The sequence below is a fragment of the candidate division WOR-3 bacterium genome (genome assembly GCA_016926475.1).
Classification (GTDB): Bacteria; SDB-A; SDB-A; order SDB-A; family SDB-A; genus JAFGIG01.
On the sequence record JAFGON010000010.1, the window covers coordinates 1 to 47,778 of the forward strand.

The window sequence follows — 47,778 nt, forward strand, 5'->3', positions numbered from 1 at the left end:
ATTTCATATAAATTTTATAGTTTAGCCCTGAAAAAAAAATCCACTCCGAGGCATGAACTGATTCCTTATTCACGCATCATTCTTTTAGCCTACGCGATTTTGATTTTAATACCGTTTTTGTTTTTGTTTTTTCAGGAATACACATGGAACGACGAGTTGTCTTTTACCGAAAAAATCTATTCTTCTTTTTTCCAGTCAGTGACTCCTCGAACAGCAGGATTTAACACCATTGACCTGAATATACTTTCAAACACATCTCTAATAGTGATTATAGTTCTTATGTTCATCGGAACAGGCTCAGGCAGCACCGGCGGGGGCGTAAAAATATCCACGGTGACGATAGCTCTATCAACACTGATAGCCACCCTTCAGGGCAGGGAGAAGATTTCAGTCATGAAAAGGAACATTCCATACACCCAGGTATTTCGAGCTTTCTCTCTTATAACCCTTTCGATTTTGTGGATTTTCGTGATCTTTGTCTTGATTCAACTGTCTGGTCAAAGGATCACAACAGAGAGAATCCTGTATAAATTGATTTTCGAAATCGTCTCGGCTTTCGGAACGGTCGGCCTTTCTCTGGGGTCATTGAACAGCCCTACCTGCTCGTTTTCTGCGGATCTTCCAACGGCCGGTAAATTTCTTCTTATCGCCACGATGATAATGGGCAGGCTCGGACCGTTGACTTTCGGAGCCGCTCTCGTCAAGAGAACTAAATCAAAAAGGATCAACTACGTAAAAGGCTTCATGCCGATAGGATAAATTGAGACAAAACGCCATTAATTTTGTGTTGAAATTGACAATTTGTATGGTTAGAATCAAAATATGAATGATGTGGCGAATTATAAGTATTTCGGAATAATAGGTGTCGGTAGATTCGGTTTTTCCATCGCTGAGAGTCTTGTGAGAAACGGGTCGAGAGTGCTTGCCCTTGACAAGAATGAAGACTCTCTCGCACCTCTTCAAAACCTGGTTGAATCCGTGGTAATAGGAGATTCAACAGACCAGCAAACACTGATGGACAGCGGTTTTCAATACACCGACATTGTCATAATCAGTTTCTCCCAGGAACTCGCGACCAGTATTCTGACCACGATGCTTTTAAAGGAAATTGGAGTGAAAAGGATCATTGCAAAAGCGAGAAATTTTACCCATGAAAAAATACTCAGAAAGATTGGGGCAGACGAAGTCGTCCTTCCTGAAATAGATTCAGGCAGAAGATTGGCCAACAAGTTGTCATCTCCCGGATTTCAGGAAATTATTGAATTCACTCCCGGTTATTCTATTGTTGACGTTCAGGCTCCCAAATCTTTCATCGGAAAGACAATCCGAGAGCTTCAACTGAGAAACAATTACAACGTCAACGTACTTGCTGTAAAAAAGGAAGATAACACGACCAATATATCTCCGAACCCTGATACTGTCTTCGAGAAAAAGGACACCGTTACTCTCCTGGGCAAAGACGAAGACCTTAAAAGTTTTATGAGGATATAGTGCCACTAAACAACAGAGTTTTGGTTGTTGACGACGAAGAAACCCTCGCCACTTTTTTGTCAAAAATCATCGAAAACGACCCTGGTTTGAACTGCCAGGTAAAAACCGCTTTTACTGGCGAAGAAGCCCTTGAAATTATTAAATCTTTCAGGCCGGACATAGTTGTATGCGACATAAAGTTGCCAAAAATGAACGGTATTGAAGTGCTCGCAAAAGCCAAAACAATAGACCCTGAGATATATTTCGTCATGATGACCGGCTTCACATCGATAGATTCGGCTATAGCTTCGCTCAGGGAAGGCGCTTACGATTACATCAACAAACCTTTCGATACAAACGAGATGAAAGTAGTCGTGAAAAACGCTCTGTCGCAAAAAAAGTTTAAAGCCGAAAAAGAACTCCTGCTCAAAGAACTTAAAGAGAGAAATGAAACACTCGAAAAACAAAAGCTGCTGCTCGAGACAAACCTCAATGTCAGGATAGCGGAACTGAACAAGTTGCAAAAGCTTTCAAATCTTCTAAGTGAAAGTTTCGGAATATCTTCCTTGATAAAAGTCATACCTCAGGTTTTAGCCATGGCTCTCGACGCCGACGGCTCATTTCTCGCATGGTTCAACGAATACGAGAATAAATTGACCGTGAGAAACGCCTTTCAGGCAGACGATATGTTCCCCAAAGGCATGAATCTCGATTTATCTTCTCCCCCGTTCAACGAAATACTGAAAGAAAAAAAATCCCCCACAGTCGTCAACAATTATCGCTCTACATCAGGCACAACCATACCTTCTTTGGTTTTAGCGCAGCTCCTTGGAGCGGACAGACCTTTCGGCCTCGTCGGAATTTTCTACAAAAACCAACCGATCGACACAGACATAAAATACACTTCTCTCGTCTCAACCGCGGCGAGCATAATATCCCTTTCAATTAAAAACTCGCAGTTTTTTGAGACCATCAAGAAAAAAGATCTGGAAATAATCTCTTTTGTTCTCTCTTTGACAGAAACCTTCGGCCTGAGCAAGAACATACAGCAAAACATTGCCAACATCTCGGTGGATTTAGGCAAGAAATTCAACATTGAAGAAAAAAAATTAAGACAACTCCGCTACGCCACTCTTTTTATGCTTTTTGGAATATCAATCCCCGGGCTTTCGCATATAGAACAAGTTATAGACAAACTCATAGGATTGATTACCAACATGGATTTTCTCTCAGAATCCCTGTCTTACATCGTATTCTGTCAGGAAAATTTTGACGGTTCCGGAAAAAACCAAATCATCGGCGAATCCATTCCGCACACCAGCAGAATACTTCGAATAGTGTCTGATTTCGTTCTATATATGAAAAGATACACCATGGACAAATCCCTTTCGGCTGTGAGGAATGGATCAGGAACTCTTTATGATCCCAGAATAGTCGAAGCCTTCATTGGAGAGGTTTCCGAAAAAAAACTTTCAGACCGTCTTTATGCCTGATAAAGTCCGAAAACCATCGGCTTCAGGCCAATTCTACCCCTCTGAAAAAAATTCTCTTAACGAAATTCTCTCCACTCTTTTTGCCGGAAGCGGCGACTCGAATGGAAAATACACCGCAAAAGGGCTCATTTTACCACACGCGGGGTATATTTTCTCCGGAAAGACCACGGCTAAAGCGGTTGAGAAAATAGACACAAATAAACACAAAAAACCTACGCTGATAATTTTTGGTCCCTGTCACAGGTTTCCCTCAAAAGGAGCTTCCGTTTTCAAATCGGGATTTTGGGAAACTCCCCTCGGATCCGTTGAAATTGACAAAGACATATCCGAAGCTCTTATCCAACATAGTTCGCTTTTCGATGATGAGGAGCTTCCACATATGCAGGAGCACAGCATCGAAGTTCAACTGCCGTTTTTCCAATACGTTTTCAAAAACAATTTCAAAATAGTCCCTATAGCTATCGGAAACCAGGCGTCCGATTTCTGCCTCGAAGCTGGCGAAAAGCTGAAACCTTTCATCAACAGCGAATTGATACTTGTCGCCAGCAGCGACCTATACCATGGATATTCAGTTTCGGATTGCAAAAAAAACGATTCCGAAGTCATTGAGACAATAAAAAAATACGACTTGAACTCGTTGTCCAGAATAGCCGACCACGGCACCGAATCATCCCAACACGCCGGATGCGGAATAGGACCCATCATTACCGTCATGAAAGCTCTCGAAGATTCTAAAAAAGAGATCCTGCTTTGTAATCGCACAAATTCATCGGAATCGCCTTATTCCTCCGGCGGTTACGTCGTTGGATACGCTTCATTCTTCATAAGATGAAAGACGACAGCAGGGAGTTTCTCGATGAAAAGGAAAAATCAACCCTTCTGCGATCAGCGAGACAGACGCTGATCGCCTCAGCTAAAGGCGACAAAAGACCCCAACCATCAGAGCCTTTCGGAAAGTTAACCCAAAAAAGAGGTATATTCGTAACTCTCCACAAAAGAGAAGAGCTAAGGGGATGCATAGGGTTTTTGACGGGTGTCAAACCATTGTTTCAAGCAGTGGTGGAAATGGCCTGGGCTGCCTCCCGCGAAGATCCGAGATTCTTTCCCGTTTCGGAGACCGAAATCAAAGAAATTGAAATTGAAATATCCGTTCTGACTCCTTTGGAAAAAATCAGCGATATTGAAAACATCACAGTCGGAGAAGATGGATTGATAGTAAAAAAGGGTTTTTGGCAAGGACTCCTGCTCCCCCAAGTCGCTACAGAATGGGGCTGGGACAGAGAAACTTTTCTAGATCATACTTGCGTAAAAGCTGGACTATCCAAGGGATGCTGGAAATCCCCGGATGTAGAAATATTCAGTTTCAAAGCCCAGGTTTTCAGCGAATCAGATCTTTGAAAAGCATTTTCAAAAAGCCCCGTAATCAGAAATCCGGCGGATTGGCATCGGATCTGAAAAGAGTAACCCGAAAAAAACTGAACCGATGCCGCTGACAAACACCGTGTCGGCAACCGCCTTGAAACCACTCACGAAAACTTAATCGGCTGCTCCATCATCTTATTTCAAAAGAAACAGATATGCTGGAATATACGCTGACCTGTCCCGGAGCCACCGGACTGATATCCGAGTTCGTGTCCTCTCCGTAATAAGCGTAGTTCGTTGAATTTGACGCCCAATTCATCCCCCATGAATAAGCAGTGTTCCAAGTCCAAAAACTCGACTGATTTTCATATACGTAAACGGCTTCTCCTATCTGACAACCAAGTTCTCTTGCTAAGAGTTCAGCCTTTTCTTTCGCCGCCTTCAAAGCTTGTACCCTTGCTTCATTTTTCAATTCGAGCAATCTGGAGGTATGGAAATCTATACCATGGATGTAATTCACGTCGGCTTCAAGCGCCAATCCGATTAATTCGTCGAGTTTTGACATATCCCTAATGGTTACCACAATTGTCTTTCGGAAGTAGTAACCCAGCAAAGTCTGAGTTTCGTAATAGTCGTACATGGGTTCAACGCTGAAATAGTTTGCTTGAATGTCTCTCTGTTGGACACCGTAATTTTCAAGGACATCAATCAAATTCTTTAATATCAAATCATTTTGATTCTTGGCAGATCTCAGATTCTCCCCTTCAGTCTCAATTCCGAATGTTATTATCGCCTCGTCCGGAGCGACGTCAATCTGAGAATTGCCCGTTACGGTTATAGTCCTCTGGTTTTGAACATCCTGTGAATAGAGAAACGAGGCCAAAGTCAAAACTAAAATTCCGGCTGTGATGGTTTTCATCTTCTCTCCTTTTTAAAAGCTGTTTTGATTCTTTCCAAAGCCGTTTCCAATATCATTTTTGTAAGACCAAAGTTCAATCTTTTAAATTCAGCGCAGTTTGGGCTGAATTTTATTCCCTGCTCAAGAGCCACTCCTGCTTGTTTGACAAGTAAAAAATCCAACTCTTCCTCTGAAAAACCCGTGCCTTCAAAATCAATCCATGCCAGATAAGTCGCTTCCGGAGGATGCATCGAAACGCCTTCAATTTCAGAATCGAAAAATTCTATCACCTTTTTTCTGTTTTCAGACAGATAGATCATAAGATTTTCGTACCATTCATCCCCTTGAGAATAAACTGATCGAAACGTCAAAGCTCCAAAAGCGTTTGAAGTATAGAGTCCAAGAGAAAATATCTGAGAAGCGATTCTATCTCTGAGGGATTTGTTCTCTGTCATGATCGCAGACTCATGAAGACCCGCTACGTTGAAAGTTTTCGCCGGCGACAGCATGGTCAGAGAATTCATAGAGAAATCTTTGGATAGAGCAGCAAAAGGAATATGCTTGAAACCTTCATATACGAGATCTCCGTGTATCTCGTCGGACAAGACCAAAACCCCGTTCTCCAGGCAAATCTGACCCATCTCTTGCAGCTCTTTTGAGGTCCATACTCTTCCCACTGGATTGTGAGGGCTACACAAGATAAAGATTTTTGCTCCGCTTCTACAAAGTTTACTGAAACCTTCAATGTCGGGTGTGTATCTGCCACTTTGATCCCTGACAAGATGGTTGAGAAGAGTTTTCCTGCGGTTCAACTGTATTACATCAAAAAAAGGCTTGTATACCGGAGGCTGAATTATGACGCCGTCACCTAATTCGGAAAATTCCCTTATGCAAAGTCCCAAAGACGTCAAAACAGAGGGACTGTGAATATAGCAGTCTTCAGATACATCAAGTCCGTGCCTTTTTCTCATCCACTTTTGAATTGATCTAAAGTGATTTTCGGGCCTGAGTGTATATCCGTAAATCGGATGGGAGGCTCTCTCTTTTAAAGAGATGACAATATCCTGGCAACATGTCAAGTCCATATCCGCCACCCACAAAGGCAGGAGGTCAGGTTCTCCAAAAAATTTTTCAGCAAAATCCCATTTGTAGGAGAGGGTGCCTCTTCTTTCTATGATACCGTCGAAATCGATCACTTGATCTCTATTCCATCCAGTTTTTCATCGTAAAACATTACGGAATCACTATCTGTGAAGTATTTCTCCAGGTCAAATCTGTAAATGGATAAAGCCTGTCCCAGGTCCAAGACGCTGAAAGACCTGCTCCCAGGGTTTATCACCACTTCGGTTTCGAGCCAGTTTTCCTCTCCGGCTTTTTTTGCGGCGTAAACCATCGCCTCTTCCATTCCTCCGATTTCATCCGCCAGGCCTATTTCAACAGCGTCGTGCCCCGACCAGACTCTTCCCCTCGCTATCGCGTTGATCGAATCGTATGAAATGCCTCTCTCGTCCGCGACTTTCATGACGAAGCTCTCGTAAAAATCCAGCACCTCTTCTCTGTGGAGTATTTTCTGTTCTTCAGTCATGGGAAACACACCCGACCACATGAAGGTGTTTTCCGAAGTCGAAATCGTGTCAAATGTCAGACCGACATTTTCGAGCAAGCCTGAAAACGCCATTTTCGCGCTGACAACTCCTATCGACCCAGTCAAAGTTCCCGGATCACAAAATATTCTGTCCGCCCCGCATGAAATATAATATCCTCCGCTGCCTGCCACTCCTCCCATCGATATTATAAACGGTTTCTCCTGGGCGCAAAGGGTAACTTCTCTCCAGATGAGATCCGAAGCGAGCGCGTCTCCTCCCGGTGAATTGACCCTCATCACCACAGCTACGATTTCATCGTCCTCTCTCGCTGATTTTATTATTCTGACGAGGGTTTCAGACCCCATGACTTTACCCCCCAAAAAAGGCAGAGGATTTATGCCACTTTCGCCAGTGTTTATTGATCCTTCAGCGACAATTAGGGCAATTTTCGGTTTTCGCTCCCAGACGTCTTGTCGATAATTTATTTCGGAAATATACGTGGCTTCCTTAAATCTTCTCCCGTAGTTATCCTTTACGTAATTTTCAAATTCATCTTCATACATCAAGCCGTCTACAAGTCCTGCCGAGAGGGCTCTTCTCGCGCTGAACGAGCCTCTGTTGATAAGCGACGTGACGGAGTCAGACAACAGATTTCTCGAATCGACGATTGAACTCCTGTAACAATCCCAGTTGTCGTTTATAATTTCTGCGAATTGTTCTCTGCAGGGATCCGACATGCTGTCGTTGACAAAAATTTCACCCGCCGACTTGTATTCTCCAATATACTGCACATCTGCAACAATTCCATATTTATCAAACCCTCTCGCCAAAAAAGGCAAAGCGACGCCGAATCCGTTTACCTGCATGTATCCTTCAGGGTATATGTATATCTTGTCAGCCGCGCAAGCCATGTAATAGCTTAGATCGTCGAAATTCCTCGCGTAGGCGATAACTTGTGTTCCTCGATTTTTATACATACTTACCAATTCAATGATTTCCTGGGTTTGGGCGATGTCGAGGGTATAGCCGTCTAAATGGAGAACCATGCATGAAGGTGGCTGAATTTCGAGCCCTTTTCTAAGGGATTCGACCAAAGTCCAGAACCTCTGTTTTTTTGGAGAGAAGAAGAATAGAGACATCGGGTCTTCAGGATATTCTCTCCCCAAATCGAGGATCAGATTCGGCCTTGGTTCCGGAACGAGGGAATATTGGTGCCTCGAATCGAGCCTTATGAAGGAAATACCAGAATGGATTCTATTTTCATCGTCGAGCATCTGAGCGGTTCCGAACGTTGTCTTTCCGAAAGAAGTCTCTATGCCCAGTGATATTCTTTCATCCCTGTCTATGGAAGCCGAGACGCGAAGTCCTTTCACAGGTTCGACCATCACACCCGCCGAATACGGCAAACTGTCGAAATCAGCGTCTTTTTCATAGACAACACCGCCCGAAAGCGTAAACCTTTCGTTTCCGCCGAAGGGTCTAATGGCTCCGCCTAATAAATAGCGGGTATCATATTGTCTTTGAGTCGAAAATACATCCTCCAATTTTATTCCGAGCGATATCCATTTTAAAGGGCGCGACAAAAAGCCGACATCCAGATGGTTTTCTCCGTTATGGTGCCTGAAAGTGGTGCCTGCCATAAGAGTGTTGCCTTTAAAAACATCATTTCCAAAAGAAATATGATAAGCGTCTCCGATTTCTCCCCAAGAGCATCCTGCTGAAAAATTTCCCGCTCTCAAGTAGAAATCACCGTAAAATTTAACAGCAGAATCAGTGTTCACGATGTCAAACCGCAAAGACGTCCCGTGTTGAACAGAAAGACCGGCGGGATTTATAAGACCCGCGTCAGGACCGTCGGGTACCGCCGTAAAAGGAATATAGTAGTTTTCACCAAAAAGAGAAAACGCGACAAGCAACAAATTAAAAATCATACTTTCCCCTCCGCTGGTTCTTTATGCACCGACCCATGACAATTTAATTTTCCCCAGTGTTTTTCGTGAAGCTTTTTAGCTTCTTCCATTTCGTATTCGGAATTTCCGTGCCTGCAAATATGACAACAAATTTTTTCGCTGATCTTTTCAACTCTGATGTTGAATATTTCAAAAACTTCTTTTCTCATGTAAAACACTCCAAGCGTTTTGAAAAGACCATTGAAAATGTCGTCTCCGGCTATGATAAGTTTGTCTCCCCTTTTCAGGTTGAAATGAACAGTGTCTAGGGCTTTGAGGACAGACTTCACAAATGATTTAATCTCTTTGAATTTATCGTCTTGAATGTTCCTGTCTGATTCAAGGCTTTTCAGTATCTCGATGAGTAAGGACAGTTCATCCCCCGAAAACTCGATATCCTTTTCCTTCAGCTCTACTTTTATCGGCATTTAAGTCTTTTCCTTTCGCCTTTATTTTTATCTAATTTTTATCATCTTAGAAGTCTCTGAAAAATATCCGCCAGCGTTCAACCTGTAAAAATAAAGGCCTTGAGGCAGCATTTCTCCGTTGTACCTGACCGTATGAAAACCCGGGGATAAATTGTAGTTCAATTTCATCTCGTCAACTTTTTGCCCCGCGGAATTGAATATCTCGACAGTCATGGATGATTCATGGGGCAGGGAAAAAGCGAAGTGGGTTTCAAAGACAAAAGGATCCGGAAAATTCTGATAGACCATGAAGCCATTTGACGTTACGGGGGGATTTTCATCCACACCGGTTGCGCCTTCGCCCGTCGAGAAACAGAATACGCTCCCGTCGTCGAGGCCTACGAGAATTTCATCTCCGGTAATTCCGTCAATGGAACCGATATTTTCCACAGTGTAGATCCTGTTTCCGAGATCTGAATAGTATATTAGAGAATCCCCGCCTCCGGAATAGATGTAGAGCATACCCGATTGATCCCCTGCAACCGCTTCCTCGATGCCGTCACCGTCTATGTCGCTTACAGGGACAACCCCGTAACTCCTGTAATCCTGGGTTGGCATAAACCATAGAGTTGAACCGTCCTTTCCCTCTAAACAGAATATCCCTGAAAGTGATGAGAAGTTCGCCACTATTACATCGTCGTATCCGTTCTGATTCACATCGCTGATGATGTGCATCTGTATAATTCCGGAATATCCGCTGCCTATCGAAGCATGCCAAACCATAGAACCGGTTTCGCCGTCTATCCTGTATATGTCTTCCCAGTAGTTCGCCGCTATGACGTCCGAAGTGCTGTCCTCAATTTGCAGTTCAAGAAGTTCCTTGGCTCCGGATGTCGTTCCGTCGAACTGCCAGAGGAATGAGCCGTCTGAACCGTCAAGACCCCTGACGAATTGAGTCGTACCGTCCCCTCCGAACCCCGCGGCTACGTCAGGCGTGCTGTCGCCTGTCACGTCTCCGAGCGAAACCACCGAATAACCTGATGATAGCCCGGAAACGCCGACATAGTAACGCCACAGGCTGTCTCCCGTCGCTCCGTTGAACAGGAAAACGGATTTATACCCGTTCCCATCCTGGTTTGAACTAGATATCGCAACTACATCCACGGTCCCGTCTCCGTTGAAATCCCTCCGGGCGTCCACCGCACCAAATCCGCCCATGTATGGATTGTAATCGTCTCCATAAGACCAAATAACTTCTCCGTCGATTCCGGACAGAGCATACACGTGTTCATTGCCGCCGTCAGTGCAAATAACCACATCGTCCACACCGTCACCGTTGAGGTCCTCTGCCGGCTGAACGGCTTTTTGAGCGGAAAACATCCCGTTTAGGCAAATAGATCCAGTGTTGTTGTCGTCAACGCCGGTGTTGAAAGTCCAGAATGTGTCGGCGTAGCCTGAGCTCGCGCCGTTAATGCAAATAGTCCAGTAGTTTTCCGTGCAGATTACAAGATCCGATATTCCGTCTCCGTTGACATCGCCGATCTTTTTCAATCCTTCCACTTTTTTATCGTTATAGCTTGTGTAGGGGTTGTCCGGGACCAAGTATTGCCAGAACATATACCCGAGAGAGTAATTTCCTGAAAAACCCTCTCCGTTTAAAACTACACCAGATATTGGAATTGAAGGGTCGTCCGAATAAATCTCGAGGGTGTCCCAATAGTTGCCCGTTGCTTGGGGATTGAACCAAACCCTGACTGTCGAGTTGCTGTCCGGAAGGATTTCAAGAGGTAAGCTTCCGGACTGAACCGAAAATGGAGGCGAAATGGAAAAAGAATCAATGTTCAGACCGATAATTCCCCTGTTGTAGAGGCATAAATTCCAGCCTGTCAGACCTTCTCCTCCCACCCACACAGTGCCAAAAGCATGGGATTGAGCCGAAAGCTCAATGTGTTGTTGCCCGTAGAGCCCGGCACCGGAAAACTCCAATTCTATTAAGGTGTCAACCGGATCGTTTGAATGTATATAGCCGATTTGCTGGTAATGACCGTATGAATCGGGAGAAAAGAAAAATTCCACAGCGGAGTTCTGCAGGGGCAATACTGAAACGGGCAAAGAAGTTATAACGCCGAAAGCATCGCCTTGTATCTGTATGTTATCTATAATCAACTCCGCTGTGCCGTTGTTGAATACACTCACGGTAGAGTAAGAAGTATCAGAAAGGACTGTTTGGGAAAATTCAATTGAACTGTCGCCGAGTGCGATGTCGGGAGTTCCTCCTGAAAGATCGATTTTGTAAATAAGCCCAGAGTTGTATCCTATCAACCACAGATATTGCCCGTCGAAAGCCAAACCGTATGGATACTGTGGAGCGTTGATAGTCTTTACCACCCCTCTGCCCAAGTCAAAGTTTAAAAAAAGTGAAAACATGAAAACAAAAAACAATTTTGCCTCCTTGCTTTAATGTCTAAAATACTATAAACATTTTACAACATCGTCAGGTATTTTCAAAATGGTGCAAAACAAGTTAAAAATTCTCGCTTCTCGTACGGACGGATTAGGGGACCTCATACTGACCTTACCGGCTATCGAGGTTTTAAAAAAACAGGCGCCTCAATCCAGTCTCGATTTTGTAGTGAGAAATGATCTCACTGCTGTGACCGAAAAATCACCTTTCATAGACAGGACTTTTGGAACAGATATTTTAAAAAATCCCGCCTTGAAAGATGAAAAATACGACTTGTCAATCATGTTCAACTTTGAAAAGAACACAGCTTTCCTCATCAGAAAAACAGCGAAAATAAGATGCGGAAGATTTTCAAAGCCTTTATCTTTTGTTCTTTTAAACAGAGGCTTGAGACAAAAAAGGTCCAGAGCAGAAAAAAATGAAGCCCAATACAACATAGATCTGGTCAGACACGCTTTTGGAGAGGACATTGAGGAAGAACCTAGACCCAGAGTATTTTTCGATCTAAAGCAAATTCAGATACCTTTTGACGATTTTATCGTAATCTCACCGCAGATGAAAGGAAGCGCTAAAAATTTCGACGGCAGAGTATGGAAAACTATTGCGAAATTATCGGCGAATTCTAATCAAAACGTAGTTTTGACAGGTGAGAATACTGACAAAACTATTTTGGACATCAAATCTGTTCTCGGCGGCAAATGCCATGATTTAACAGGTAAAACATCTTTGAAAGAGCTCGGTTACGTTCTGTCAAAAGCGAATCTGGTCATCGCCCCCAGCACGGGGACTCTCCATTTGGCAAACGCTCTCGGCTCGAAAATATTCTCAATATTCCCCGGGTCGGGCTCCACTTCATTTGCCAGATGGCATCCCTGGAAGTACCGGGGTCAAATTCTCATAAGCGAAGAAAACGGCGCGGGATTTCTCAGGGTTGAAGACGAAAGGATATCAAAAGCATTTTCCGAGCTGATATAAAAAAAGCCGCTCAAAGAGCGGCTTTTTCTTAGACATCATATTTTTTCAGTCAGCCTGCCAGAGAATCAAAACGTGTTTGTGTTTGCCGGGGTCTTCCCATGTAATCGGCTTACCGTCTTCTCCGAAAGCAATAATACAGTATTTCGGAGGGAGGACATATACCTGTATGTCGCCAGGATTAGAAGTTCTTCCGGCTATCCAGGATGTGTCGCTGTCATCGTCTTTGTCTATGAAAGACGGTTTGAAACTGTTTTGAGAATATTCGTAGTATGAATACGAGATGAAAGGTTTTTCTACTTCCACACTGTCTCTCGGATCTGGTTTTCTCTGACCTCTTCGAGTTTCAAGTTCAGGAGGATCCGGCCAAACATAATTAATTTTTATGGCTCCAATCGACTCGAAATTGGACGGCAGTTGGGGACGGTTCGATACGAGATAATCAGCTATCGTAAAGTTGAAAAGCCAGCCCGAAAATTCATCTTGGGATTCAGGAGGTATGGTGTCGAGATAAAAAATGCTCCTGTCCGCGGAGAGTGAAAGCGAGAGAGAAGGTGTTTTATCGCCTCCCTCCCAGGCATCGTATCTGACCCTTTGCGTTGAAGGGTCTATTGATATAATTATTGAATCATCGAGAACTTTCGGCATGTTCTGCTCATTGCCGGCTTGCCGCCAGAGGGACAAAACCTCTTCGGAAGGATCGTAGACCCACTGCCCTCCGTCAGCGGTGTCCCACCTGACAGGCAGGGGTTGTCTTGTTTCGACCAGAGATGATTCCGCTTTGATCAGTTGTATTTCAGCTGTCCTCTGAGAAAAAGGGTTTGATAAGGAAGGCGAAATAAAAGAAATAATATCGTCTTTGCTTTCCGGAAGTTGAGAAGAATATACCCAGCTGCCTTTGGTCTCATCCCAGTATGATTCGGATTTCTCGTACATGAACTTCTCTATAGCTTTTCTGACAGTATAGAGATTCGTCCTCGCTTCGCGGAATTTCATTTCAGCCCTGAGGGCTTTTTGCTGAGGAAACACCAGAACAAATACGAGTAAAATTCCTAGAATAACTATGGTTATGTCGAGTAAAATTTTATAAGCTTTTCCCATTTTCCCTCCATTTCTCAGACATATCAGCTTATACCTAAACGACTTTTCCCAATACAAATATCAGTTAAGTTTTATAACACTTAAGCGCAAAAAAATCCACAAAACATATCATTCCGCAAAATTTATCGGAATCACTGTCTGAGATTGCACAGGAACTCCGTCTTCGGTCGCCGGTTGAAATTTCGCTCCCATAGCGGCGCTTTGAGCTTCTGCGTCAGCAATGGGGTTGCCGGAAGAGCCGACGACCTCCGCCGAAGTAACTGTTCCGTCCGATCCTATGGTCACCCTGACGAAAGCTCTGGTCAGGCCCATGCCTTGAACCGACGTCGGCAATGACGCCACGGGAAGCCTTATCGGAGTTGGATTCGTCCGGACGACTTCCACTGCCGGCTGAGTGTCGACTGGAGCGGTCACCGATGATGCTGTGTCGGTTTCAGGCTCTTCAATCAACGCTCCGGTGACAGTTGTGACTGTTATTACCGTGTCTTCTGCGATTTCTGTCTCGGTGGTCTCAGGAGGGGTTTCTTCAACTGCCACCGTGTCGAGAAGAGGAGTTTCTTCTTCACCGGTAGTCACGGCCTCCTCAAGAGCTTCTCCCGTGGCTTCAAGCTCAATTATACCAGAATCTCCAGCAGAGCCTAAAGACGCCAAAGCGCCGCTGTCAGAAAGTGTCAAAACTCCGGCGATCGCCTCTCCGCCGGGGAAATACATGTCTTGTATTGATAGAGCGGCAATCTTTTCCCCGGTTTCGACTCCAGCCAGGCTGTTTTCCATTACATTGAGTTCGTACGGAGTGAAAAGAAGCGTGTAGGGCTGTTCGTCATATACTATTTTCTGAAACCTGTCCCAAGCTTTTTTTGTCTGTCTTCTGTCCAGAAGGGATGTGGCTTCATTCAGAAGAGAATCCACTTCAGTCGAATTGAAAGAAGCAAAATTTATCGAGCCCTCCCTGCCGAAAGCTTCTTTTGGATGTATGACGCCTTCGTTTACAAAAGCGTAGTCGAGAATATACCCGTGATATCCTCCGAATTGAAGCTGAGTTTTTACGTATTTTTGAGTGTACGACAACTGTATACCAGTGGTCACATAAACTGAACAGACGAGTCCTACTTCTCCCAAGTCTTCGGCAACCCTCTGTAAAATCGCTTTGCCCGAATTGTCAAAAGCCATGAGCTTTATCACGAGAATTTTCCCGTCGTATTTTCTCGCGTGGATTGAATCGTTGGGTAAATTCTGTATCTCTCTTCTTCCGGGTCTAATTTCTACTTCGGTCTGGGCGTAAGACGTATAGACCCATTCTCTCTCTTTGAGCCCGAGTGAATCGAGAATCATGTTTGAAAGATTAACATCGTAAGGTATTGGATCGAGTTCGGAGTTAACCGCCCAAAATTCTGTCGAAAGCGGTGTTGTAGGTATTCTTCCCTGTCCTCCGAGAAATTCTTTTATTATGTTTTCCCTGTTTATCGCCGCCGTCAAAGCGTATCTGAAACGAGGCAGAGTGTAAGGCTCTAACGTGTTGGTCCAGCCAATCGCGTAATACCTTTTTCCCGCCTGGTCGGTTTGAAGAGAAAGCCCCTCGTAACCGCTGAGAATGGAAGCGTAAGACGGGAAGATGTTCATAGCTATGTCGATATCCCCTCTTTCAAACGATCTAACCATGTCTCCGGAATTTCTGAAAAAATAAAAATATACCGAATCAAAGGCGGGTCTTCCCCTGTAGTAATCTTCGTAATAAGCCAATACTATGCCTTTGCCGGGGGATTTACTCGACAATTTGAAAGGCCCGTTGGTGACCGTGGCTTCCGGATCGATACCGAACCCCGTCGCCAAAAACTCATCCCAAGTCGTCACTCCCGTGAAAACATGAGACGGGAGGGGATAAATGTCGCTGTCAATTAATTCGTTGGCGTACGGTTTTATAAAATTGACTTTTACGGCGTATTTTCCGAGTATTTCCACAGAAGATATGTTTTCCAGGAATACTCTGTAAGGAGTCTCTATGTATGGGTTTTCTGAGATTAAATCGTAGGTGAATTTGACGTCCAAAGCCGTGACTTCGACTCCATCCGACCATTTTACGCCTTTTCTGAGATAGTAAACTATTGCTCCGAGATCTTCTGAGAATTCCCACTTTTCAGCGAGTATCGGGGCAATTTTTCCTTCTGCTGTTCTAGAAATAAGAGGAAGGAAGAGCTGTTCCGAAACAGGATTTTTTCCCGTAAACATAGGGTGCAGCGGTTGATTTGACCTCGGAATGTCGCTGCCGGTCAACCCGACTTTCAGAACTCCGCCTTTGTCTCCAGTCAGCTCTATCACCGAACTTCTCGTGCAACCTGCGGACAGAGCAAATAGCGCAATAACGGCGACGCAAAATAATGGGAAAAATGATTTGAAAATTTTCATGCCTCCCCCCTGAAAGCGTTATGATTTTTTACTTTTAGAAGCGTATTTTTTCATAAATCTTTCAACTCTGCCGGCTGTATCGACAAATTTCTGTTTGCCAGTAAAATAAGGGTGACACGCGGAACAGATTTCCACATTAAAGGAAGGTCTCGTGGAATAGGTCTCGATTATGTTCCCGCAAGCGCAAGTTATAGTGCATTTCTGGTATTTAGGGTGAATTCCCTTTTTCATCTCTCCTCCTGATACTTATACTACACTTATTCTAAACCTTTTATTCCAAACATTCTTTGCATTTGTCTGTGGACATGATTCTAAGATTATACCTTTTCTTCGGATAAATCAAACTACAAAATTACCCGTTCATCGCTCCGAGAAATTCGTCGTTTGTCTTGGTCTTCCTTATTTCTTTTATCAACGTCTCCATAGCTTCAACAGATGTCAAATCGTTGAGAAATTTCCTTAAAATCCATACTCTTTTAAGTTCTTTTTCGGACAGGAGAAGCTCTTCCTTTCTGGTGCCTGATTTATTCAGGTCTACAGCGGGGAATATTCTTTTGTCAGCAATTTTCCTGTCCAAGACTATTTCCATATTTCCAGTTCCTTTGAACTCTTCAAAAATCACTTCGTCCATCCTGCTTCCGGTATCGATAAGGGCAGTAGCAAGAATTGTCAAACTGCCTCCCTCTTCGACGTTTCTCGCGGCTCCGAAGAACCTTTTGGGCTTGTGAAGAGCGAGAGAATCTACTCCGCCGGACAGGGTTTTACCGGAATGAGGAATGACCGCGTTATGCGCTCTGGCAAGCCTTGTTATCGAATCGAGCAGTATAACCACATCGTACTTCATCTCGACCAGTCTTCTCGCCTTTTCAAGCACAATATTCGCGACCTGGGTGTGGTGTTCGGAGGGTTCATCGAAAGTTGAACTAATAACCTCTGCGTTTACTGATCTTTTCATGTCCGTTACTTCCTCAGGCCTTTCGTCTATAAGTAGAACTATCAGAATGCACTCAGGCTGGTTCAGCAGGATAGAATTCGCTATCTGCTGCAAAAAAATTGTCTTTCCCGCCTTGGGAGGGGAAACAATAAGCCCTCTTTGCCCTTTTCCTATAGGAGCGAGAAGATCAACTATCCTCATGGAAATATTGTCCTCTGAATCGTTGTTTCTTTCGAGGATTAACCTCTGCGTGGGATACAATGGCGTTAAATCGTCAAAAATAATTCTATCTCGTGCTGTAGCCGGGTCTTTGTAGTTTACCAACTCCACAGAAACCAAAGCGTCATTCTTTTCGTTCGTCCTCGGAGGCCTGGCGTATCCGAGTACCGTATCCCCGATTTTCAAATTGTATTTATCGATTATGTTTCTCGTGACGTATACGTCGTAGGGGCTTAGAGTATAGTTGTACCTTGAAAACCTTACAAAGCCGTATCCGTTTATGACATCGAGAACCCCTTCAACCTTTCTCAATGTTTCCTTGAAAACCATTCTCGGCTTTTCTTTCTGGTATTCAACTGCCGGTTCGTTTTCTTGTTTTGGGGGCGTCTGGGTCACTGATTCATTCCGGACGTTTTCTACCTCTCCCACGGGAACAGCGTCTGCGTTTTCAACATCTGGCAAAGGATCTACGACAGCAATTTTCTGAGGCTCGTCTTCCTGCTGATTTAGCTCCGAATCTGCTGTTTCACTGATGGTCTCTTCCTTGGTTTCATCAACCTTCTCTTCATTGGGAATCTGGGTTTTTTTGGAGGTTTTTGTCTTTCTTTTTTTAATTTTTGTCTCTTCTTTGACTGCCGTGTCGGCTATTTCATGAATGATTTCAACTTTATCCATGATTTTGCGTTTTCTCCTTTTTTGTGAAAATTCAAATACTCTTCTAAAAGAAAATGAATTCGAGATGGGGTGAAAAGTCTGATGTTTCATTTTTCACCATATTTCATATCTTGTCAACTTTTTTTTAAGGAAGAATCAGAAAATCAATGCTCAAGGGATTCGATTATTCTCGACGCCATCCCTGATATCGTCGATAGTTCAGTGAAATAAGGGGATCCACGGTCAAATTCCCTTTGCAGTGACTCTGCGTGCTTTTTGATGAAAGAGATTTTTTCAACTACATCTATTTTACCTGAAAATGATTCATTTCGTTTTTTTATTCCGTATATTTCTTCCTCCGGCAGAAGGAATACACTCTCGATTTTCTCTGATTTTTTGTTTTCTTTTAAGAATTCCTGGACTCTCGCTGTTTTTCCCTTGTCACCCTTCAGGAAAAATGGTGGGTCTTTGCCTGAAAATATTATGTCATAGTCCATCGATGTTATCTTTTCTCTTCTCAACAAATAGAGAACCTGGTAGAAAAATGACATGGTCTGAAGCATTGATTTATCTTCGGTTTTCTTGTCGAGCAAGATCAACGCCGAGGGTGAATTCGGCTTATCCCCCAGAAGGAAAAAACAAAGGGGTTGTTTTTCGAAAAAATATACCCCTTCGCAGATTTTCGATGAAAGCTCTGTCAGAGATTCACTGGGAGTGAGCTCTTTGGGTATCTCGTCGGTATTTGTTTTGCAGAGCACGAGAGTGTTGTTCAATGTCCTAAGATAGACTCCGAATTTATCACTCGAAACAGTTGAGAGAATTTTTGAAAAATGGGTATTTGCCATAAACGGTTTTTGTTCAATTTCATCAAAGCATTTTAAAACAATATCGAGGTAGTTCAAAATTCCCTTTCTTTGATCTCTCTTCTCTTATATTATTTATATCTATAATATCGAGATGTCAAGGTAGCGCTTTTTCAGAAGGAGGAGAGATGAGTGATCTCGGAAATACAATAAGAAATGCCGGCGACTGGTTGGCAAAACACGTACCCGGATTCGCCGGCTATGTAAAAAGAGAGGAGCGGAGGGCCGCCGACAAACTCTATAGAGATTATTTGGCTTCCCTTCTCACTCAGAGCAGGGCTCATCTTTCAAGGGCTACTGTAACGCTCACCGACCAGCAGGACTTCGACTCTCTTAAAAAGCTTTCCAGAATAGACGGTAAGCTCGAAACAAACACAGACAGAATCAAGTTAGCCGACTATGGATACACCGGATGGTTTGACGTCGTTCAGATAGACCAGGAACAGCTTGCCAAGATATATGAATACGACGTCAATTTAGCAAGGTTCGTCGACGAGATTTCTGAACACTGCAAAAGATTAGAAACAGCTTCCCATGAAGAAATCGGATCTATTCTCACCCAGCTCAGCCTTTCTATCGATTCTCTTGAAGCAAAACTCAAAGAGAGGGACAACCTTTTTTCAACCGGCATTAACAGAGGAGAATAATAATGGCATTCGGCAATTTGAAACTGATGGACCTCATCGAGTACCATGACTCTACAGGAGACATTATGGTGCACAGGGTCCCGGAGCAGGGTTCCGCTGAGACAAAATTGGGAAGTCAACTCATAGTCAGAGAAGACCAAAAAGCCGTCTTTTTCAGAGATGGACAAGCCCTCGACGTATTCGGTCCCGGAAGGCATACTCTGACCGCCGCAAACCTCCCCATCTTGTCAGGTCTCTTAGGAAAATTATTCGACGGAAGAAGCCCGTTCAGAACCGAAGTGGTCTTTGTCAACACCAAAACTTTCACAAATGCCAAATGGGGAACGCCTGAACCTTTGCCTTTCAGGGATAAAGACCTCAAGTTTGTCAGAATAAGAGCTTTCGGCGCATATTCCATGAGGATTATCGAGCCTCAGCTTTTCGTGAACAAAGTCGTCGGGTCCCAGGGAAGATATTCAAGAGAACAGATAGAGGATTTTCTGAGAAACCTAATCATCGCGAGGTTCGCCGACTTCCTCGGAGAAGTAGCTTCAAAAGGCGTATCAATATTTGATTTGGCAAGCAACTATGATGAAGTCGCAATAGGTGCCAAATCCAGAGTTCAGGGGGACTTTGAGAAATACGGACTTGAACTGACTGATTTTATGATAAACGCCGTAAGCCTTCCCGAAGCGGTTCAAAAGATGATAGACGAAAGAGCTTCGGTGGAAGCCATGGGCGGACTTGGCGGATTCACGCAGTATCAAGCCGCGAGCGCTTTGAGAGACGCGGCAAAGAACGAAGGCGGAGGAGCCGGAGCCGGAGTCGGTATGGGAGCCGGACTTGGCATGGGTTTGATGATGCCCGGAATGATAAATCAGGCCATGCAAAATGCCACACAACAGCCCACACAAAATCAGGCGACAATACAATGTCCTAACTGTCATGCGGTTATTCCGGCAAAATCAGCTTTTTGTCCTTCATGCGGGAAACCGGTACAAACTACCAAAATCTGCCCTCATTGCAACAGCCAAATACCTGCTGACGCGAAATTCTGTCCTAATTGCGGGAAAGAAGTCACCGCGCAATTGATAAAATGCCCGCATTGTCAAAAAATGATCCCCGCTGGGTCGAAGTTCTGCCCTGAATGCGGAAAACAGATTTAGTAAAAAAAACTCAAAACGGGGAGCATCATGAACAGATTATTTTTTTCGGCGATGTTGATATTTTACGGCGTTAATATCTGCGCTTTCAACGCTTCTATATCGCCAGGGGTTTCAGTCCTGTCTTCCGATTATTTCGACAACGGGCGAACCCTTGCAATCGGAACCCAATTCGGGAAAAAATTCGCCGGTTTTTACCCTTTTTCAGAATTTTCTTTCATCCAAGCCAGGGGCGAAAAGAGAGATGATTTAAGTCTTACGATATTACTTCTGAAAGGCGGTTTGAGAAGGCATCTTTTCAACCTGACGCCGAGAAACGATATCTCTTTTGCTTTTGCTACGGGTGTTTCATTGACTAAAATCAGCACCGAAAATTCTTCTGAGACATCGTATATTCCGTGGATTTTTCCGGCTTTGGGTTTGACGTTTGAATTGAATCAAAGCGTCGGAATAATCGGAGATTTTTCTTACGGCATTTCTCTGGAAAAATCCCGCTCTTCTCTGATAATGTTGGGGCTTGGCTTAAAGGTTGGGAGTTGAAATGAAAGCCGTCATGATTATTTCTATTGTAGTCGTTCTTTTCATAGGGTGTTCAAGCGAAACGAATCTTTCGCGTTTGTCCGAGGAATACTTTCCCTTTCCGGACACGGGAAGTTTCTGGGTTTACACCGACTCCGCGAACAATACAGTGACGGTGTCCGTCACGCAAGTCAATTATTTCTACGAAGGAAGATATTGTTCGGTCTGGGATTTCAACGGGACAAATTTCTACGCATGGAAAGACAATGGGTCTGTGAAAACCCACAGAAAAATGATCAAAGACTTCGGAGGTTATTCTTATATCGTCGAAAACAGATGGGCGGATTTGTTTAAGCTCCCGTTTATCGACGGCGACAGGTGGTCAGAGATCTTCACCAACAGCCTGAACATTGCAGGGTCAATTTACGATGTGAAAATAACAACTGGCGTCACCCTGGCAAAACTCGACAATTACACAGTTCCCGCAGGAACATACAACAGCTGTTATCGAGTGCAGATTACCGAAAACATTGAAGAATCCTCGTCTCTGACCGGCAACCATATTTCGACATACACGAGGAGTTATGTGTTGGCGCCTTCGAAAGGGATAATCTTTTTCAGCGATTCCACAGGAGAATATTCTCTGACCGATATCGAGCTTAACTGACGAAAAATGCCTTTTCCAACATACGCCGGCGTTTTGTTGTGGCAGGTCTTTTATGTTGTCTCGATAGTCTTAGCGCGGAAAAGAAATAACAATTATTTCCTCCTTGTATCAGGCTCAGGGCTGTTGGCGCTTTCTCTTTTCTGCAGAATTTCACAAGTCAACGAAATGTTTTTTTCTTCTTTCGTCTTTCTCAACATTTACGTATTTTTCATTTTTCTTGAAAAACACAAAGCCCTCGCTTCGTGGTTCGCCGTCGCTTCTTTATTTTCATTCCGGCTCCTGGATCTGGACTCAGCCTTCGGCTTCGCCTTTCAAAACGGCGAAATCCTCTACCGAGGGGTCAACTGGAATATAGTGGGAATTTTCACGGGCACAATGATTCTCGCTGACCTTTTCATGAAATCCCGGGCTCCGGAATTCATATCCGAAAAAATCACAAAAAAAGCCTCTACCGCGGGTTTCGCGTTGGTCCTCGTATCGGCGTTTTCCGGTGCTATATCGATATTTTGCGAGAATGTAGCCGCCCTGCTGATTGTCGCTCCTGTCGCTTTCAGCATAGCGGAAAAACTAAAAGTATCCCCTTTGCCTTTTCTCGTCTCCTCGGCAGTTTTTTCAAACCTTGAAGGAGCTTCTACTCTGATCGGAGATCCTCCCAGCATAATTCTAGCGGTCAATACAGGCATGAATTTCAACGATTTCTTTTTCAAACTCGGAAGACCCGGGATTTTTTTCGCGGTTCAATTAGGCGCTTTAGCTGGGCTAAGCTTTCTTTATTTCAAGTTCAAAAACCTCAAACAGCCCTTGGAAAAGGTTGAAGAAACTAAAGTCCTCTCCTGGGTTCCTGCTTTTCTTTTGATCTTCCTCACGTTGGGGCTGGTTTTTCTATCCGTGCTTAAGCTCGGTTTTGATTTCACGGGAGGAATTCTGTGCATGATACTCGCTTCGTCTGGACTGTTTTTTTGGAAATTGAAACAGAGAAAGACAAATACTTTGAGAAGAATTCTCAGAGAATTCGATTTCGAAACCGTTTTCCTTCTGATGGGTATTTTTATTCTCGTGTCTGGATTGAGTAAGGCCGGAGTCATCGAAACCGTAGCCGCTTTTATAGGAGACAAAACGAGGGGTAATTTTACCTTGACTTTCGTCTTTTTTGCGCTCTCGAGCATGCTTTTTTCGGCTTTCATTGACAACGTCCCTTTCGTTTCCGCTATGATTCCTATTTGTATTTCAATGTCTTCGCATATAGGTTTTGATCAAATTCAATCCCTTTCCCTCGCTTTCGCGGTCACACTCGGAGCTTCCATCGGAGGAAACATAACGCCTGTTGGAGCTTCTTCGAACATTGTCGCTGTCGGTCTGCTGAGAAAAAGAGGATACAAAGTGCCGTTTTTAGATTTCGTCAAAATAGGACTGCCTTTTACACTTTTTTCGACTTTGGCATCGGTCGCTTTTATTTATCTTTTTTGGCGTTGATTTTCATTGCGGCAACTTTCTAAATAAACTAAAATGTAAAGAAATTGTTGCTATTCAAAAAGGAGGGTGCATGAAGAGCAAATTTTCGGTTGTTTTGCTCGTCGCGGTGGCTTTTCTGATACCAATTGCTTCTCTGAACGCCAGAGTTAGCCTCGACGGATCCGGGGGCTGGTTTAGAATACCTTCCGCCTACAATCTCGGAAAAGGTACTTTCACGATAGGTTCGAGGTTTATGCTCAACTACTATTCTTTTGAAGATTCTTTTCCGACCACGCTGGTCTATTACGACACAACTTGGACAGGCCCCGTTTATACGGTCGACACTACCGTCAGGGACACCATAGTCAAAACTGGAGACGCTTTGATGTGCGTCACAATCCCTTTTGGAATGTCCTATGCGATAACGGACTTTGATGAATTCGGCCTGACCTGGGTATTTTATTACGACCGTTTCATAGCCCAGCACATTCACATAAGACCTGACAACCCAGGGATAATAGAGAGTGATTCTCTCGGAACTTTTCAATATTTCGGCAGAAACAGCATAGTGAGTTCATCCATAGGAGACTTGTCCCTTTTCTACAAAAGGACCATTCCAATAAACGAAAAATTCACTATGGGCGGTCTCATTCAGATAATATTCCCCACGGGTCCAGAAAGAGAAGATACTTTTACGCGAAGGACCACTCCAGACACAATCAGAGTCAGCGAAGACGACATAACTTGGAACGGCGGGATATTCAGGACTTTCAGGCAGGGTTTTGGCGGAGGAGTCAGCATTATAGGAACCTTCAAGCCCATTCCGGAATCTCCTTTTTCCTTCGGAGGAGTGCTTGGATACAATTACCTGGGTTACAATGAATACCAGACCATAAACGTCGGAATCGGCGCTTCTTTCAAGGGAAAATATTTCGAACCTTTCGTCGAAGCGACGGGAACTTTTGTCCTTTCCCCAGACAGCATAGCGAGTCCGTTGAGGCTTACTCCCGGAATCAGATTCACGTCTCTCCCGGGTCTCTACCTCGATATAGCGTATGATTTCAGGCTTACATCGAACGACAAATACAACGTCGAAAGTTACGCTTTCAGCCCTGAATGGCTCGCATCCGTTGGATTCGGTTGGTCTTACGATTTTATCCCGGAACGCCCGAAACTCGCATGGATAGCCGGCACGGTGACCGACTCGAGGACGATGACCGGAATTCAAAACGCTCAAGTCACTTTCACCGACACAACTGTAGACGAATTCGTATTCCCCGGTTTAGCGACAGACGAGTTTGGTTCATGGTATGTCTCAGAAATACCTGCGCCGAGGTATTTTGAAGTCAACGTAAACGCAGAAGGCTATTCCTCGGCGAATCCTAGACCTGTTTTTGTATATCCCGAAGACTCGTTGACGGACATAGATTTCGTCCTTGACAAAGAACAGGGAATGATAAGCGGTATAGTCTACGAAATTAAATCCGACGCAACGACCTCGCCTATAGCCGCCTCCATAAACATTTCAGGAGACACTACACTCACGATAGACACTGACGAAAATGGTAAATTCGAAATAACTCTTCTTCCGGGCACATACACCTTTGAAGCGTTTTTGACCGGATACATACCTTCGAGAAAAGGCTTCGACCTCGCAAGCGACCAGGTTTTGGTGACAGAGTTCAACCTTCTCAAAGAGAAAGCCGAACTCGTTTTCCACAACATCAATTTCGAGGTCAACAAAGCTGACTTGCTTCCCGAGTCCTATACTGTCCTAAATCAGGTCGCCAGACTTCTCAAAGAGAACCCTGATGTCCGGATAGAAATTCAAGGACACACGGACAGCGACGGAAGCAACTCTCACAATCAGACGCTTTCAGAAGCAAGGGCTAATTCTGTTCGCAACTACCTCATAAACACCCAAGGTATATCTCCCGACAAACTAACCGCGGTTGGTTACGGTGAGACAAGACTTATGATAACGCCTGAAAGGTCAAGAGAAGACAAGAGGATGAACAGAAGAGTTGAATTTCACGTCATTGAAAACTAAGCGAGGTGAAAGATGAAAAAATATTCTATCGCACTTTTATTTCTCCTCGTCTCTTCGGCTCTGTCCGCTGTTCTTCCCACAAGGACTCTTAGCGTCGAGACAGGATACATCCTCCCTCACCGAGATTCAAAAATCGGTATAGGAGACGTCGCGGTGGGACTTTACGACTATACGCAAATAGGTTCCAATTCTCTGTTAGACGTGTTTTTAATCCCCAACGTCAAAATCAAAGCAGGCGGATTTATCGGCGACCTGCCGATTTCCGTTTCCACAGGCGCTTATTACTGGGATTTTCTCGGTTATTCACCGATTCTTTCGCAGAGCACAAATGAACTCCTAACAGAAGAACTCACTGGAACTCTTACCGGAAAACTCTACGGATACGGATTTTTCTTCGGAGTCAGCTATCTCATATCCCGTCAGCTCGGCTCCATCCACCTCGGTTATGAAATTGACAAAGTTTTGACTGATATAAGAGGCATAGGAGACTTCTCGATCGATCCAAGAGAATACGTTGAAAATACTGATATTTACCTTATCAGCCCAAGGGTTTGGGGTGAGACGGATTCCTGGCACCAGACTGTAACAGCCGCAAACGATCTTTCCTTCGGGGTGATGAAGTTCTACACCGAACTCGGTTACGATTTCGAACTTGAAAAAATGAAATGGGGTGCGGGTTTCGGTATAAACGCCGCCTCAAATTGTGAAATCATGCTTGGCGTCCTCGGACCAGGCGTCGAAATCGATGAGATCAACACTGGCGTAGTGCCTGTATTCCAAGCCATTTGGAACTTCGATTACGTGGAGGAAAAATGAACAAAAAGCTTCTCTTTTTGACAATTGCTATAGCCGCCATAGCTCTGATCGGCTGTAACACGATAATTCACATCACGAGCAGATCTGATCCGAAAAGGCTCGACACAAACGTCGGAGGCAGAATCAACAAGCCTTACGACTTCGAGAAAGTTTCAGGGCTCGATGTTCCGGACGACATAGAAATGAAACTTGTCCGCGCGCATTTTTACGGCCACGTCGCTTTGAGCGTCGATTCGGGGGCAGTTGACTCCCTCAGACCCAGCATTATCTATGTATTTTTGAGCAAGACAGATTCAACAGACGTACCCCTGGACACCAACACTGCTGTTCCGCCTACAAATCCTGTCTACAACAGGGACAACCACAGGCTGATCATCACGATAGATTTCGCTCCGCTCAGCCCTCTTGGAGACTCCGCTGATTTCACGATAAACGCCGAACTCAACAGAGACGACCTAATCTGGGCAGATGAAATATTCAAATCCGACAATGATTTCTACGTCAAAGCGGTCCTGATTCCGCCGATTACAAATGTAAATGTCCAGACAGATGTAACTGCTTGGGTTGACGACGCTTACTTCGAAGTCGATTTTGAAAAAGAAACGGGCGGGTTGTTTCCGTTGTTGTTCTGGTTCTAAAATTACTGGGGAAGCTTTTAGCTTCCCCAAACCCATTGAAATGAAATACGAAGACGCTGGTGTAAACATTGGGAAAGCCGGTAAAGCTCTCGAGAAAATAAAAAACGTCGTCAAAAGCACTTTTGACGAAAGAGTTGTCCAGGACATAGGAAACTTCGGTGCGCTTTTCTCGAATGGCGAAAGGGGTTATCTCGTTTCGTCAGCCGACGGCGTCGGGACCAAACTAAAAGTCGCTTTCGCGACCGGTGAACACTCGACAGTAGGTCAGGATCTGGTCAACCACTGCGTGAACGATATATTCGTCCTCGGAGCAATCCCCATGTTCTTTTTGGACTACATAGCGACAGGAAGTTTAGACGAACAGACCTACGAAAGCTTGATCGGGGGGCTGGCAAAAGCCTGCAGGGAAAATTCATGCTCTCTAATTGGCGGAGAAACCGCGGAGATGCCGGGTTTTTACTCCGAGGGGGAATATGACATCGCTGGATTCATTGTTGGAGAGGTGGCAAAAGAAGACGTCCTGGGTTCACATTTGATAAAACAAAGCGATGTGATCTACGGAATAGAATCTTCGGGACTGCACACTAACGGCTATTCTTTGGCCAGAAAGATTTTAAAAGAAAACAACATCGACTTTTCCTCTTACAGCGAGGATTTAAAAGCGAGCTGGGGTGAAGCTCTGCTGAAGGTCCACAGATCATACCTTTCTGTCCTCAAACAGGCTGTCAAAGAAAAGAAAATCGTTTCAGCCCTGGCGCACATCACAGGCGGCGGTATAAAGGGAAATCTGGAAAGGTCCATTCCGAAAAATCTCGACGCAAAAATCCAGATAAACTGGACCATACCTCCCATATTTAAAATCCTCCAAAAACTTGGGGGAGTACCCCTTTCAGAGATGTTTCTCGCCTTCAATATGGGAATAGGCATGATTTGTTCTGTTCCGCAGGAAAAGACATCTGAATTTGAAAGATACCTTATGGGGAAAAACGAAAATATTCACAGAGTAGGTCTCTTCGAGGAAGGCACGGGAAAAGTAACAATTGAAGGAATCGAATAAAACTAAATTTTTTCGTTTTGTAATCAAAAAGCGCACCCCCAGGGACAGTTTCTCCTTCGTGAAAGAAGTGATAAGGGAATCGAACAACCAATGGGGGCTGTTGTCTTGCGCGGTTTTTAAACACTGGGACATGAACTCCGTTAAAGACATAGTCGATTTCTCAAAAAAACTCCCGGAGTGTTCAAATTACGATTTTTCGGACATAAAGAAAATTGAAAAAATAACTCTTGAGGATATTTTTTCTTTTTGACCTTGTCTATCTCTCCAAATTGTATATATTTTTATTGTATGTGTATTTACTATAGAACTTTACCCAGGCTTTAACAGGGGTTAGAATTTTTTGGTTTCTTTTTTTAACAATCCGCTCGAGGGAGTGTTTTAGTGTATAAATACAGAACCCATGAAGAAACTCCTTTTATGGATGTAGTTGTAAAAAAAACGACTGTCGTAGTCACCGCAGAAGTGCCGGGTCTGAAATCGGACGATATACTCATTCGTCTGGAAAAAAACAAGTTGACCATAATTTCGAAAACACCGCCGGCCCATACAGTCGAAGGAAAATATATCCTTATGGAAAGATGCCACAATCCTTTTAACAGAACAATAGTGCTGCCGCTGGTAATCGACCCTGACTCCATCAAAACCAACCTTTCAGGCGGCATTTTAACCATTTATCTATCGATTTTGAAGGAGATAGATTCTGCAAGAACAATCCAATTACTCTGACAAAAAACCTCTGCCAGTTGTTCCCCCGCTTATACTGCCTCTATTGGCTCTTGAAAAACAGCTGATATATCCAAATCTTCCTCTTGTAGTTGTGGTTTCAAGCCAACAAGACATAGACATGATAAACGAAATCCTCAAATCAAGGGACAAATCCCTTGTGGCAGCGTTAAAAAAAGAAAATTTCGAAGCCGGATCCCCCAAAGAGGATCAAATCTACGACATAGGAGTCGTCTCCCTGGTGACCAAACTGATGAATTACGATGAAAATTACAGAATAATAATTCAAGGCAGAAAAAGAGTTCGGCTTCAGAAAATTTTTGACGGCGGGAAATACTCAAAAGCGGAATGTGTAGCGGTCGATGATACACATGAATCCGGAATTGAGACAGAAGCGCTCCACAGATCCCTTCAAAACGCTTTTATCGATCTTATAGAAGAGACCCCTGCTATTCCTCCCGAATTGAAAATGGTGATAAAGGAAATTGACAAGCCGGGAAGCCTTGCAGATTTTGTTTCCATGCACATAAACATGGATTTAAAAGAAAGACAAAAAATCCTTGAGACCACAAATGTCAGGGACAGGCTTAAATTTGTACTGGAAAAAGTGACAGACGAACTCAAAATAGCAAAAGTTGCATCAAAAATAAGGCGGGATGTCGAAGAAAAAGCTGAAGACAGCAGAAAAGAGTACTTTTTAAGAGAGCAAATGAGAGCGATAAAAAAAGAACTCGGGGAAAAGGACGAAAACGCCAGAGATATAGGGGAAATCCAGGAAAAAATGGAGAAAGTCGCACTTACAGAAGAAGCGAGAAAAGCGTGCGAAAAGGAAATCGAAAGGTTAAACCAAATGCCACCAGCTTCCGCGGAGTATTCAGTATCAAGGACATATATTGACTGGATTTTGGATCTTCCCTGGAACTTGTACACCAAGGACAAGGCGAACCTGCGGAACGCGAAAAAAATTCTCGACTCGGACCACTATGATCTCAAGGAAGTCAAGGAGCGAATACTCGAATTTATCGCAGTGAGAAAACTGAAAAATGACGTCAAGAGTCCCATAATTTGTTTTTTGGGTCCTCCTGGAGTGGGCAAAACTTCCCTCGGTCAGTCTATTGCAAAGACCCTGGGCAGAAAATTCGTAAGATTCTCTCTTGGAGGGATTAGAGACGAAGCCGAGATAAGAGGGCACAGAAGAACATACGTCGGAGCAATGCCGGGAAGAATAATCCAAGGCATTAGAAGAGCTGAATCTGCAAATCCCCTTTTCATGCTCGATGAAATAGACAAACTAGGAGTCGATTTTCGCGGGGATCCTGCATCAGCGCTTCTCGAAGTTCTCGACCCAGAGCAAAACTCCACTTTCAGGGACCATTACCTTGACCTTTCCTTCGACCTTTCTAAAGTATTGTTTATAATGACAGCCAACACGACGGCTACAATCCCACCCGCTCTTCTCGACAGAATGGAAATTATTGAACTTCCGGGCTACACGAACTTTGAGAAGATTCAAATAGCAAAAATCCACCTCTTGCCAAAACAGTTAAAAGAAAACGGCCTAGACGATAAAAATTTAAACTTCAAGAATGAAGCGATTGAAACGATAATTGCCAACTACACATTCGAAGCCGGCGTCAGAAACCTTGAGAGAAACATCGCCAACATTTGCAGAAAAATCGCAAAAAAAATAGCCTCTTCCCCTTCGATTGAGAAAAAAGAGATCCAAATCACGAAAAAATCGGTTGAAGCATTTTTGGGCCCGCCAAGGCAGATTCACGAAAAGAAACTTCCGGCGCCTCAAGCAGGAATTTCAACCGGACTCGCGTGGACACCTAACGGAGGTGAAATACTGTTTATCGAATCTGTGTTCATGCCGGGAAAAGGGAGTCTAATACTCACCGGACAGCTTGGAGAGGTAATGAAAGAATCTGCCATGGCGGCTCTCACGTATTTGAAATCTACAATGAAATCAAAAGACGCAAAGCAGGATTTCTTCATAAACAACGACTTCCACGTTCATGTACCCGCTGGAGCGATTCCAAAAGACGGTCCTTCCGCGGGAGTCGCTATTTTCTCTTCGCTCTACAGCAAGATAAACAACGTCAAGCTGAAAAACGATATCGCCATGACCGGAGAAATAACTCTGACAGGAAGAGTATTGCCGGTTGGAGGAATAGAAAACAAAGTTTTGGCGGCTAAAAGAGCCGGTATCTTCAACGTCATTCTGCCGAAAGAAAACTCTGCGGATTTTTCGCAAATTTCCGTTGAAAAAAAGAAAGGCGTAAAACCTTTTTACGTCGACAGCATTGAGAAAGTTTTAAAACACGTTATATGCAAAAAGGGAGAGTAATTTGATCTGCGAACTTTTAAAACCCGAAAATATAATTATCAGCAATGATAATCTGAACTTCGAACAAACTCTCGACTCGCTTGTCAGCGTTCTGGCTCTGAGGTCCGAAACAAAAAATCTGTGGAAAGATTTTCTTCTCAAACGCGAAGAACTTATTTCATCGAGACTCGGAAAAGGAGTTATGATTTTCAGGGCTTGGCCGGTTCAGACAGATAGAGTCTATTTTTCTTTGGGAATATTCCCACAGGGGCTTGAAATAGAAACTTTTGATGGCGAAAAAATAAAAATTGCCGGTCTTCTGGCGGCTCCAAAAGAAAATGAAAGCGAATACCACGAAAATCTAGTTTCTGTGCTTCGGCTGTTCAACGAGAATTCTTTGAGAGACGATTTAATTCTGAGTCAAGAACCTTCGAAAATACTGCAGCTAATAAAAGACGAGGAGAGCGAACTTGAGAAAACCGTCTGATTCAAACAATTTTTCTACGACTTATAGAACTCATCTCTGCGGTGAAATTGACCCAGTACTTGAAGGTGAAATCGTCAAGGTATGCGGATGGGTGAACAGCATCAGAAAACACGGAGGCGTGACTTTCATGGATCTGAGAGACAGATCCGGAATAGTTCAAGTTGTCATGCATCCAGGTAAGGTAAAAGAAATACCCTTCAAGTTGGAATCCTCTGTTTTCGCAGAGGGAAAAGTTGTTAAAAGACCTGAAAACATGATAAACAGAGACATAATCACAGGCGAAATAGAGATTGAGGCGTCTTCCGTCTCACTTCTCTCCGACACAATACCCCTTCCTTTTCTTCCTGAAGACGAAGTAAAAGCAGGGGCTGAATTGAGGCTGAAATACAGATACTTGGACTTGAGAAGAAAGGTTATGTTCAACAACCTTTGGATTCGGCACTTGACCGTGCAATACATAAGGTCTTTTTTAGCAGAAAAGGGTTTCATCGAAGTGGAGACCCCATACATGACCTCCCCTACTCCTGAAGGAGCGAGAGACTATCTCGTGCCCAGTCGAATACATCGGGGCAAATTCTACGCCCTGGCGCAATCCCCTCAATTATACAAACAGCTTCTAATGGTCTCCGGAATCGACAGATACTTTCAGTTCGCAAGGTGTTTCAGAGACGAGGATATGAGAGCTGACAGGCAGCCGGAACACACTCAGATAGACATCGAGATGAGTTTCGTGTCTCAGGAAGATGTTTTGTCTTTGGCTGAAGAAATGTTTAGCAATGTTTTCAAAAAGGTTCTCGCCGAAAACATTGCGGTTCCCTTTGAGAGGTTGACCTACGAACAGGCCATGTCCAGATACGGAACAGACAAACCCGACAACCGATTCGGATTTGAACTTTTTGAGATCACCCAAGAAGCAAAAAAAACCGGCATGAAAATTCTCGAAAATGCTGAATCTTGCATCTGTCTTCTGGCTGAGGATTATCTGCCGTCGAGAAAGGAAATCGAGGATTTGGAGAGAATCGCCAGGGACAATTCCGCGGGAGGGCTTCTCTGGATAAAATTCGAAGAAAAAGGAGAAACCGGGCCTCTTTCAAAATACTTGACTCCAATGTTGCGATACCAAATCAACCCTGAGAACAAAATCGGGAGTGCTTTTGCTGTAGCTGGTGCATTGTCTCAGTCAAGAAAAGCTTTGGGAGCGGTGAGATTAGAAATTGGTAAGAGGACAAACGCCATCAAAAAGAATTTCAGTTTTTTATGGGTCGTCGATTTTCCTCTGTTCGAAAAAGACGATAACGGAAACTGGACTCCCTGTCATCACATATTCACTATGCCGAATTCTGAAGACATCAAATACTTAGACGAAGACCCGGGTAAAGTCAGAGGGCTTCAATACGATATAGTGCTGAACGGAATTGAACTCGCGTCCGGAAGCATAAGAAACCACAATCCTGAACTCCTGAAAAAATGCTTTTCAGTAATCGGGCTTTCAAGAGAGCAAGCTGAAAGCAAATTTGGTTTTCTGCTTCGCGCTTTTGAATACGCTCCCCCTCCACACGGAGGAATAGCCCCTGGAATCGACCGGCTCGTGATGATTATGACCCAGTCCAAAAGCATTCAAGACGTGATAGCATTCCCGAAAACACTGCAGGCAACCGGTTTGATGGAAGACTGCCCGAGGGATATTCAAACCGACCAAATGGAAGAGCTGGGACTCGTAATGAAAAGAGAAGATTCTTGAAAATCCTGCATTATCCTGATCCTATTTTGAAAACCGTGACGGCCGACGTTGTCGATTTCGACCAGGATCTCAAAGATCTAATTCAAAAAATGATTCCGGTGATGAAAGAACTTGACGGTGTGGGACTCGCGGCAAACCAGGTCGGGATTTTAAGGAATTTTTTCATTGTTCAAATACCCCAAAAAAAACTCGTGGTAGCAGTCAACCCCAAGATCATCTCCTTTTCCGAAGACAAAATTACCTCCGAAGAAGGCTGCCTCAGTCTTCCGGGTTTGTATCTGGATATCCCAAGATCAAAGAAAGTGATCTTGGAAGCATTTGACGAACAAGGGCGTAAATTCACCATGGAAGCTACCGGCCTTTTGTCTAGGGCGTTCTGTCATGAAACAGACCATCTTAAAGGAAAACTGATAATCGACTTTCTCGACTTGGAAGACAGAATCAGTTTTGAAGCTCATCTGAACACGAGAAAGCTTTTTTAAAAATTCTTGAGATTAAATACCAGACATAAAAGCCGGCAGAATAAAATTCTGGATTTTATAGGAATTTAATTGTTTTTTAACCCATCGAACCTATAATAGACTTAAACAAATCATAGAAAAGGAGGTTTTATGCCTTGTTTGTTGATTTTTATAGGGTTTAGTGTGCTATTTTCTTTTTTTTACATTCTCAGGGGCATCAGAATAATTTACCAATATGAAAGAGGTGTGGTGTTCACCTTTGGTAAATTCAGCCATGTCAAAGACCCCGGAATAAGATGGATCTTCCCTATAATTCAAAATATGCGCAGGGTTGATATCAGAATTATGACGGTTGACGTCCCCAGACAGGAAGTCATAACAAAAGACAATATACCCATTCTCGCCAATACAGTAGTATATTTCAAAGTCGAAAACCCCGTGAACGCGATAATAAAAATCGACAACTACGTCTATGCCGTAAGGCAATTCACGCAAGCGGCTCTGAGGGACATAGTCGGAAACAACGAACTTGATTTTGTCCTTACAGAAAGAGTACAAATCGCAGAGAGCATACAGAAAATTGTAGACACCGAGACAGCGGAGTGGGGCGTCGATATCGAATCAATAAAAATACAGGAAATTGAACTTCCCGCGGAAATGAAAAGGGCGATGGCAAAACAGGCTGAAGCCGAAAGGGAAAGAAGAGCCGTGATAATAGCTTCGGACGGAGAATTAAAAGCCTCGGAAAACCTCAGACAAGCCGCTGAAACACTTTCCAAAAATCCCGCCGCGCTTCACCTTAGAACTCTTCAGACAATAAGGGACATAGCCGCTGATCCTTCCGAAAAAATCGTTCTTTATCTGCCTTCGGACATAACCGAAACCATAAAAAAAATCACAGGTTGAAAGACTGCTAAATGTTAAATCCCAGGAAAAGATACCTGCAGATAGCATTCAACTACGACGCTGAACAAGTTTCGAGAATTCTTCCATACATTCCAAAAAGCGACAGAATACTAATCGAGGCGGGGACTCCTTACATTAAAAGGGAAGGATTGAACGGGATAAAATTGATAAGAAAGATGTGGAACGGCATTGTCGTCGCCGATTTAAAAACGCTTGACGGAGGCGAAAAGGAAGTCAGGTTCGCCTTTGGAGCCGGAGCAAACGCGATTACAGTATTCGGTGGAGCCCCTAAGGAGACTTTGAATTTTTTCATTGATACATGCTCAAAAATGCGGATTTACTCGATGATAGATATGCTGGGGGTAGAAGATCCTCTCAAAGTCCTTTTAAAGCTCAAAACTCCTCCCGATGTCGTCGTCATACACAGGGGCAGAGACGAAGAAAGCACCCGAGGAAAAGTTATCAAATACAAGCAAATCAACAAAATCCGAAGCAAGTACGACGTGTTTATATCTGCCGCCGGAGGTATCGATCTTAAAGAAGCAAGGAGCGCAATTTTCAACGGAGCAGACATCGTCGTCGCGAATATCGTCGTCCCCGGAGATCCATGGACAGGTATAAGCTCATCTTCCGACGTCAATGAAATAGCTTATCAGTTTTTGACTACAATCGAGTGATTCAAGTCTTTTTTGGCCGTTTTTTTGAAGTTGTCAAGCAGACAAAAACAGCGTATCTAAGAAAATAAAACGTTTTTTATCAGAATATAAGGAGCTCTTGATTTTCCGAAGTCAACGGTCTGCTTGGATACCGCTTTTACGTCAAGGAGCATTTGAGCAGTATTGCCTGTCATCATGACTTCTTTGACCGGATACTTTATTTTTCCGCCTTCGATGTAGTAGCTGTTTTTGCATACTCCGGACAGTTGTCCGTTCACGCTTGGGGTTCCTCCGGAAAATCTATCCATGAGAATTCCTTTATTCACGCCGCTTATAATTAGATCCAAGTCCGTTTCTCCCTGGAGTATTTCCATGTAATTGTCGTTCATATTCAAAGATCTCGGTAATCCGGTTTTTCTCGAGCCGTAATAAGAGACAATGAAATTTTTTAAAAAACCATTTTCGATAACACCCATGTCTTTTGTCAAGAATCCGTCAAAAGTAAAATTATCTTTGCTTACAGAAAGGTCCGAGAGTGGCGAAAATTTCACGTTGAGAATGTCCGAGGCAATTTTTTCTTCAAGCTTGTCTTTGTATATGCTCGTTCCGGATATTAGCCTGTCCTCGTGCAAGGGTGAAAGAAAATCGTCCATAAAAGCCAAAGACGCCTTTGGGGTCAGCACAAGATCTCCTTTGAATTTAAACCCCATTGTTTTGCTTTTTATTTGCTCGGCAGATTTTTGAAGTGTTTCGTCTATTACGCCCGTAGAAATCAGATTTTCCGAGATTTCGGGTTTATCCAAATAAAGATAATTGAAAGAAGAGATCTCGTCCCCTTTTTTCGCTGTAAAAAACAGAGAGAGACTGTAGTACGACTTGTCTTCTGCTAAATAACACCCACGAGTGTTTGCGTAGATGATTTTGCTTTTTTTGTGTGAAAATGTCGTGTCGGAAAATATTATCTCTGGATATTTTCTTTTCGCATCCGACAAAAAAATTGAAAATGCGTCTATCATTTTTTCCTTTTCCGGCTCTTTTGAGTTTCCCAGAAAAGTTTTTTCAAAATCAGAGGGGCTTATTTCGTAAGCTTCATCCGGCAAGGAAGAATTTAAAGTATCTTTCAAAAATTTCGCGGCTTTTTTTATCCCTTCTTTTCCAGAGTCGTTCACTGTAATCTCAGCTTTTTTGTTTTGGCTGTAGGCTTCAATGTTTGTTATTTCGTTTTGGGTTGTCCTGAAAAAATTTACGCTGTCCTTTTCAACATTTAATTCTGTCAACTCCTGCCGGACGCTGAAAAGCGCCGATTTTTCAGCACCTTGAGATAATATTTCATCCAGTATGACTTTTGCTTCGGTTTTATCCACTTCAATTTCCTCCGATACTGACTTTGCATTTGATCGCCGGCCCGCCCATCGCTACCGGCATTGGTTGTTTTTTACCGCATGTTCCGGAACTCACCCACTTCATTTGATCCGATACCATAGTGACGGTTTTCAACAGGTCCACGGCTTTTCCCGAAATAGCAGTGTTCTGAAGAGCTTTTCCAAGTTTTCCTTTTTTTATCTCGTAACCAAACGTCACGGCGAACATGAACTCGCTCGTGGAGTCGGCTTGACCATTTCCTGGATTTTCAAGAAAATAACCGTCTTCAACAGAAGATATCATATCTTCAAGTTTATCTTTTCCTGGAAGTATGCAGGTGTTCCTCATTCTTATCAAAGGCTCGTCGTCGAAACTGAAAGCCCTGGCGTTTCCTGTGGGTTCTACTTTGAAATACGCTGCTGATCTTCTGTTGTGCATATAACCGGTCAAGACGCCGTTTTCAATAATTTTGGAGTCTTTTCCCTCCACTCCTTCATCGTCATAGAAGACTGGCATTGGGCAAGTTTCTCCCAGAGCTGTGTGGGCAAAGTCGGTTAAACTTATTTTATCCGAAGCAATTCTGATGTTTAAGAGGTCGGCGGCAATCGACCCTCCCATGACAAAATCTGCTTCTGTGGTATGACCCATAGCTTCATGCGCCAGTATCCCAGCAAGGTCTGCTCCCAGGATGACATCCTTCAAGCCGGCTTCGGCCTGGAGGCCCGAACATTTTTCCATGAGTTTTGTGTAAAGAATTCCAATATCAGAATATAGGTCTTCGGGAGATGAAAATATGTCTTCTATGTCTCCAAGTCCGCCGAATGATTCTGAAATGCTGACAGGCTGATTTTTCTCTCCTGAAGTCAAAGATATTCTAATAAATGATCTGGGTAAGGTTTGTATTATGTGTGCTCCTTCGGAAGTGAGGAGTTCTTTTCGAGTTTTCAAGTGGGAATAAATAGTCTGAACGCTTGAAACTTTTTTATAGTTTTGTTTTACATGAGTATCTAAATCTTTTACAAAATCGAACTTTTCTTTTCTAGTCATTTTCGCTTTTTTCGTCGACAAGTCTTTTTCAAAAACAACATCTTGCTGTTTTCTGAATATTTTATCTCCATTTTTTAATTTACTTGACAAAATTTCAGCGTTTTGCTGGGCTTTTTTTATCAACTCTTCTGCGATACCGGGTTTATCTTTCGGATTGGAAGCAAAGCCCCAAAATCCATTTTTAAAAACTCTCGCGCTGTGACCTTTGATGGTTTTTTCATCGTTGGCAACGCAACTTCCGTTGATAAAACTTATCTTCTCGTTATAGTTTTCGTGAAACCTCAACTCGGTGTATTCTGTAAATCTTTTTCCGATCTTTTCTGCATCAAACACATTTGCCTCCATTTTGGAAAATATTATCATAAAAAAACTTTTTTTGCAAATATATGTGGGGTCAGGCTGAAATATAGAAAATCATAAGAATAAAAAGTCATAAATATCTATATTACATTAAAAAGCAACTTAAAACAAAAAAGACCAAATTATTGGACATTTTATACTAAAAAAAATCCCGTTTTCTATTTACATAACAACTTTTTTTTATCCTTTAACAATTTTTGTGATACAATTATACAGAAATATATGAAAAGATACTCTGACAACAAAAAAGAATATCTATCACGCATAAACAGAGCGATAGATTACATAGAAAGAAATTTAGACAAGCAGATAAGACTGCATGATATTGCGGAAATTTCTAATTTTTCACCCTACCATTTTCATAGAATATTCAGTTCGGTCGTCGGAGAGACGCTGAACAGCTTCATCAGCAGACTGAGATTAGAAAAAGCGGCTTCCTCTCTTTTGTCGAAAAGAAATTCTTCAATAACCGAAATAGCTATTGATTGCGGATTTTCAACCTCATCATCATTCGCGAGGGCATTCAAGGAAAAATACGGCATGAGCGCCAGCGACTGGAGAGGAGGCGGACACGCGGTAGAAAGCAAAAAAAGAAAATCGATTAGCAAAAATAGCAAAGCCAATAGCAAAAACGAGAAAGAAAAAAATCCCTCCCTGTTGTACGATGAAGAAGCGACAGACTCCGGAGAAAAAAAATCGCTTCACCTTCAAAACGCAAGGAGGAAAAAAATGTCTGCAGTAAAACCGAAAACGGTAAAAGTCGAGGAACTGCCTGAAATGTGTCTGGCTTATGTCAGGCATATAGGACCATACAAAGGAGATGACGCTCTTTTCAGAAGCCTTTTTGAAAAAATAATTAAGTGGGCTGGTCCCCGCGGGTATCTTTCAAGTCCAGAGGCAAAATTTTTATCGGTCTATCATGACAACCCGGAGATAACAGACACAGATAAGCTCCGTGTAAGCGTCGGACTGACAGTTCCGTTCGAAACGGATGTCGATGGGGAAATTGGCAAGATGACTGTACCCAAAGGTAAGTACGTCCTCGCGAATTTTGAAATCGATCAGAGTCAATATCAGGAAGCATGGGACAATGTCTTCGGAGAATGGTTTCCTAAAAGCGGATACACCTGCGACGACAGACCTTGTTTCGAATGGGCTCTGAACGATCCCGATCAGCATCCAGAAAAAAAACATTTAATAAACATTTGCGTTCCTGTGAAACCATTATAACTTTTCGGGGGTCTGGCTGAAAAATCGAAATGGATCTAAAAGTTTTCGAAGCCTCCATTTGAAAAAAATGATCCTGAGATTTCGACTTTTCGGCCGGACCTTGAACTTTATCTTGTAAACCTAATCCCTTGAACAGGTATATTCAATGTAGTATCATTTCTTCATGAAATGCGCTTCCTGCGGCTTTGAAAATCCTGAAAAATCAAATTATTGCGCTAATTGCGGTGCATTTTTAAAAAAAATTTCCGCCCAGGAAGAAAGAAAACTCGCTTCGATATTGTTCGCAGACCTATCCGGCTTCACCGAACTATCGCACTCTTTGGAACCTGAAGAAGTCGCCGATATAATTAGAGCCAGCTCAGAAACAATCAACCCTATTATCCTCAAAAATGGAGGTCTGATACTGGGTTATCAAGGAGATTCGGTGATTGCAGTGTTCGGGATTCCAAAATCAGGAGAAGATGATCCTGAAAAATCTGTTAAATGCGCTCTTGAAATACTCGATTCAATTTCTTCAATAAATTTCAAGATATTCGAAATAACCGGTAAATATTTCAAAATTGGGATTCACGCGGGAATAAACAGCGGGATAATCGCTTGGAGCGAAACGGGATCCCCTTACAAAAATGAACTTACGGCTCTTGGAGACACGGTTAATTTAGCATCGAGAATAATGAATCTCGCGATGAAAAACGAGATTTACGTATCGGAAAATATTTTCAGACAAACCAGGCATTTTGCTGATTACGGAAGACTGGAAACCTACTGCGTAAAGGGCATAAAAGAAGAAATAAGAGTTTATAAACTGCGCGGATTAAAAAAAGAGCCTTCATCCAAAAGATCTCTCGCGGGAATTGACAAGAGTTTTATCGGCAGATCCGGTTTTATCGACAAGTTACGCCAATTCATAAACGAAAGACCTGAAAAAGATCTATCAGCCGCTGTCATTTGGGGAGACGCGGGTATAGGAAAAACCAGATTCATAATGGAGTATCAAAAAAGCCAAATCAACGGCAAGAACGATCTTGTGTTTTTTTTACAATGTCCCCCAATGAGTGAAAGCCTTATGAACTCCACGCTTGTAAAATTTCTTGAAATGATATTCGGAATACAAAAGAAAGAAACAGAAAAACAAAAGAAAAACAAGATTATAAAAAAAATAAAATCATTTTCCTTGAATATGAATTATGAAAAGATGAAATTCATTTATTCCTTAATGTCGCTCGAACCAGACCTGGAATTACATCCAGCTGAAAACATCGACCCAGGTTCATTGGGTCTGGCTAAGCCTTTAGGGTTAGAAGCATTTTCAGCAGTCAAAGAAATTCTCACTGCTTTATGCCAAAAAAAAAAGGTTTATCTCATAATTGACGATTCCCATTGGATTGACGGATTTTCAGCTGCCTTTCTTTCTTATCTTTCTGAAAACTGGAAAAGATTGTCCATGGATCTAATCCTTCTATCAAGGATTGAAAAAAAAGGACATGTCAAGGAAATAAGCGACAAGTTAATAAAGAATTTGCACAATCGTTTTCTGAATCTTGAACTTGATCCTCTTGATATATCTCAGAGCAAAGAAGTTTTAAATTCTCTAATACCTGACGACAGAATAAACTACAAACTCAAGCAAAAGATTCTCCAAAAAGCCGGCGGAAACCCTTTTTTTCTTGAAGAAATAGCAAGGCATCTTCTGGAGGCGATGGCATACACCGATACATCAGGAAGAAATTCACTTTCCGATGATAAGCTTTTGCCGGATTCAGTTGTGTCTGTTCTATATTCGAGAATCGACATGCTTGACCCCGTGCAGAAAAACATCTTGAGAGCCGCCTCTGTGGCAGGAAGTGATCTCAATGAATCTCTTCTTGCCCATTTAGTCCGTCAAAACCTCGGTGATGTAAAAAAAGAGCTTTCGTCACTGTCGGATTTGCAATTCTTGACCAAACTCAACGGTTGTTATTCGTTCAAGCACAACCTTGTGCAAGAAGTCGCTTACAAGACAATAATAAAAAAACAAAAAAAGGAATTACACGAAAGTATAGCTAAATACCTGAAAAAACTTGACGAAAGAAAAAAGCATAATTATAACGAAAGTCTATCCCTTCACTTTTTTAAAAGTGAAAAATGGGAGAATTCATTCAAATACTCTATAGTATCTGCTGAAAACGCTCTCGCCAAGTTTCAAAACGAATTTGCTCTGAAATTCTGCGAGCAGGCACAGATCTGCGCAGTTCGTCTAGGAGATGAATCCAGGTTGGTGAAAGCCCTTTTGATCAAATCCAAAATCCTCACTTTCACTGGAAATAACGCAGAAGCTCTTAACTGCGCGAAAAAATGCTTAAAACTGGCAAAAAAAATTAACGTTCCTGAAATTGCTTCAGCATGTGATTTGTTGCTATCAGGCATTTATTCAATGTATGGAAACTACGAAAATTCCCAATTGCATTTATCCAACGCAATGAAATTTTTTAAACAAATCCGTGATCTCGACGGGCAAGCTGATTGTCAGATCATGTCCGGAAGGATTTTCTACCTCAGAAGCGATTTTAGAAAAAGCCTTCTCTCTTACAAAAAAGCACTTAACGTTTACCTGGAAACGAAAAACACACGCGGGATATTCAGGTCTTACAATTTGATCGGATTGATATATTTTGAGATGTCAAACATGGAGAATTCTCTTCATTATCAGATAAAAGCGTCCAAAGTCCTAAAAAAGAAAGGCGACAGATTCGACAGGTCGAGAGTTTTGACAAGTATCGCCTTCGTATACTATAAACTTCATAAATATTCAAAAGCGCTCGACTTCTACAAGCAATCCATGGCAATCAAGAATGAAATCGGAGACAGACCCGGTGTTTCGTACAATCTCGCGCACATAGGGATACTATATTTATACATGAACGATTATTCCAATGCTCGGAATTATTTAGAAAATTCCCTGGAAATACTCAGGAATATCGGGGACCTCAAGTCTCAAGCCAACGTAGAATTTTACATAGGCATCCTGCACCTAAGAATGGGGAAGTTAAACCTGGCAAAAAAAACTTTATCTAAAGCTCTCAGGGTATCAAAAACTATCGGAGACAGGCAGAGCTCCTCTGAATGCCTTTACACACTCGGACTTGTGGAAGCGGAAAAAGGAAAATTTGATAACGCCGAAAAACTTTTCAGGGAATCGTTGAAATCACTCAAAGCCATCGGAGACGTATCTGAATGCGGAAAAGTTATAACCATGTGGGCTCGAGTAAATTCGGATAGCGGTAATTTTTACTCAGCCAAAAGAAATCTCGAAAAATCTATGCCATATTTAGGTAAATTTTCTGAGAACAATTTCGTCTACCACAGCGTAAAAACAACGCTCGCTCTTGAAAGAGAAGATACGACTCAAGCCCTTGAAAACCTTCAAAAAGCCGAAAAATGGGCAAAAATACTCGACACAGACCATTTTTTCGCTGAATACTACCTCCTCTCAGCCCAAGTGTTCGAATTCATTGGTAAAAACTTAAAAGCGGAAAAGTCTTACACCAAAGCTTCTGTCCTGTTCGAAAAAATAGATGAACCTCTAAACCTTGCCAAATCTTTTTATTTACATGGGAAGTTTTTAAAAAAAACCATAAAAAGTGATCAATACACCAAAAGAGCCCAAAAAATCTACCGCGATTTAAAAATACCTTTTTGGATTAGTTCAGAGAAAACGGCCGTGCACATGCGCGGCCGTTGATATTTATTTCACTCTGCTACTGTAATTTTACCCGAAACAGAATTTTCACCCGCTTCTATTCTGAATATGTATGTTCCGTTGGGTACGACCTGTCCGTCTTCAGATGTCTTTTCCCACGTCAAGGTGTGAGCTCCTGGCTGCACACCTGAAAAAACCTCTGATCTGATTTTTCTTCCTATCATGTCGAAGACATAAAATCTGACGTCCGTCTGATGGGGCAGGTTCAGTCTTATTCTAACATCATCTTTCGACAGGTTTCCTGAAATCACAGAAAAATAGAATTCTCCCAGACCTGGGATTTCCGGTTCTTCCACCGAGAGAATGATATCGGTATGAAGAGCTTCGTTGTATGGCATATAGGTGCTGTTCAGGTAACCCGCAAGGGAAAAAAGCGTCATTTCAGAGGCGTCGACAAGGGTGATAGGCATAATTACGCAGGTGTGGTTCATGCTGAGACTCGGTTTGTCTGGAATTTGAACCCAGCCTGAATCGGACTGATACATGTAACAGGAATTAAGATAGCCATAAGAACCATCCTGACCTGCGATGACGAAGAGTTTGTCGCCATACGAAGCGTATCCGCATCTTCTCCTGCCTACACCCGGAATTGTGCCGCTGGCCGCCCATGTTATGTTCGCCGGATTTGCCGGGTCTATATAACCTTTGTATACCGAAGAGGACCATTGAGAAGAAGATGTATAACCCGTGGCTAAAACGAGAGTGTCGTTTCCCAGATAACCTGAAGCGCCGCTCATCACACCTTCTGGCAGCGGTGTCGCGTAAAAATATGAATCTCCAGCTATGTCGTAGACCTGAACAATATTATTAGCGGTCCATGAATCACCCCCGCCAATCAGGTAAATCAGACCCTTGTCCTCTACGAGAGCGATGTTTACGTCGTTGAGGCCTGTGGGCATAGAAGTGCCATTGGAATATGAATTTCCTTTAATGTCGTAAATCATACACATGTTGCCGGAGGCAAAGCTTCCGAACATGTAAACTTTATTTTCGTATGTCGTCGATGCTCCGTATCTCATTTCAATTGGCATTGGTGTCCCGGCGGTCCAGGAATTAGAAACAACGTCGAAAATGTGATGAGGCGTGCACGGAGCCGGATTCCCGCCGAAGACGTGGACGTGAAGAGTTTCACCGTTTTCTGACCTGTAGTATCCCGTGTACACTCCGCATCTTCCTTCCGTCATGTTTGTTAGAACTTGCCAATAAAGAGAATCGGCATCAAAAGCAGAGAAATCTACTTTCGGATTATGGTTTTCAAGAAGATATCCCGGCAGATAAAAATCTCCATCCTCCATTTCGGCGAAAAGAGAAGCGCCGAAAACCACGGTAAAGAGAACCATCGCGAAAACCTTCATACGACCTCCTTTTGCATGTTTCTGATCATATAATAATTTAAGGGAAACAAGGTTGAATAAACATAATCCAGCACACCTCCTTATCAGGGAAGAAACGCCTTTCAAATTAAATTATAATTATACTTTGTTATTTTTGCAAAACATTAATTTTATCATTTTCCTCATGCTTTTCAATTCTCGTCAATTCCCGTAATTTTTGACAAATCGGAATACATTTATTACAATTAGGGGTTATTTCAAACTTGATCGCTTAAAGAGATGGTGGTAATCTCTGTGAAAGTTATGGCGAGAACAAAACCTTTTGATGAATTTACTTTTGAATACGACAATTGGTTTTTTACAAACCATTTCACGTATATATCAGAACTCAAAGCAGTAAAAAAACTTATTCCCAAAAAAGGCCAAGGGCTTGAGATAGGTGTCGGCACCGGTAGATTCGCCGAACCCACTGGTGTGACTTTTGGCGTCGAACCGTCTGTAAAAATGGCCAAAATCGCGGCAGAGAGAAAAATTCAAATAGTCAGATCTATCGCCGAATATCTGCCTTTCAAAGATTTTGCTTTCGATTTCACGCTGATGGTGACGACTATTTGTTTTATTGACGATGTCGAACAGTCTTTCCAAGAGGCAAAAAGGGTCCTCAAAAATGGCGCCCCTTTTCTTGTAGGTTTCATAGACAAAGAAAGCCCAATTGGAAAGTTGTATCAAAAATTAAAAAACAGCAGTGAATTCTACAAAATAGCAAATTTTTACAGTTTTAGAGAAATCGCCGAAATGCTCGAAAAAACCGGTTTTCGGGATTTAAAATCGGTCCAGACCGTATTCAGAGGTTTAAAAGAGATGGATAGCGAAGAAGAAGCCCTTGAAGGTCACGGGAAAGGTTCTTTTGTGGTGTTAAGGGCCATCAAATAAACAACTCCTGAAATTTTTACGGGTTTGTTTATTCATGCATAATTTTTGGTATATTTAATTTGACATGATCCATAAAGGAAAATTATTCATTTTGATAATCGCTGTTCTTGGTTCTCCTCTTATAGCTGGAATTTACGGAATGCTTCACGACCAATTCACCTACACGGTGTCGCGGGAATACTACACAAAATTCAAATTCATTCAGTTAGGACTGACAAAAAATGGTGAAACTTTGACATATCCTGAAAGGCTTGGTGTAGCAAAAGTCGGTTTTCTCGCGACGTGGTGGACGGGAATACCCATCGGTGTCTTGTTGAGATTTACCGGTCTTGTCCATCGCAATCGGGGAGAAATGCTCAAGTATATTTTCTTTTCTGCAATACTAGTTTTTTTAATTACAGTTTAATCAGGTTTTGCGGGTTTAATATACGGAAAGCTATTTCTCGCCGAATCCGGTCTTAATTGGTATATTCCCGAAGGCGTTTCTGACACAGGCAATTTCATCACAGTCGGTTCGATGCATAATTTCAGCTACGCAGGAGGTTTTTTTGGACTGATATCAGGAATTGTTTTTCATGCTTGGGTAAAAAAAATATAAATAATAAATTTTGCAATCTCTCCTTCCAAAGAATATAATCTGGTCGCGTTACAAATTAAAGGAGGAAAGATGCAAAAGTTGTTATTTTTTGTTGTTCTCTTTCCGATCTCTTTGCTTTTTGCTGAATCCAAAGGTCCCTCAGGCGATGATTACACGATTCCCGTAATAAGCTCGTTCGAGAATGTTTGTGATACGGAAGACTTTTCCCGATATGAAATTCCCGCAGATTTCTTCAGAATAAACGAAGAGATTAGCATTTCAACAGAACCGCCGAAATTTTCACCTCTTTGGAGACCGAATATACTCGTCACAAATCAATGCGCCTGCCTTCCCAGAGAAAACATGGCTTTTGATTACGACGCGTCCGGAAATATATACTCAGCCCTTCAGTCAAGCCACAACGGCGGAACGGACACCCTGTTCATCTATCGTTCAACAGACAGAGGGTATTCCTGGAATGTATTTTATTCAAATCACGTCGCAAACGGAGGAAAGATACTTGATTTTGACATGCGTCTGGAACCGCACACAACTGTCAATCCCGAGATATATCTGGTTTGGGCGGATTCTCAGTATTCTTCAGGCTACAGGTTGTTTTTCGGAGCAGTCAGACCCGGAGTATCAGAAAGATGGTATCGTTTCGATTCGGCATTTAACTCGTCAGACAGCACCTTCCAGGTTGCAATGGATGTTTCTCCCGATTCAAACCCTTCCATAGCCATTTCTTCGATAAGATACGCCCATTACGTCGGTGAAACCGGCTGGAACACTATGTTTTCATCAGACACAGGATTGACATGGTCTTTTCTTACGCACGTAACTTCTAACGCTCCAATGGGGATTACCGTTGCGTGTCATTCACGGACAATATTCTACGTCGGCACAATTTATACCCAAAACAACTACAGAATGCGAGTCGCAAAATACGACAACGGAACAGTAACCAGTCAATATATTTCTGCAGATTTTGACACGTTGAGGGCTGATCCTGTACTTGTGACTCAAAAATATCACTCCTATCCGTCAAATTATGTTTACGCCGTATTAACACTTGGCTCCGGAAACGCTTCAAGAATATTCTTCAACTTTTCAAGCAACGGAGGATCAACTTGGGTTAGCGAAGATTACTGGCCGGTTACCGGAAACAGATGCTCATACAAACCGAACATGAGAATCGGGTGGAATTATACCGAAGACAGACCGATAGTTTCCTGTCTTATCGAAGGCGGTTCTTTTGATTCTCTGGGAGTTTCTCTTTGTAATGCGGATTTCTATACATGGGGTTCAAAATCAGTCTTAAACGATCATTCTCCTACAGCTCTGATACCTCCGCAAGTCATTTGTGTGAATGGATTAGACATAAACGGGAGTGTCGTACTGTACAGACAAAGTTCTTCAAACAATATTTGGTTTGACAGGTGGGATCATTACAATCACATTGAGGAGCTCCCTCCTTCAATTTATTTTGTCACACCGGAAATTTCCATATCCAAAGGACCAGACAGATTTTGTATTTATTTAACAGCTACTCAGGAAACAAATATAAAAATTACTGTTTTTGACGTTCTTGGAAGAAATGTCCGAATCATTACAGAAGATTTTTTTAATGAAGGAAAACACAGCTTCGTTTGGATGCTCGATGACAAAAACGGCGACAAAGTAAGATCCGGAACATACTTCATCTGCTTCGATTCAGACAATCGAAGATTTTCAAAATCGGTTAAAGTGTTTTAAACAAAGCAGAGGGGATATTTAGTTGCAAATAAATTCATTCATGAATAAAACAGTCCGGTGAACTGAACAATGAATAGAAAACAGCACAACGTACTGAAATAGACGGCGAGAATCTTTGCAACCGCGATAATACTGTTCGGTCTCCCGTTCTATTTCGGCTACGGAAATCCGATTCCTTTTATAAATCCGGATTATACTTTTGGGACAACACTTGGCTGACGATTTTCCCGTTGATGTTTGCAGGGCTTGCCATCGGATGAAAATTCAAGAATACAGGTGGATTAATCGTTTTTCTGCCTATCTTGTCCGGTATTCTCCTTGGTATTATGACGAGCCGGGGTTTCTCGATTCATATGCTGATTTCACTTGCCGCAG

General features: G+C 42.8%; 41 protein-coding genes. 28 read left to right on the plus strand and 13 right to left on the minus strand.

What is annotated here, in order from left to right; all coding sequences use genetic code 11:
- From JXA84_00580 to amrA, 5 genes are all read left to right on the plus strand, one after another.
- On the plus strand, positions 1-759 hold a 759-nt coding region (locus JXA84_00580; GenBank protein MBN1149700.1), incomplete at its 5' end, for a hypothetical protein.
- A 63-nt stretch (positions 760-822) separates the two neighbouring features.
- The gene (locus JXA84_00585) at positions 823-1,491 is read left to right on the plus strand and encodes a TrkA family potassium uptake protein (protein ID MBN1149701.1); all 669 of its coding nucleotides are present in this window, start codon (positions 823-825) and stop codon (positions 1,489-1,491) included.
- The gene (locus tag JXA84_00590) at positions 1,491-2,963 is read left to right on the plus strand and encodes a response regulator (protein MBN1149702.1); all 1,473 of its coding nucleotides are present in this window, start codon (positions 1,491-1,493) and stop codon (positions 2,961-2,963) included. The genes JXA84_00585 and JXA84_00590 overlap by 1 nt, the downstream gene beginning before the upstream one ends.
- Entirely contained in the window at positions 2,956-3,795 is an 840-nt protein-coding gene (gene amrB / locus JXA84_00595) for an AmmeMemoRadiSam system protein B (GenBank protein ID MBN1149703.1), read from the plus strand. Before JXA84_00590 ends, amrB begins: the two co-directional genes overlap by 8 nt.
- Complete coding sequence (gene amrA / locus JXA84_00600; protein MBN1149704.1) at positions 3,792-4,361, plus strand: AmmeMemoRadiSam system protein A; 570 nt, start codon at positions 3,792-3,794, stop codon at positions 4,359-4,361. Before amrB ends, amrA begins: the two co-directional genes overlap by 4 nt.
- Before the next feature lie 154 nt (positions 4,362-4,515).
- Here the strand turns inward: amrA and JXA84_00605 are convergent, their stop codons facing one another.
- The 5 genes from JXA84_00605 to JXA84_00625 are packed head-to-tail and all read right to left on the minus strand — an operon-like array spanning position 4,516 to position 11,607.
- Complete coding sequence (locus JXA84_00605) at positions 4,516-5,244, minus strand: SIMPL domain-containing protein (protein ID MBN1149705.1); 729 nt, start codon at positions 5,242-5,244, stop codon at positions 4,516-4,518.
- On the minus strand, positions 5,241-6,419 hold the full coding sequence (locus JXA84_00610) for a pyridoxal phosphate-dependent aminotransferase (protein ID MBN1149706.1): 1,179 nt from the start codon (positions 6,417-6,419) through the stop codon (positions 5,241-5,243). The genes JXA84_00605 and JXA84_00610 overlap by 4 nt, the downstream gene beginning before the upstream one ends.
- Positions 6,416-8,740: a signal peptide peptidase SppA gene (gene sppA / locus JXA84_00615; GenBank protein MBN1149707.1), complete on the minus strand. Its 2,325-nt coding sequence runs from the start codon at positions 8,738-8,740 to the stop codon at positions 6,416-6,418. The genes JXA84_00610 and sppA overlap by 4 nt, the downstream gene beginning before the upstream one ends.
- The gene (locus JXA84_00620) at positions 8,737-9,186 is read right to left on the minus strand and encodes a hypothetical protein (GenBank protein ID MBN1149708.1); all 450 of its coding nucleotides are present in this window, start codon (positions 9,184-9,186) and stop codon (positions 8,737-8,739) included. Before JXA84_00620 ends, sppA begins: the two co-directional genes overlap by 4 nt.
- Positions 9,187-9,213: 27 nt before the next feature.
- Positions 9,214-11,607 (minus strand): choice-of-anchor D domain-containing protein, encoded by a 2,394-nt coding sequence (locus JXA84_00625; protein MBN1149709.1) that lies wholly within the window; start codon positions 11,605-11,607, stop codon positions 9,214-9,216.
- A gap of 67 nt (positions 11,608-11,674) precedes the next feature.
- Here JXA84_00625 and JXA84_00630 point away from each other — a divergent pair, with 67 nt between their 5' ends.
- Positions 11,675-12,604, plus strand: a complete 930-nt coding sequence (locus JXA84_00630; GenBank protein MBN1149710.1) for a glycosyltransferase family 9 protein — start codon at positions 11,675-11,677, stop codon at positions 12,602-12,604.
- 45 nt (positions 12,605-12,649) lie between these two features.
- Here the strand turns inward: JXA84_00630 and JXA84_00635 are convergent, their stop codons facing one another.
- The 5 genes from JXA84_00635 to JXA84_00655 form a co-directional block, all read right to left on the minus strand.
- A complete protein-coding gene (locus JXA84_00635; GenBank protein ID MBN1149711.1) occupies positions 12,650-13,702 on the minus strand; it encodes a hypothetical protein in 1,053 nt (350 codons plus the stop codon).
- Between the two features lie 108 nt (positions 13,703-13,810).
- Positions 13,811-16,105, minus strand: a complete 2,295-nt coding sequence (locus tag JXA84_00640) for a TonB family protein (protein ID MBN1149712.1) — start codon at positions 16,103-16,105, stop codon at positions 13,811-13,813.
- 18 nt (positions 16,106-16,123) lie between these two features.
- Entirely contained in the window at positions 16,124-16,336 is a 213-nt protein-coding gene (gene rpmE / locus JXA84_00645; GenBank protein MBN1149713.1) for a 50S ribosomal protein L31, read from the minus strand.
- A gap of 121 nt (positions 16,337-16,457) precedes the next feature.
- The gene (gene rho / locus JXA84_00650; protein MBN1149714.1) at positions 16,458-17,933 is read right to left on the minus strand and encodes a transcription termination factor Rho; all 1,476 of its coding nucleotides are present in this window, start codon (positions 17,931-17,933) and stop codon (positions 16,458-16,460) included.
- Between the two features lie 143 nt (positions 17,934-18,076).
- Positions 18,077-18,757, minus strand: a complete 681-nt coding sequence (locus JXA84_00655) for a hypothetical protein (protein MBN1149715.1) — start codon at positions 18,755-18,757, stop codon at positions 18,077-18,079.
- Between the two features lie 146 nt (positions 18,758-18,903).
- On the opposite strand from JXA84_00655, the gene JXA84_00660 reads away from it, so the two are divergent.
- The 17 genes from JXA84_00660 to JXA84_00740 all read left to right on the plus strand — a co-directional run bounded on the left by JXA84_00660 (position 18,904) and on the right by JXA84_00740 (position 35,087).
- Complete coding sequence (locus tag JXA84_00660) at positions 18,904-19,422, plus strand: hypothetical protein (GenBank protein ID MBN1149716.1); 519 nt, start codon at positions 18,904-18,906, stop codon at positions 19,420-19,422.
- 2 nt (positions 19,423-19,424) lie between these two features.
- Positions 19,425-20,567: an SPFH domain-containing protein gene (locus JXA84_00665; protein ID MBN1149717.1), complete on the plus strand. Its 1,143-nt coding sequence runs from the start codon at positions 19,425-19,427 to the stop codon at positions 20,565-20,567.
- 27 nt (positions 20,568-20,594) lie between these two features.
- The gene (locus JXA84_00670; protein ID MBN1149718.1) at positions 20,595-21,104 is read left to right on the plus strand and encodes a hypothetical protein; all 510 of its coding nucleotides are present in this window, start codon (positions 20,595-20,597) and stop codon (positions 21,102-21,104) included.
- Between the two features lies 1 nt (position 21,105).
- Entirely contained in the window at positions 21,106-21,750 is a 645-nt protein-coding gene (locus JXA84_00675) for a hypothetical protein (GenBank protein ID MBN1149719.1), read from the plus strand.
- Positions 21,751-21,756: 6 nt separating this feature from the next.
- The gene (locus JXA84_00680; protein ID MBN1149720.1) at positions 21,757-23,223 is read left to right on the plus strand and encodes an anion permease; all 1,467 of its coding nucleotides are present in this window, start codon (positions 21,757-21,759) and stop codon (positions 23,221-23,223) included.
- A gap of 70 nt (positions 23,224-23,293) precedes the next feature.
- The gene (locus JXA84_00685; GenBank protein ID MBN1149721.1) at positions 23,294-25,252 is read left to right on the plus strand and encodes an OmpA family protein; all 1,959 of its coding nucleotides are present in this window, start codon (positions 23,294-23,296) and stop codon (positions 25,250-25,252) included.
- Positions 25,253-25,264: 12 nt separating this feature from the next.
- Positions 25,265-26,068, plus strand: a complete 804-nt coding sequence (locus JXA84_00690) for a hypothetical protein (protein ID MBN1149722.1) — start codon at positions 25,265-25,267, stop codon at positions 26,066-26,068.
- Positions 26,065-26,706 (plus strand): hypothetical protein, encoded by a 642-nt coding sequence (locus JXA84_00695; protein MBN1149723.1) that lies wholly within the window; start codon positions 26,065-26,067, stop codon positions 26,704-26,706. Before JXA84_00690 ends, JXA84_00695 begins: the two co-directional genes overlap by 4 nt.
- Positions 26,707-26,746: 40 nt before the next feature.
- The gene (locus tag JXA84_00700) at positions 26,747-27,763 is read left to right on the plus strand and encodes a phosphoribosylformylglycinamidine cyclo-ligase (protein ID MBN1149724.1); all 1,017 of its coding nucleotides are present in this window, start codon (positions 26,747-26,749) and stop codon (positions 27,761-27,763) included.
- Between the two features lie 58 nt (positions 27,764-27,821).
- Positions 27,822-28,013 (plus strand): hypothetical protein, encoded by a 192-nt coding sequence (locus tag JXA84_00705; GenBank protein MBN1149725.1) that lies wholly within the window; start codon positions 27,822-27,824, stop codon positions 28,011-28,013.
- Between the two features lie 131 nt (positions 28,014-28,144).
- Positions 28,145-28,489: an Hsp20/alpha crystallin family protein gene (locus tag JXA84_00710; protein ID MBN1149726.1), complete on the plus strand. Its 345-nt coding sequence runs from the start codon at positions 28,145-28,147 to the stop codon at positions 28,487-28,489.
- 43 nt (positions 28,490-28,532) lie between these two features.
- Positions 28,533-30,836 carry an endopeptidase La gene (gene lon / locus JXA84_00715; protein ID MBN1149727.1) on the plus strand — a complete coding sequence of 768 codons (2,304 nt, stop codon included), beginning with the start codon at positions 28,533-28,535 and terminating at the stop codon, positions 30,834-30,836.
- Between the two features lies 1 nt (position 30,837).
- Positions 30,838-31,302, plus strand: a complete 465-nt coding sequence (locus JXA84_00720; GenBank protein ID MBN1149728.1) for a PTS sugar transporter subunit IIA — start codon at positions 30,838-30,840, stop codon at positions 31,300-31,302.
- On the plus strand, positions 31,286-33,043 hold the full coding sequence (gene aspS, locus JXA84_00725; GenBank protein MBN1149729.1) for an aspartate--tRNA ligase: 1,758 nt from the start codon (positions 31,286-31,288) through the stop codon (positions 33,041-33,043). The genes JXA84_00720 and aspS overlap by 17 nt, the downstream gene beginning before the upstream one ends.
- On the plus strand, positions 33,040-33,525 hold the full coding sequence (gene def, locus JXA84_00730; GenBank protein MBN1149730.1) for a peptide deformylase: 486 nt from the start codon (positions 33,040-33,042) through the stop codon (positions 33,523-33,525). The genes aspS and def overlap by 4 nt, the downstream gene beginning before the upstream one ends.
- 129 nt (positions 33,526-33,654) lie before the next feature.
- Positions 33,655-34,410: a slipin family protein gene (locus JXA84_00735; GenBank protein MBN1149731.1), complete on the plus strand. Its 756-nt coding sequence runs from the start codon at positions 33,655-33,657 to the stop codon at positions 34,408-34,410.
- 11 nt (positions 34,411-34,421) lie between these two features.
- Positions 34,422-35,087, plus strand: a complete 666-nt coding sequence (locus JXA84_00740) for an orotidine 5'-phosphate decarboxylase (GenBank protein ID MBN1149732.1) — start codon at positions 34,422-34,424, stop codon at positions 35,085-35,087.
- A gap of 56 nt (positions 35,088-35,143) precedes the next feature.
- Here the strand turns inward: JXA84_00740 and JXA84_00745 are convergent, their stop codons facing one another.
- A complete protein-coding gene (locus JXA84_00745; GenBank protein ID MBN1149733.1) occupies positions 35,144-36,430 on the minus strand; it encodes a TldD/PmbA family protein in 1,287 nt (428 codons plus the stop codon).
- A 1-nt stretch (position 36,431) separates the two neighbouring features.
- Positions 36,432-37,820, minus strand: a complete 1,389-nt coding sequence (locus JXA84_00750; GenBank protein ID MBN1149734.1) for a TldD/PmbA family protein — start codon at positions 37,818-37,820, stop codon at positions 36,432-36,434.
- A gap of 237 nt (positions 37,821-38,057) precedes the next feature.
- On the opposite strand from JXA84_00750, the gene JXA84_00755 reads away from it, so the two are divergent.
- Complete coding sequence (locus JXA84_00755; GenBank protein ID MBN1149735.1) at positions 38,058-39,065, plus strand: AraC family transcriptional regulator; 1,008 nt, start codon at positions 38,058-38,060, stop codon at positions 39,063-39,065.
- Positions 39,066-39,228: 163 nt separating this feature from the next.
- Entirely contained in the window at positions 39,229-42,786 is a 3,558-nt protein-coding gene (locus JXA84_00760) for a tetratricopeptide repeat protein (protein MBN1149736.1), read from the plus strand.
- An 8-nt stretch (positions 42,787-42,794) separates the two neighbouring features.
- Here the strand turns inward: JXA84_00760 and JXA84_00765 are convergent, their stop codons facing one another.
- Positions 42,795-44,159 (minus strand): hypothetical protein, encoded by a 1,365-nt coding sequence (locus tag JXA84_00765; GenBank protein MBN1149737.1) that lies wholly within the window; start codon positions 44,157-44,159, stop codon positions 42,795-42,797.
- 282 nt (positions 44,160-44,441) lie between these two features.
- On the opposite strand from JXA84_00765, the gene JXA84_00770 reads away from it, so the two are divergent.
- The 3 genes from JXA84_00770 (at position 44,442) to JXA84_00780 (ending at position 47,403) form a co-directional block, all read left to right on the plus strand.
- Complete coding sequence (locus tag JXA84_00770; GenBank protein MBN1149738.1) at positions 44,442-45,071, plus strand: class I SAM-dependent methyltransferase; 630 nt, start codon at positions 44,442-44,444, stop codon at positions 45,069-45,071.
- Positions 45,072-45,162: 91 nt separating this feature from the next.
- On the plus strand, positions 45,163-45,477 hold the full coding sequence (locus tag JXA84_00775; GenBank protein MBN1149739.1) for a hypothetical protein: 315 nt from the start codon (positions 45,163-45,165) through the stop codon (positions 45,475-45,477).
- Positions 45,478-45,738: 261 nt separating this feature from the next.
- A complete protein-coding gene (locus JXA84_00780) occupies positions 45,739-47,403 on the plus strand; it encodes a hypothetical protein (protein MBN1149740.1) in 1,665 nt (554 codons plus the stop codon).
- Positions 47,404-47,778 lie beyond the last annotated feature (375 nt).

Bases quoted from the DNA above. Each gene is read 5' to 3' on its own strand.
- JXA84_00680 (MBN1149720.1), top strand. From the start codon at position 21,757: ATGCCTTTTCCAACATACGCCGGCGTTTTGTTGTGGCAGGTCTTTTAT.
- JXA84_00750 (MBN1149734.1), bottom strand. From the start codon at position 37,820: ATGGAGGCAAATGTGTTTGATGCAGAAAAGATCGGAAAAAGATTTACA.
- JXA84_00670 (MBN1149718.1), top strand. From the start codon at position 20,595: ATGAACAGATTATTTTTTTCGGCGATGTTGATATTTTACGGCGTTAAT.
- JXA84_00695 (MBN1149723.1), top strand. From the start codon at position 26,065: ATGAACAAAAAGCTTCTCTTTTTGACAATTGCTATAGCCGCCATAGCT.
- JXA84_00755 (MBN1149735.1), top strand. From the start codon at position 38,058: ATGAAAAGATACTCTGACAACAAAAAAGAATATCTATCACGCATAAAC.
- JXA84_00655 (MBN1149715.1), bottom strand. From the start codon at position 18,757: ATGGCAAATACCCATTTTTCAAAAATTCTCTCAACTGTTTCGAGTGAT.
- JXA84_00740 (MBN1149732.1), top strand. From the start codon at position 34,422: ATGTTAAATCCCAGGAAAAGATACCTGCAGATAGCATTCAACTACGAC.
- amrA (MBN1149704.1), top strand. From the start codon at position 3,792: ATGAAAGACGACAGCAGGGAGTTTCTCGATGAAAAGGAAAAATCAACC.
- JXA84_00640 (MBN1149712.1), bottom strand. From the start codon at position 16,105: ATGAAAATTTTCAAATCATTTTTCCCATTATTTTGCGTCGCCGTTATT.
- JXA84_00635 (MBN1149711.1), bottom strand. From the start codon at position 13,702: ATGGGAAAAGCTTATAAAATTTTACTCGACATAACCATAGTTATTCTA.
- rpmE (MBN1149713.1), bottom strand. From the start codon at position 16,336: ATGAAAAAGGGAATTCACCCTAAATACCAGAAATGCACTATAACTTGC.
- JXA84_00760 (MBN1149736.1), top strand. From the start codon at position 39,229: ATGAAATGCGCTTCCTGCGGCTTTGAAAATCCTGAAAAATCAAATTAT.
- JXA84_00700 (MBN1149724.1), top strand. From the start codon at position 26,747: ATGAAATACGAAGACGCTGGTGTAAACATTGGGAAAGCCGGTAAAGCT.
- JXA84_00620 (MBN1149708.1), bottom strand. From the start codon at position 9,186: ATGCCGATAAAAGTAGAGCTGAAGGAAAAGGATATCGAGTTTTCGGGG.
- rho (MBN1149714.1), bottom strand. From the start codon at position 17,933: ATGGATAAAGTTGAAATCATTCATGAAATAGCCGACACGGCAGTCAAA.
- JXA84_00765 (MBN1149737.1), bottom strand. From the start codon at position 44,159: ATGAAGGTTTTCGCGATGGTTCTCTTTACCGTGGTTTTCGGCGCTTCT.
- amrB (MBN1149703.1), top strand. From the start codon at position 2,956: ATGCCTGATAAAGTCCGAAAACCATCGGCTTCAGGCCAATTCTACCCC.
- JXA84_00735 (MBN1149731.1), top strand. From the start codon at position 33,655: ATGCCTTGTTTGTTGATTTTTATAGGGTTTAGTGTGCTATTTTCTTTT.
- JXA84_00690 (MBN1149722.1), top strand. From the start codon at position 25,265: ATGAAAAAATATTCTATCGCACTTTTATTTCTCCTCGTCTCTTCGGCT.
- JXA84_00585 (MBN1149701.1), top strand. From the start codon at position 823: ATGAATGATGTGGCGAATTATAAGTATTTCGGAATAATAGGTGTCGGT.
- JXA84_00630 (MBN1149710.1), top strand. From the start codon at position 11,675: ATGGTGCAAAACAAGTTAAAAATTCTCGCTTCTCGTACGGACGGATTA.
- JXA84_00770 (MBN1149738.1), top strand. From the start codon at position 44,442: ATGGCGAGAACAAAACCTTTTGATGAATTTACTTTTGAATACGACAAT.
- JXA84_00685 (MBN1149721.1), top strand. From the start codon at position 23,294: ATGAAGAGCAAATTTTCGGTTGTTTTGCTCGTCGCGGTGGCTTTTCTG.
- JXA84_00665 (MBN1149717.1), top strand. From the start codon at position 19,425: ATGGCATTCGGCAATTTGAAACTGATGGACCTCATCGAGTACCATGAC.
- JXA84_00660 (MBN1149716.1), top strand. From the start codon at position 18,904: ATGAGTGATCTCGGAAATACAATAAGAAATGCCGGCGACTGGTTGGCA.
- JXA84_00675 (MBN1149719.1), top strand. From the start codon at position 21,106: ATGAAAGCCGTCATGATTATTTCTATTGTAGTCGTTCTTTTCATAGGG.
- JXA84_00780 (MBN1149740.1), top strand. From the start codon at position 45,739: ATGCAAAAGTTGTTATTTTTTGTTGTTCTCTTTCCGATCTCTTTGCTT.
- JXA84_00605 (MBN1149705.1), bottom strand. From the start codon at position 5,244: ATGAAAACCATCACAGCCGGAATTTTAGTTTTGACTTTGGCCTCGTTT.
- sppA (MBN1149707.1), bottom strand. From the start codon at position 8,740: ATGATTTTTAATTTGTTGCTTGTCGCGTTTTCTCTTTTTGGTGAAAAC.